Origin of the sequence: Lysobacter dokdonensis DS-58 (genome assembly GCF_000770795.1) — a bacterium.
GTDB classification, from domain to species: domain Bacteria; phylum Pseudomonadota; class Gammaproteobacteria; order Xanthomonadales; family Xanthomonadaceae; genus Noviluteimonas; species Noviluteimonas dokdonensis.
On the sequence record NZ_JRKJ01000023.1, the window covers coordinates 168,278 to 221,199 of the forward strand.

At 67.8% G+C, this 52,922-nt stretch carries 48 protein-coding genes and 1 tRNA gene (1 of these 49 cut by a window edge); 22 read left to right on the plus strand and 27 right to left on the minus strand.

Annotation, left to right across the window (positions count from 1 at the left end; all coding sequences use genetic code 11):
- The 4 genes in view from LF41_RS14960 to LF41_RS14975 are tightly spaced (at most 11 nt apart) and all read left to right on the plus strand, a layout consistent with a single transcriptional unit that may run on beyond the window.
- Positions 1 to 2,781 carry the 3' portion of a molybdopterin oxidoreductase family protein gene (locus LF41_RS14960; RefSeq protein WP_052116514.1) on the plus strand. The gene continues 102 nt to the left of window position 1, outside the view, so only the last 2,781 of its 2,883 coding nucleotides appear in the window; its start codon lies beyond the left edge, outside the window; it ends in the stop codon at positions 2,779 to 2,781.
- The gene (locus LF41_RS14965; protein WP_036171475.1) at positions 2,778 to 3,530 is read left to right on the plus strand and encodes a 4Fe-4S dicluster domain-containing protein; all 753 of its coding nucleotides are present in this window, start codon (positions 2,778 to 2,780) and stop codon (positions 3,528 to 3,530) included. The genes LF41_RS14960 and LF41_RS14965 overlap by 4 nt, the downstream gene beginning before the upstream one ends.
- Before the next feature lie 11 nt (positions 3,531 to 3,541).
- Positions 3,542 to 3,886, plus strand: a complete 345-nt coding sequence (locus LF41_RS14970) for a heavy metal-binding domain-containing protein (RefSeq protein WP_202594062.1) — start codon at positions 3,542 to 3,544, stop codon at positions 3,884 to 3,886.
- 8 nt (positions 3,887 to 3,894) lie between these two features.
- Complete coding sequence (locus LF41_RS14975; protein ID WP_036171477.1) at positions 3,895 to 4,827, plus strand: dimethyl sulfoxide reductase anchor subunit family protein; 933 nt, start codon at positions 3,895 to 3,897, stop codon at positions 4,825 to 4,827.
- Here the strand turns inward: LF41_RS14975 and hemC are convergent.
- The 4 genes from hemC to LF41_RS14995 are packed head-to-tail and all read right to left on the minus strand — an operon-like array spanning position 4,821 to position 8,264.
- On the minus strand, positions 4,821 to 5,729 hold the full coding sequence (gene hemC / locus LF41_RS14980; RefSeq protein WP_036171480.1) for a hydroxymethylbilane synthase: 909 nt from the start codon (positions 5,727 to 5,729) through the stop codon (positions 4,821 to 4,823). The two genes, LF41_RS14975 and hemC, sit on opposite strands and share 7 nt — an antisense overlap.
- A gap of 24 nt (positions 5,730 to 5,753) precedes the next feature.
- On the minus strand, positions 5,754 to 6,497 hold the full coding sequence (locus tag LF41_RS14985) for a LytR/AlgR family response regulator transcription factor (protein WP_036171482.1): 744 nt from the start codon (positions 6,495 to 6,497) through the stop codon (positions 5,754 to 5,756).
- 16 nt (positions 6,498 to 6,513) lie between these two features.
- Entirely contained in the window at positions 6,514 to 7,581 is a 1,068-nt protein-coding gene (locus tag LF41_RS14990) for a sensor histidine kinase (RefSeq protein ID WP_036171484.1), read from the minus strand.
- 2 nt (positions 7,582 to 7,583) lie between these two features.
- Positions 7,584 to 8,264, minus strand: a complete 681-nt coding sequence (locus tag LF41_RS14995; protein WP_036171486.1) for an alpha/beta hydrolase — start codon at positions 8,262 to 8,264, stop codon at positions 7,584 to 7,586.
- Positions 8,265 to 8,396: 132 nt separating this feature from the next.
- Here LF41_RS14995 and LF41_RS15000 point away from each other — a divergent pair, with 132 nt between their 5' ends.
- Positions 8,397 to 10,064 carry a TPR end-of-group domain-containing protein gene (locus tag LF41_RS15000; protein WP_052116502.1) on the plus strand — a complete coding sequence of 556 codons (1,668 nt, stop codon included), beginning with the start codon at positions 8,397 to 8,399 and terminating at the stop codon, positions 10,062 to 10,064.
- A gap of 3 nt (positions 10,065 to 10,067) precedes the next feature.
- On the opposite strand, the gene LF41_RS15005 is transcribed toward LF41_RS15000, so the two are convergent.
- From LF41_RS15005 to LF41_RS15040, 8 genes are all read right to left on the minus strand, one after another.
- A complete protein-coding gene (locus LF41_RS15005) occupies positions 10,068 to 11,357 on the minus strand; it encodes a metal-dependent hydrolase family protein (protein WP_036171488.1) in 1,290 nt (429 codons plus the stop codon).
- A gap of 51 nt (positions 11,358 to 11,408) precedes the next feature.
- Positions 11,409 to 13,007, minus strand: coding sequence for a serine hydrolase (locus LF41_RS15010; protein WP_036171490.1), 1,599 nt, complete (start codon positions 13,005 to 13,007; stop codon positions 11,409 to 11,411).
- A gap of 28 nt (positions 13,008 to 13,035) precedes the next feature.
- Positions 13,036 to 14,151, minus strand: coding sequence for a YkvI family membrane protein (locus tag LF41_RS15015; RefSeq protein ID WP_237577807.1), 1,116 nt, complete (start codon positions 14,149 to 14,151; stop codon positions 13,036 to 13,038).
- Complete coding sequence (locus LF41_RS15020) at positions 14,148 to 15,161, minus strand: N-acetyltransferase DgcN family protein (RefSeq protein ID WP_036171494.1); 1,014 nt, start codon at positions 15,159 to 15,161, stop codon at positions 14,148 to 14,150. Before LF41_RS15020 ends, LF41_RS15015 begins: the two co-directional genes overlap by 4 nt.
- A 22-nt stretch (positions 15,162 to 15,183) precedes the next feature.
- Positions 15,184 to 17,514 carry a TonB-dependent receptor gene (locus LF41_RS15025; protein WP_036171496.1) on the minus strand — a complete coding sequence of 777 codons (2,331 nt, stop codon included), beginning with the start codon at positions 17,512 to 17,514 and terminating at the stop codon, positions 15,184 to 15,186.
- A gap of 65 nt (positions 17,515 to 17,579) precedes the next feature.
- Positions 17,580 to 18,905: a peptide MFS transporter gene (locus LF41_RS15030; RefSeq protein ID WP_237577809.1), complete on the minus strand. Its 1,326-nt coding sequence runs from the start codon at positions 18,903 to 18,905 to the stop codon at positions 17,580 to 17,582.
- On the minus strand, positions 18,902 to 19,918 hold the full coding sequence (locus tag LF41_RS15035) for a dipeptide epimerase (protein ID WP_052116503.1): 1,017 nt from the start codon (positions 19,916 to 19,918) through the stop codon (positions 18,902 to 18,904). Before LF41_RS15035 ends, LF41_RS15030 begins: the two co-directional genes overlap by 4 nt.
- 54 nt (positions 19,919 to 19,972) lie before the next feature.
- Positions 19,973 to 21,994 carry a serine hydrolase domain-containing protein gene (locus LF41_RS15040; protein ID WP_036171498.1) on the minus strand — a complete coding sequence of 674 codons (2,022 nt, stop codon included), beginning with the start codon at positions 21,992 to 21,994 and terminating at the stop codon, positions 19,973 to 19,975.
- A 201-nt stretch (positions 21,995 to 22,195) separates the two neighbouring features.
- On the opposite strand from LF41_RS15040, the gene LF41_RS15045 reads away from it, so the two are divergent.
- Positions 22,196 to 22,843 (plus strand): helix-turn-helix domain-containing protein, encoded by a 648-nt coding sequence (locus LF41_RS15045; RefSeq protein ID WP_036171500.1) that lies wholly within the window; start codon positions 22,196 to 22,198, stop codon positions 22,841 to 22,843.
- A 19-nt stretch (positions 22,844 to 22,862) separates the two neighbouring features.
- Here LF41_RS15045 and LF41_RS15050 read toward each other — a convergent pair whose 3' ends face one another.
- The 3 genes from LF41_RS15050 to LF41_RS15060 all read right to left on the minus strand — a co-directional run bounded on the left by LF41_RS15050 (position 22,863) and on the right by LF41_RS15060 (position 23,913).
- Complete coding sequence (locus LF41_RS15050) at positions 22,863 to 23,252, minus strand: DUF1801 domain-containing protein (protein ID WP_152600047.1); 390 nt, start codon at positions 23,250 to 23,252, stop codon at positions 22,863 to 22,865.
- Between the two features lie 23 nt (positions 23,253 to 23,275).
- A complete protein-coding gene (locus LF41_RS15055; protein ID WP_036171502.1) occupies positions 23,276 to 23,827 on the minus strand; it encodes a pseudouridine synthase family protein in 552 nt (183 codons plus the stop codon).
- Positions 23,828 to 23,840: 13 nt separating this feature from the next.
- Positions 23,841 to 23,913 (minus strand) — tRNA-Ile (locus tag LF41_RS15060).
- A gap of 141 nt (positions 23,914 to 24,054) precedes the next feature.
- Here LF41_RS15060 and LF41_RS15065 point away from each other — a divergent pair.
- Entirely contained in the window at positions 24,055 to 24,852 is a 798-nt protein-coding gene (locus LF41_RS15065) for an alpha/beta fold hydrolase (protein WP_237577818.1), read from the plus strand.
- 54 nt (positions 24,853 to 24,906) lie between these two features.
- Here LF41_RS15065 and rpoD read toward each other — a convergent pair whose 3' ends face one another.
- Complete coding sequence (rpoD, locus tag LF41_RS15070) at positions 24,907 to 26,763, minus strand: RNA polymerase sigma factor RpoD (RefSeq protein ID WP_036171507.1); 1,857 nt, start codon at positions 26,761 to 26,763, stop codon at positions 24,907 to 24,909.
- A 64-nt stretch (positions 26,764 to 26,827) separates the two neighbouring features.
- A complete protein-coding gene (dtd, locus tag LF41_RS15075) occupies positions 26,828 to 27,268 on the minus strand; it encodes a D-aminoacyl-tRNA deacylase (RefSeq protein WP_036171509.1) in 441 nt (146 codons plus the stop codon).
- Between the two features lie 59 nt (positions 27,269 to 27,327).
- On the opposite strand from dtd, the gene LF41_RS15080 reads away from it, so the two are divergent.
- From LF41_RS15080 to LF41_RS15090, 3 genes are read left to right on the plus strand one after another with little or no spacing between them, the layout of a single operon-like run.
- The gene (locus LF41_RS15080) at positions 27,328 to 28,290 is read left to right on the plus strand and encodes a lauroyl acyltransferase (protein WP_052116504.1); all 963 of its coding nucleotides are present in this window, start codon (positions 27,328 to 27,330) and stop codon (positions 28,288 to 28,290) included.
- Positions 28,287 to 28,787, plus strand: coding sequence for a PH domain-containing protein (locus LF41_RS15085; RefSeq protein WP_036171512.1), 501 nt, complete (start codon positions 28,287 to 28,289; stop codon positions 28,785 to 28,787). Before LF41_RS15080 ends, LF41_RS15085 begins: the two co-directional genes overlap by 4 nt.
- Positions 28,774 to 30,255, plus strand: coding sequence for a PH domain-containing protein (locus LF41_RS15090; protein WP_036171514.1), 1,482 nt, complete (start codon positions 28,774 to 28,776; stop codon positions 30,253 to 30,255). The genes LF41_RS15085 and LF41_RS15090 overlap by 14 nt, the downstream gene beginning before the upstream one ends.
- 1 nt (position 30,256) lies before the next feature.
- On the opposite strand, the gene LF41_RS15095 is transcribed toward LF41_RS15090, so the two are convergent.
- Positions 30,257 to 31,429: a glycosyltransferase gene (locus tag LF41_RS15095; RefSeq protein ID WP_202594064.1), complete on the minus strand. Its 1,173-nt coding sequence runs from the start codon at positions 31,427 to 31,429 to the stop codon at positions 30,257 to 30,259.
- Between LF41_RS15095 and LF41_RS15100 the strand changes: the two genes are divergently transcribed.
- Positions 31,428 to 32,189, plus strand: coding sequence for a glycosyltransferase family 2 protein (locus tag LF41_RS15100; RefSeq protein ID WP_161786972.1), 762 nt, complete (start codon positions 31,428 to 31,430; stop codon positions 32,187 to 32,189). The genes LF41_RS15095 and LF41_RS15100 overlap by 2 nt on opposite strands.
- On the opposite strand, the gene LF41_RS15105 is transcribed toward LF41_RS15100, so the two are convergent.
- The 4 genes from LF41_RS15105 to def are packed head-to-tail and all read right to left on the minus strand — an operon-like array spanning position 32,178 to position 36,602.
- Positions 32,178 to 33,845 (minus strand): ArnT family glycosyltransferase, encoded by a 1,668-nt coding sequence (locus LF41_RS15105; protein ID WP_036171517.1) that lies wholly within the window; start codon positions 33,843 to 33,845, stop codon positions 32,178 to 32,180. The two genes, LF41_RS15100 and LF41_RS15105, sit on opposite strands and share 12 nt — an antisense overlap.
- 25 nt (positions 33,846 to 33,870) lie before the next feature.
- Positions 33,871 to 35,166 carry a 16S rRNA (cytosine(967)-C(5))-methyltransferase RsmB gene (gene rsmB, locus LF41_RS15110; protein WP_036171520.1) on the minus strand — a complete coding sequence of 432 codons (1,296 nt, stop codon included), beginning with the start codon at positions 35,164 to 35,166 and terminating at the stop codon, positions 33,871 to 33,873.
- Positions 35,163 to 36,080: a methionyl-tRNA formyltransferase gene (gene fmt, locus LF41_RS15115; RefSeq protein WP_036171524.1), complete on the minus strand. Its 918-nt coding sequence runs from the start codon at positions 36,078 to 36,080 to the stop codon at positions 35,163 to 35,165. The genes rsmB and fmt overlap by 4 nt, the downstream gene beginning before the upstream one ends.
- 6 nt (positions 36,081 to 36,086) lie before the next feature.
- A complete protein-coding gene (gene def / locus LF41_RS15120; RefSeq protein WP_036171527.1) occupies positions 36,087 to 36,602 on the minus strand; it encodes a peptide deformylase in 516 nt (171 codons plus the stop codon).
- A 155-nt stretch (positions 36,603 to 36,757) separates the two neighbouring features.
- On the opposite strand from def, the gene LF41_RS15125 reads away from it, so the two are divergent.
- The 8 genes from LF41_RS15125 (at position 36,758) to LF41_RS15160 (ending at position 44,396) form a co-directional block, all read left to right on the plus strand.
- Positions 36,758 to 37,906: a LysM peptidoglycan-binding domain-containing protein gene (locus LF41_RS15125; protein ID WP_036171684.1), complete on the plus strand. Its 1,149-nt coding sequence runs from the start codon at positions 36,758 to 36,760 to the stop codon at positions 37,904 to 37,906.
- An 80-nt stretch (positions 37,907 to 37,986) separates the two neighbouring features.
- Positions 37,987 to 38,892 (plus strand): DNA-processing protein DprA, encoded by a 906-nt coding sequence (gene dprA, locus LF41_RS15130; RefSeq protein WP_052116506.1) that lies wholly within the window; start codon positions 37,987 to 37,989, stop codon positions 38,890 to 38,892.
- 34 nt (positions 38,893 to 38,926) lie between these two features.
- On the plus strand, positions 38,927 to 39,418 hold the full coding sequence (locus LF41_RS15135) for a DUF494 family protein (protein WP_036171530.1): 492 nt from the start codon (positions 38,927 to 38,929) through the stop codon (positions 39,416 to 39,418).
- Positions 39,419 to 39,595: 177 nt separating this feature from the next.
- Positions 39,596 to 42,088 (plus strand): DNA topoisomerase I, encoded by a 2,493-nt coding sequence (locus tag LF41_RS15140; RefSeq protein WP_036171533.1) that lies wholly within the window; start codon positions 39,596 to 39,598, stop codon positions 42,086 to 42,088.
- Positions 42,088 to 42,651 (plus strand): L-threonylcarbamoyladenylate synthase type 1 TsaC, encoded by a 564-nt coding sequence (tsaC, locus tag LF41_RS15145; RefSeq protein ID WP_036171536.1) that lies wholly within the window; start codon positions 42,088 to 42,090, stop codon positions 42,649 to 42,651. The genes LF41_RS15140 and tsaC overlap by 1 nt, the downstream gene beginning before the upstream one ends.
- 54 nt (positions 42,652 to 42,705) lie before the next feature.
- Positions 42,706 to 43,347: a DUF4124 domain-containing protein gene (locus LF41_RS15150; RefSeq protein ID WP_052116507.1), complete on the plus strand. Its 642-nt coding sequence runs from the start codon at positions 42,706 to 42,708 to the stop codon at positions 43,345 to 43,347.
- 26 nt (positions 43,348 to 43,373) lie between these two features.
- Entirely contained in the window at positions 43,374 to 44,009 is a 636-nt protein-coding gene (locus tag LF41_RS15155) for a DUF4124 domain-containing protein (protein ID WP_036171539.1), read from the plus strand.
- A gap of 156 nt (positions 44,010 to 44,165) precedes the next feature.
- Positions 44,166 to 44,396, plus strand: a complete 231-nt coding sequence (locus LF41_RS15160) for a KGG domain-containing protein (RefSeq protein ID WP_036171542.1) — start codon at positions 44,166 to 44,168, stop codon at positions 44,394 to 44,396.
- A 43-nt stretch (positions 44,397 to 44,439) separates the two neighbouring features.
- On the opposite strand, the gene LF41_RS15165 is transcribed toward LF41_RS15160, so the two are convergent.
- Positions 44,440 to 46,176, minus strand: a complete 1,737-nt coding sequence (locus tag LF41_RS15165) for a PQQ-dependent sugar dehydrogenase (RefSeq protein ID WP_052116508.1) — start codon at positions 46,174 to 46,176, stop codon at positions 44,440 to 44,442.
- 75 nt (positions 46,177 to 46,251) lie between these two features.
- Complete coding sequence (locus LF41_RS15170; RefSeq protein WP_036171545.1) at positions 46,252 to 47,028, minus strand: SDR family oxidoreductase; 777 nt, start codon at positions 47,026 to 47,028, stop codon at positions 46,252 to 46,254.
- Between the two features lie 71 nt (positions 47,029 to 47,099).
- Here LF41_RS15170 and LF41_RS15175 point away from each other — a divergent pair, with 71 nt between their 5' ends.
- A complete protein-coding gene (locus LF41_RS15175) occupies positions 47,100 to 47,402 on the plus strand; it encodes a hypothetical protein (protein ID WP_052116509.1) in 303 nt (100 codons plus the stop codon).
- Positions 47,403 to 47,408: 6 nt separating this feature from the next.
- Here the strand turns inward: LF41_RS15175 and sppA are convergent, their stop codons facing one another.
- The gene (sppA, locus tag LF41_RS15180; protein ID WP_036171546.1) at positions 47,409 to 49,310 is read right to left on the minus strand and encodes a signal peptide peptidase SppA; all 1,902 of its coding nucleotides are present in this window, start codon (positions 49,308 to 49,310) and stop codon (positions 47,409 to 47,411) included.
- A gap of 94 nt (positions 49,311 to 49,404) precedes the next feature.
- Positions 49,405 to 50,778, minus strand: coding sequence for an MATE family efflux transporter (locus tag LF41_RS15185; RefSeq protein ID WP_036171549.1), 1,374 nt, complete (start codon positions 50,776 to 50,778; stop codon positions 49,405 to 49,407).
- Between the two features lie 33 nt (positions 50,779 to 50,811).
- Between LF41_RS15185 and LF41_RS15190 the strand changes: the two genes are divergently transcribed.
- Positions 50,812 to 51,978 carry a DUF3667 domain-containing protein gene (locus LF41_RS15190; protein ID WP_052116510.1) on the plus strand — a complete coding sequence of 389 codons (1,167 nt, stop codon included), beginning with the start codon at positions 50,812 to 50,814 and terminating at the stop codon, positions 51,976 to 51,978.
- 1 nt (position 51,979) lies between these two features.
- Positions 51,980 to 52,291, plus strand: a complete 312-nt coding sequence (locus tag LF41_RS15195) for a DUF4286 family protein (RefSeq protein WP_052116511.1) — start codon at positions 51,980 to 51,982, stop codon at positions 52,289 to 52,291.
- A 6-nt stretch (positions 52,292 to 52,297) separates the two neighbouring features.
- On the opposite strand, the gene LF41_RS16330 is transcribed toward LF41_RS15195, so the two are convergent.
- Positions 52,298 to 52,922: DUF3106 domain-containing protein (locus LF41_RS16330; RefSeq protein WP_052116512.1), on the minus strand; the 625-nt coding region annotated here is incomplete at its 5' end.

The window sequence follows — 52,922 nt, forward strand, 5'->3', positions numbered from 1 at the left end:
CTCGAAGGGCGCATCCGCTACATCCAGGGCAATCCGGACCACCCGGTGAACCGCGGCGTGTTGTGCGCCAAGGGTTCGGCCGGGTTGATGCAGCACTACTCGCCGGCGCGCCTGACGCGGCCGCTGTTGCGCGTGGGCGAGCGCGGCAAGGGCGAGTTCAAGGAGATCGGCTGGGACGAGGCGATGGCGATCGCGACGTCGTGGCTCGCGCCGATCCGCGCGCGCAACCCCGATGAACTGGCCTTCTTCACCGGCCGCGACCAATCGCAGGCACTCACCGGGTGGTGGGCGCAGCAGTTCGGCACGGTCAACTACGCCGCGCACGGCGGGTTCTGTTCGGTGAACATGGCCGCCGGCGGGCTGTACACGCTCGGTGGCTCGTTCTGGGAATTCGGCGAACCCGACTGGGACCACACGCAGTACCTGATGTTGTGGGGCGTGGCCGAAGACCACGACTCCAATCCGATCAAGCTCGGCCTGGGCAAGCTCAAGGCGCGCGGCGCGAAGATCGTCGCCGTCAACCCGGTGCGCAGCGGTTACGGCGCCATCGCGGACGAATGGATCGGCATCCGCCCGGGCACCGATGGCCTGTTCGCCTTCGCGCTGATCCACGAACTGCTGCGCAGCGACCGCATCGACCTCGACTACCTGGTGCGCTATGCCAACGCGCACTGGCTGGTGGTCCGCAATCCGGGCGGCGCGGATGATGGGCTGTTCGCGCGCGACCTCGACGGCAACGTGCTGTGCTGGGATCGCGAACGCGGCGCCGTCGATGCGCGCGCGGTCGACACCACGCCGATGGTCGTCGGCGAATACACACTGCCCGGCGGCCGCACCGCCGTGCCGGTGTTCCAGTTGCTCGCAGAACGATATCTCGATCCGCAATACGCACCGGACGCCGTGAGCGAGCGATGCGGAATCCCCGGCGACACGATCCGCCGCATCGCGCGCGAACTGGCGAGCGCCGCGTTCGATTCGAAACTCTCGCTGCCGATTGCGTGGACCGATGCCTGGGGCCGCGAACACGCGACGATGGAAGGCCGCGCGGTGTCGATGCATGCGATGCGCGGCATCAGCGCGCACAGCAACGGCTTCCATACGTGCCGCGCGTTGCACGTGTTGCAGTTGTTGCTCGGTGCCGTCGACGCGCCGGGCTCGTTCCGGTTCCAGCCGCCATTCCCGAAACCGATCCCGCCCGGCAACCGCCCCGGCAAGGCGCGGCGCGCGGACGGCGGCCTGGATTCGACACCGCTCGGTTTCGTGCACGCACCCGAGGATCTCGTCGTCGACGCCGACGGCCAGCCGCGCCGCATCGACCATGCGTATTCGTGGGCGTATCCGCTCGCGGCGCACGGGATGATGCACACGATGATCCGCAACGCGTGGGCGGGCGATCCCTACCGCATCGACACGCTGCTGATGTTCATGGCGAACATGAGCTGGAACTCGGCGATGAACACGTCCGAGACGATGCACTGGCTGACCGACACGTTCGAGGACGGCGAGTACCGCATTCCGCGCATCATCTACAGCGATGCGTATGCGTCCGAAATGGTCGCTTACGCGGACCTGGTGTTGCCGGACACGACGTACCTGGAACGCCACGACGCGATCTCGCTGCTCGATCGCCCGATCTCCGACGCCGATTGCGCGAGCGACGCGATCCGCCATCCGATCTTCGATTCGGCCACGCAGCCGACCGACGACGGCCGTCCGCGCGACGTGCGCGGTTTCCAGACCGTGCTGCTGGAACTCGGCGCGCGCCTCGGCCTGCCCGGCATGGTCGAAGCCGACGGCGCGCCGAAGTACGCCGACTACGCCGACTACATCGTCAACCACGAGCGCACGCCCGGGGTGGGCCTGCTCGCCGGTTGGCGCGGCGAAGACGGATCGCTGGAAGGCAAGGGCGCACCGAACCCGCACCAGTTGCAGCAGTACATCGCGCACGGCGGGTTCTGGCATTCGCCCATTCCCGAATCGGCGCGCTACTACAAGATGGCGAACCGGGATTACCTGCGCTGGGCGCACGGCTTCGGCTTCGTGCCCAACGAACAACCCATCGTGATGCAGCTGTATTCCGAAACGCTGCAGAAGTTCCGGCTTGCGGCGCTCGGACACGGCGCGCACCAGCCGCCGGACGAACACCGCACGCGCGTGGCGACGTATTTCGATCCGCTGCCGATCTGGTACGAGCCGTTCGAGCACGACCAGACCTCGCGCGAGACGTATCCGCTCAGCGCGATCACGCAACGCCCGATGCACATGTACCACGCGTGGCATTCGCAGAATGCGTGGCTGCGGCAGATCCAGACGCGCAACGCCTTGTTCGTGCATCCCGACACCGGCGCGCGCTACGGGCTCGCGGAGGACGATTGGGTGGATGTCGATTCGCACCACGGCACGATCACCGTGCAGGTGCGTTTTGCCGGCAACGTGCAGCCCGATACGGTGTGGACGTGGAATGCGATCGGCAAGCGCCGCGGTGCGTGGCGGTTGTCGAAGGACGCGCCGGAGAGCAAGCGCGGCTTCCTGCTCAACCATCTGATTTCCGACGTCACGCCGAAGGGTGATTACGCGAACGCCGACCCGGTGACGGGCCAGGCGGCGTGGTTCGACCTGCGGGTGCGCATCCGCAAATCCGACGCCACCGCCGACGAAAGCGCGCCGCAGTTCGCACCGCTGCAGTTCAAACCCGCGCCGGACCACCCGCTGCGCTACGGCGCGAAGTCGCGCAACCACGAACATCCCAGCAAGACCTCGACGGACGACACGCTGCCATGACCGATCTGCCGCCGCCGTCGAAGAAGAAGCTCGGGCTCGTCATCGACCTCGACACGTGCGTGGGTTGCCATGCATGCGCGACGGGCTGCAAACAGTGGAACAGCGGCGGCATGGCCGGGCCGGTGACCGACGAGAAGCCGTACGGCAAGGATCCGGCGGGGGTCTGGTTCAACCGCATCCACGCGTACGAACTGGAGCAAGTGCCCGCAACGCCCGAAGCGCCCGCGCAACCGGCGATGACGCTGCACTTCCCGCGCTCGTGCCTGCATTGCGAAACCCCCGCGTGCGTCACCGTCTGCCCGACGGGCGCCAGCTACAAGCGCGCATCCGATGGCATCGTGCTCGTCGACGAGGACAAGTGCATCGGCTGCAAGCTGTGTTCATGGGCCTGCCCGTACGGCGCGCGCGAGTACAGCGAAGTCGAAGGCGTGATGAAGAAATGCACGCTGTGCGTGGACCGCATCTACAACGAGAACCTCCCCGAATCCGAACGCGAGCCGGCCTGCGTGCAGGTGTGCCCGACGCGCGCGCGCCACTTCGGCGACCTGGGCGATCCGGAATCGAAGGTGTCCAAACTCGTCGCCGAACGCGGCGGCCTGCCGCTGTTGCCCGAACTCGGTTACGCGCCCGTCAATCGTTACCTGCCGCCGCGGCCGCGCCGCGCGGGCGGCGATGACGTCGCCGTTGCCGAAGACACGACCACGGAAGCCACGCCGAAGCGTTGGCTCGACCGCATCCTCCGCCGCTAGGGAGTTCCCGCATGGCCGACCAAACCCCGGTGCTCGTCACCACCACGCATTCGATAGAAGGACGCCGCATCGTCGCCTACAAGGGCCTGGTCGGCGGCGACGCGATCCTCGGCGCGAACATGTTCCGCGACTTCTTCGCCGGCATTCGCGACATCCTCGGCGGCCGATCTGGCGCGTACGAGAAGGTCTTGCGCAAGGCCAAGCAGGAGGCGATCGACGACATGATGGAGCAGGCGCGCGAGATGGGCGCCAACGCGGTCGTCGGCGTTGACCTGGATTACGAGACCATCCAGATCCAGGACGGCGGCTCGATGCTGATGGTGTCCGCATCGGGCACCGCGGTCGTGCTGGAGTGATCGCTTAAATGCATCCCGCGCTGTCGGTCATCTTCTTCACCACGCTGTCGGGCGCGGGTTACGGGCTGTTGTTCTGGACGGCGTATGCGGTGCTGTGCGGGCAGGGTCAGCCGCGCGCGTTGCTGATCGCGATCGCTGTCTCCGTCGTCCTGTCGACGATCGGCCTGCTCAGCTCGCTGTGGCATCTCGGCAAGCCGGCCCGCGCGTGGCGTGCGTTTTCGCAATGGCGCACCTCCTGGCTGTCGCGTGAGGGCGTGGCCTCTCTGGCGACCTTTGTCGCCGCCGTGGCGCTTGCGGCGACGTTGTTGCCGGACCTGATGGACGGCGATGCGCGGGGAACGATGCCCTCATTCGACTGGACGGGTCGGGGAATCGCCGTCCTGGCAATGGCGATGGCGATGGCGACGGTGTTCTGCACCGCGATGATCTACGCCTCACTCAAGCCGATCCCGGCCTGGCGGCACCGCCTTGTGCCGACGGTGTACGTGCTGTTCGCCCTGTTCACTGGCGGCCTGCTCGACATGGTGATCCGCGGGCCTGATTCGTCGGCCTTGCTGTTGATCCTGCTCGCCGCCGCACTCTGGATCATGAAGGTGCGCTATTGGCGCGCAATCGGCGCGGCATTGCCGGCTACGCGCGGCGACGCAATCGGTTTGCCCGGTCGCACTGCGACGGTCTTCGAGCGGCCCCACACCGAAGCGAACTATCTGACCAGGGAAATGGGGTTCGTCGTCGCGCGCAAACACGCAAAATGGCTACGCGTTGCATCGGTGGCGTTGTTTGCGGTCATTCCGATCGTGCTCCTCGCACCGGTGATCGTGCCGCACCTGCATTCGATGCCGCTGCTGGTCGTGGCCGCACTGAGCGCGCTGGCCGGCGCCTTCGTCGAACGCTGGCTGTTCTTCGCCGAAGCCAAGCACATGGTGACGCTGTATTACTGAGCGTCGATGAAGTCGCGCGCGCCCTGGTCCAGCAGGCGTTGCGCGACTTCGATCCCCAGCGCCTCGCGATCGGCGCCCGTCGATTCGGCGCGCACGACGCGGCCATCGCTCGCCGACCCCACGAGTCCCTGCAGATGCAACGTCGCGCCCTGACGGCGCGCGAATGCCGCGACCGGCACGTGGCAACTGCCATGCAGCGCGCGGTTCATCGCGCGCTCGGCTTCGACGCATTCGCGCGTCGATGCGTCGTCGAGCGCGGCCAACAGCGCGAACGTGTCGGGCGTGTCGTTGCGGCATTCGATCGCGATCGCGCCTTGCGCGGGTGCGGGCAACCAGTCGGGTGCGTCGAGTCGCGCGCGGATGCGCGATTCGAATCCGAGGCGCGCCAGACCCGCGCAGGCGAGCACGATCGCGTCGTATTCGCCCGCATCGAGCTTGGCCAGTCGCGTGTTCACGTTGCCGCGCAGGTCGCGCAGGTCGAGGTCCGGGCGGCGTGCACGCAACTGCGCCTGGCGGCGCAGGGATGAGGTGCCGACCACCGCACCTTGCGGCAACGCATCGATGCCATCGCACGTGTTGCTGACGAACGCATCGGCGTGATCGGCGCGCGCCAGGATCGCGGGCATCGCGAAACCCGGTTCCAGCACCATCGGCACGTCCTTCAGCGAATGCACCGCGCAGTCCGCTTGCCCGCGCTGCATGGCGACTTCGAGTTCCTTGAGGAACAAGCCCTTGCCGCCGATGGCGGCGAGCGAGCGATCGAGCACTTCGTCGCCGAGCGTGCTCATGGGCACGAGCACGACGTCGAGCCCCGGATGCACGGCGCGCAACCGGGCGGCGACGTGTTCGGTCTGCCAGAGGGCGAGCGGGGATTTGCGGGTGGCGATGCGGAGCGTGGGCATGCGGGCATTATCGCCCGCGCGGGCCTACAGGTGCTTCACCGTCTCGCGCAGGTGTGCCACGCAGCGGCGACTGACTTCCAGCGGATGCTCGCCGTGGCGCAGCACCGCCTGCACATGGCCGTCGGGCGCGCGCTTGAGCTCGACGATCTCGTGGCGCGCCACCAGGCAATTGCGATGGATGCGCACGAAGCGGTCGCCGAACTCCTCCTCCAGCGACTTCAGCGATTCCTCGATCAGGTCCTCGCCGCGCGCGTGGTGCACGACGACGTACTTCTCTTCGGCCTGGAGGTAATGCACGTCTTCGATCGGGATCAGGCGCAGGCTGCCGCGCAGGCGCGCGCACAGGTGCGTGCGGTGTTGTTCGTGGCGCGGCTCGCCGTCCGGCGCCGCGCCGTTGCCGTTGCGGCCTGCGGCGAAGGTGCGCGCGCGCTCGAGCGCGGCGGCGAGGCGTTCTGGACGCACGGGCTTGACGAGATAGTCGATGGCCGCCGCTTCGAAAGCCGACAGCGCATGCGCGTCGTACGCGGTGCAGAACACGACCGCGGGGCGCGGCTCGAATGCGGCAAGGTGGCGCGCGGTTTCGAGCCCGTCGATGCCGGGCATCGCGATGTCGAGCAGCACCAGGTCGGGATGGTGCGTGGCGCAGGCATGCAACGCTTCGCGTCCATCCCCCGCCTCGGCGACCAGCTCGATGCCGGGCTGTTCCGCAAGGAGCCCGCGCAGGCGTTCGCGTGCGAGGGGTTCGTCGTCGGCGATCAGCACTCTCACGATCGGCCTCCTACTGCTAGAGCGGGACCCGAAGCTCAGCCAGATAGTAGCCCTCGTGCCAGTGTCCGTGCACGCGGGCCTTCGGGCCGAAGGCATAGGCCAGTCGATGGGCGATGGAACGCTGCGCATGGCCGCTCCCGCCCCTCCCCGGGGTCGGCAAGTCTTCGGCGGCCATGTCCCGTTCCCTCGGCGGGGGCGCAGGGTTATGAACGCTGATGTGCAGCCCATCCGGCCGCACCGCGAGTTCGATGTCGATGGTGCCGCCTGCCGGAAGCCGCGAAATGCCGTGCAGGACGGCGTTTTCGACCAGGGGCTGCAGCACCAGGCGCGGCAGGCGCAACTGCCAGGGCAACGAGTCGTGGCGGCCGCGCCAGCGCACCTGGAGGCGTTCGCCCAGGCGCAATTGCTCGATCGACAGGTAACGCTCGGCCAGCTCGACTTCCTCCGCGAGGGTCGAGTCGCCCTCGCCCGCGCCCAGCGCGGCGCGGAACAGGTCCGACAGGTCCAGCACCGCGCGCTCGGCCACGTCGGCGTCGCGTCGCACGAGGCCTGCGATGGTGTTCATGCTGTTGAACAGGAAGTGGGGCTTGATGCGCGCCTGCAGCGCGTCGGCCTCGGCGCGCGCGCTCGCGCGCACCTGCTTCTGCCAGCCATCGACCGCGTAGAGATAGCGCAGCACCACGCTGACGATGAGCGTGGCGATCGCCGCGCTGCCGCCGACGAACCGGTGCAGGCGCACCGTATCCGGCACCAGCCCGAGTGCCAGCCCGTTGTCCACCGCGTGCACCAGCGCCGCGCCGGTGGCCGAAATCAGCGCCGCGCCCAGCACCGCCGCCGTGCCGCCCATCCAGGGCCGCAACCGCGACAAGGGCCTGCGCGAGACGCACAGCACGACCGACACCGTGAGCGACAACCACAACGCGAATGCGCTGGCCGACGCGAAGCGCGCGGCCGTCCAGTCGGCATCCGAAGCCGGCGCAAGCGCGATGATGCACACGACCAGTTCGGCCACGCCGAGCATGATCGCCAGCCGCCCGAGGCGGCACAGGTCCGGCAGCCAGGGTTCGCCGGGCGCGGGCTCCATGCTCAGCCGGCGAACCTGCGATCGAACCAGTCGCGCAGGTCGCGCACTTCGTCCGGGCACACCGCGTGCGGCATCGCGTAGGTGCGCCAGGTGACGTCGAAACCCAGCTCCGTCAACGTCGCCGCGGTCGCCGTGCCGGCCTGCACCGGGATCACGGGGTCGGATTCGCCGTGCGCGAGGAACACCGGCTGCCTGCGCGCGGCGTCGGTGACCCTCGCGCGCGCGTCGGCATGCGACATCGGAATGTAGGTGGACAACGCGACGATGCCCGCCAGCGGTGTCGTGCGCCCGAGCGCGGACGCCAGCGCGATCGCGCCGCCCTGCGAGAACCCCGCGAGGAAGATCCGTTCCGGCGGAATGCCGCGCGCCTGTTCGCGATCGAGCAACGCACCGACCTGCGCCGTCGACACCGCGACGCCGTCGGCGTCGGCGCGATTGGCCAGGTCGAAATCGCGGATGTCGTACCACGCACGCATGCGCATGCCGGCGTTGATCGTCACCGCGCGCACGGGCGCATGCGGGAAGACGAAACGCACCGACGGCCAGCCCGGCCGCGCGAGTTCGGGGACCAGCGGCACGAAGTCGTGCCCATCCGCCCCGAGGCCGTGCAGCCACAGAACGGACCAGCGCGGATCGGGTCCGGTCTCCTCTTCGATGGTTTCGAGCAGGTCGATGGCATCCATGGTCGGGCTCCGCTGTCCTTCGCCGCAGTCTAGAACAAGCCCGCCGTGCGCGCGGCGGCTGTCCGACCGCGCCCGTGCGCCGCGTTGGCTCGCAGATGGGGGCGCGTTTTCGCGTCCCCGACGGAGGCGCACATGGCGGGATCGCTCGGGCGGCTGTTCGCGGAACTGCGGCGGCGGCGGGTCGTGCGCGTGCTCATCGTCTACGGCATCGCCGGCTGGCTGGTGATCCAGGTCGCCGCAACGGTGCTGCCGAGCCTGCAACTCCCGAGTTGGTCCGTCACGCTGGTCATCGTGCTGGTGGCGCTGGGCCTGCCGATTGCCCTGTCGATGGCATGGATGTTCGACGCCGGGCCGCGCGGGCTGGAGCGCACGCCGCCGATGTCGAGCCAGCCCGCGCCCGAATCGCCGCCCGCACCAGCGCCGATCGCGCCGCCCGCTCCGCCGCCTTCGCCCGCACCGCCGATGGAGAACATCCCGCCGACCGCAGTGCGCACGACGCCGCCCGCCGCCGACGGGCGCCGCACCATCGCCGTGCTGCCCTTCGTCAACATGAGCGGCGATACGGAGAACGAATACTTCAGCGACGGGATCGCCGAGGAGATCCTCAACCTGCTCACGCAGCTGCCGCAGCTGAAGGTCGCCTCCCGCACGTCGTCGTTCGCCTACAAGGGCAAGGATTTCCAGATCCCCGACGTCGCGCGCGACCTCGGCGTCACCACGTTGCTGGAAGGCAGCGTGCGCAAGGCGGGCGAACGCGTGCGCATCACGGCGCAGTTGATCGACACCGGCAGCGATTCGCATCTGTGGTCGGAAACCTACGATCGCGAACTCAAGGATGTCTTCACCATCCAGGACGACATCGCGCACAGCATCGTCAAGGCGCTGCAGGTGACGCTCACGCCGCAGGAACGGCGCGCGCTGGTGTCCGTCGCGACCTCCGACCCGGAAGCCTACGACTACTACCTGCGCGGCCGCAGCTACATGTACTCGATGGCGCGGCGCGATTACGAACATGCGATCCGCATGTTCGAACAGGCCATCGCGGTGGATTCGAAATATGCATTGGCCTACGCGGGCATGGCCGATGCGTACTCGCACCTGTACCGCTATGCCGATGCGTCGGCCGACAACGCAGCGCGCGCCAATCGCGCGAGCGAGCAGGCCGTGGTGCTGGATCCCGAATCGGCCGAGGCGCACGCCTCGCGCGGGCTGGCCCTGCTGATCGGCGAGAAATACGACGCGGCGCAGCAGGCCTTCGACGTCGCCGTGGCGAAGAACCCCAACCTGTTCGACGCCTGGTACTACTACGGCCTGGCGTGTTCCTCGCGCGGCGATTACGAAGGCGCCGCCCAGAAATACCGCCGCGCGGCGGAAGTGAACCCCGCGGACTTCCAGGTCCCGATGTTCCTCGCACAGACGCTGGCCTCGCTCGGGCAGAAGCAGGAAGAAATGCGCGTGCGCCTGGGCGCGCTCAACACGCTGGAACGCCACATCAAGCTCAACCCGCACGACACGCGCGCGCTGTATTTCTGCGCGCAGGACCTGTACCGCGTGGGCGAGAAGGAGCGCGCGATCGCGATGGCCGAACAGGCGCTGAAACAAGCGCAGGACGAACCGGTCGTGCTGTACAACCTGGCGTGCTTCTACGTCGAACAGGACGACCTCGAACGCGCGATCGACCTGCTCGAACGCGCGGTCAGCCTGGGCTGGGGCGACCGCGCGTGGATGGAACACGACAGCGACCTGGACCCGCTGCACGGGCATCCGCGGTTCACGGCGCTGCTGTCGCGGATCGCCTGAGGGTCACTTCTCCCGCACGACCTTGCCCTGCTTCATCACGAACACCACGCGCTCGGTCGCGCGCACGTCCTGCAACACATCGCCCGGCACGGCGACGATGTCGGCGAACTTGCCCGCCTCCAGCGTGCCCGTCTCCTTGTCGATGCCGAGCAGGCGCGCCGAGCCCAGGCTGCTCGTCATCAACGCTTGCGCCGGTGACATGCCGAGCTCGACGTAATCGCCGAATTCCTGCGCGTTGATGCCGTGCGGATAAACCACCGCGTCGGTGCCGTAGGCGATCGGCGTCCCGATGCGCAGGGCATTCTTCATCATCTCGCCGTGCGAGGCGGCTGCTTCGCGCGCTTTCTTCGCCACGTGCGGCGGATACGTGTCGGCCTGCTTCAGCACGAACTTCACCGTCATGCGCGTGGGAACCAGATACACGCCCTTGTCCTTCATGCGCTGCAGTGTTTCGGTCGTCAGGAAACTGCCGTGCTCGATCGAATCCACGCCCGCATCCACCGCCATGCGCGCGGCCCGGTCGCCGTGAGCGTGCGCCGCGACCTTGCGGCGCCACGCGTGCGCCTCGTCGACGATGGCGCGCAGTTCGTCGGGCGTCAGCTGCGGCACGTCGACCGGATCGGTTTCCGACAACACACCGCCCGACGCGCACACCTTGATGTTGTCCGCGCCGTACTTCAGTTGCTCGCGCACGGCGCGGCGGCAGGAATCGGCGCCGTTGCACACGCCGTCCTTTTCGCCGAACTCGCGCACCAGCCCCGTCGGGAACGCCGGGCCGTCGCAATGGCCGCCGGTCGAGCCGATGGCGTGCACGGACACCAGCATGCGCGGGCCCTCGGCGAGGCCCTGTTCGATCGCGTTGCGCAACGCGACGTCGATGTAATCGCCGGCGCCGACTTCGCGGATCGTCGTGACGCCGGCCTGCAGCGTGACGTGCGCGTTGTGTTCGGCGTGGTAGGCCTGCTCGACGGGCAGGCGCATCATCGAGTTGTAGAAACCGCGCGTCCACGACGCGTCGTAGTCGCTCACCATGTGCGTGTGCGCGTCGATGAAGCCGGGCACGAGCGTCGCATCACCGAGATCGACGACCTTCGCGCCCGCGGGGACGGCGAAGTCACCGACCGCTTCGATCGTCTTGCCGCGCACGAGCACGCGACCCGGGGAGACGAGCGTGCCGCTCTTTCCATCGAACAGGTGCGCGGCTTGCAGGACGATGGCCTGCGGCGGGTCTTGCGCGGCGGCACTGCCCGCGATGGCGAGCAGGGCCGACAACATCCAACGGAACGTGCGCATCTCGCCCCCTCCCCGGTGATGTGGGGGGCGATCATAGCCTGCCGCTTTGGCCTACTGCCTGACCGGCGTGAACAACAGGTCCTGGTAGTCGAAGCTGAAGTCGGCGATGGGCGAAACGGCCTTCATGGTCACGCGGTCGACCTTGCCTTCGGCATCCAGGCCGAATGTGACGTACGCCGGTTCGATGTTCGGGTCGTCCCACACGGCGCGGAACGTGTCGTGCTGCGCGTGCTCGAGGCGCCCGACCATGCCGGGCGTGCGCGTGAAGTCGATGTGCAGGCCGCCCTTGCCGTTGGTGATCGCGATCGGCCCGTACCACGCGTCGTTGTAGCGGCCGGCGTATTGCGCGATCGGCAACGAGGCCTTGCCCGGCGACGCGCCGTTCGCCTTCGCGCCGGCATCCAGCGCGGCGACGCCGCCGGCGATGCGGTTGTCGGCGAACTCGTCGAACGCCGTCGCCCAATCGGTGTCGGGCGCGCCGAGGTAATGATCGACCAGTTCCATCGCGATGCCGCGCATCGCCTGGAAGTCCTCGGAGTTCATCTGCACCGCGATGCCCACGTTCTTCTCGGGAATCAGCACGACGTACGTCTGCACGCCGAACACCGCGCCGCCGTGGTCGATCAGCTTCGCGCCGCGGTAGTCGCGCACGCTCCAGCCGAGCGCGTACGCAGAGAACTTCGGCGAGAACGCCGCGAGCTTGCCCGGGTACTGGGCGGTGGGCGTGAGGATTGCGGGCGTCCACATCTGCTGCGACTGCGCCTCGGAGAACACCTTGACCTGCTTGCCGTTCGCGTCGGTCCACGTGCCATGGCCGAGCTGCACCTGCATCCAGTGCGCCATGTCGTTCGCGCTGGACGAAATGCCGCCCGCAGGCGCCGCGTTGTCGCCGAGTGTCTTGCGCTCGTCGAGCGGCGCCTGCTCGCCCATGCCGCGCACGCGTCCGCCGAGTCGCGCGTGCGGCCACGCGCGATTGGGGTTGGCGAACCGCGCGGACTGCTCCGTCACCGAACTGCTCATGCCCGCGGGCTTGAGAACGCGTTCGCGCACGAACACTTCCCACGTCTGCCCGCTGACTTCCTCGATCAACTGGCCTGCGACTGCGTACAGCAGGTTGTCGTACGCATAACCGCTGCGGAAACTCGTCGCCGGCTTGATGTAGCGCAGCGCGCGTACGGTGTCGGCTCGGCTGCGCGAGGAACTCGGCACGAACATCAGGTCGCCGGCGCCGAGGCCCAGGCCGCTGCGATGCACGAGCAGGTCGCGCACGGTCATCTCGTTGGTCACCCAAGGGTCGTACATGCGGAACCACGGCATGTGGTCGATGACCTTGTCGTCCCACTTCAGCTTGCCGTCGTCGACCAGCACGGCGAGCGCGGCGGTCGTGATCGCCTTGCCGGTGGAGCCGGTCGGGAAGATCGTGTCGGCATCCACGCGCTCGGGCGAACCGAGTTTGCGCACGCCGTAGCCCTTGGCGAAGTTCGGCTGGCCTTGTTCGACGATGGCGATCGCCATGCCGGGCACGCCGTGCGTGCGCATCGCGGTTTCGACTTGCGCGTCGAGATCGGCCGGCGTGGCGGCGAGGCTCGCGTTGCCGACCACCAGCATGGCGGCGGCCGCGAGCGCGGAACGGACGAGACGTCGGGACATCTGCGTTTCCTTCAGGAAGGGGTTGGAATCAGGATTGCGTCGCGGGCGTCGGTTGCGCGGCGCGATTGCGCAACCGCCACACACCGACCGTCAGCAACGGCAGGACGTAAACGACGAGGAACAGCCACGCCAGGCCGCGGTAGCCGCGCGCGATCAGGTCGACCAGGCCGAAGCGTGCCGCGATGAAGATCGAGCCGACCAGCAGCACGGCGGCGATGGAGAACCGCGCGACATGCGTGAGTTCGACACCGCGCGAGGTGCGCCACGTCGCGGCGATGCGTTCGTTCGCCGCGTGCACGCAGGCCGCGCCGCTTTCGAGCAGCGCGCTGAAGATCATCGCCTGGAACACGAAGTGGAAGACCGGCATGTCCAGTTGCCGCAACATGAAGTCGGACGGCAAGGCTTCGGCACCGATCGACGGGTACCAGGCGATCATGCAGATGAAGAACAGCAGGCCCGGCAACATCGCCAGCGGCCCTGCGATCACGCCTGCGACCACGGCATCGCGCCGGCTGAGGAAGTGGCGCGCCAACGGCAGGATCATCACCGCGCCGACGATGTTGTACCCGGCGTACGTCAGGCCGCCCGAGAGCCAACCGTCCGTGGGTACCGGCGTCGCGAACTGTTGGGTCGCCTGTCCGCCGAACTTCGTCAGCACGAACACGATCAGCAACACGTACACGCCGTACAGCAGGAACGAGACGTACTTGAAGAGCCGTTCGACCGAGGCGTTGCCGAACGCGGTGAACGCGCCGATCGCGAGCATCAACACCAGCGTGCCGGCGAGCGTCGGCCACCCGAACATCGCGTTGCCGATCGCGCCCGCCGCCGCGCCGAACACGGCGAGGATCAACACCATGAAGACCAGGTAGGCGATTTCGAAGACGATCGCGAACGGCCCCAGCAGTTGTGCGAAGAACGTGCGGTAGTCATAGCTGCGCGTGGCGTGCGCGAGTGCAAAGGTCAACGCGCACAACGCACTCCACGCCACCATCGCCACGACGATGGCCATGACGCCGCCCTGCGGGCCGCTCGGGATGAAGTATTCCGCCAGCTCGCGGCCTGTCGCGTAGCCGCCGCCGATCACCGCGGCCTTGAACGCCAGTCCGGGCATGATCCAGCGCTGGAAGCGCGAGTCGCTCACGACAGGCACGCGTCGACGAGTCGGTCGAACGCCTCGCCGCCACGCATCGGATCGGCGACCGGCAAGCCGAGGCGGTCGCTTTCCGATGCGATCACGCGTGCGGCTTCATCGGCATCGAGTTTGCCGGTGTTGAGGCTGATGCCCGCGCACCGGATGCGCGGCGACGTGCGCGAACCCAGGCGCAGTGCGAGTTCGATCGTGTCGCGCAGGCCCGGCACTGGATAGTCGGGATGGCCGAGCACGCGTTCGCGGCCCGGTTCGTGGCACACGACGATCACGTCGGGCTGGCTGCCATGCAGCAGCGCGAGCGACACGCCGGCATACGCAGGGTGGTGCAGCGCACCCTGTCCTTCCACCACGTCCCAATGCGCGGCGGGCGCATCGGGCGTGAGGAGCTCGGCGGCCCCGGCGGCGAAGTCGGCCACGACTGCATCCATCGGGATCCCGCCGCCGGCAATCAGGATGCCGGTCTGTCCCGTCGCGCGGAACGTCGCATCGACGCCCCGGGACTGGAACGCACGCGCGAGCGAGAGCGCGGTGTATTTCTTGCCGAGCGCGCAATCGGTGCCGATGGTCAGCAACCGTTTGCCCGTGCGGCGTTTGCCCGTGCCTACCGGAATGCCCTCGGGCGGAACGCGGACATCGATCAGGCGACGGCCCAGGCGCGCGGCGGTCTCGCGCAGCAGCGCGATGTCGCGCAAGCGGGCGTGCATTCCGGCGACGAGGTCGAGCCCGGATTCCAGGGCTTCGACCAGTGCCGCGATCCACGCAGGCGGGATGAACCCGCCTGCATTGGCGACGCCGATCACCATCGCCTGCGCGCCGGAGTTGCGGGCCTGCGCGGGCGAGAGGAACGGCAGGCCCGTCGTCACCGTGGCGCCCGGGAGCGAGAACTCGCCGATGCAGCGTTCGGGCGCCCAATCGCGCAACCCGAACGCCGTCTTGGCATAGCCCGGCTCGGTGGTGTCGCCGAGGAACAACAGGTACGGCTGCGGCAAAACGACGTTCATGCGGCGATCTTCCGTTCGAGGATCAGAAGCGGTAATCCACTTCGATCCCGAAGGTGCGCGGCATGATCGGCGTCGCCGACGTGTGGTGCGTCACGCCGGTGACCTGGTTGGTGACGTCGCCCATCGTCGAGTACGCACGTTCGTCGAACGCGTTCTTCATGTAACCGCGCACCGTCCAGTGCGCATTGGAGAACGACGCGTACAGGTCGAGCGCCTGGTAGCTGTCGATCACCAGGCCCGGCGTGAGTTCGGTGTCGAGGACCGTGCCGCCGAATTCGACGACCTGGCGCTGCGTCGTCGCCGTGGTGCGGTCGTCGACGAAGCGGTAGCCGCCGCCGACGTTCATGCCCCAGTCGCCGGAGAGTGGCAGGTAGTAGTCCGCCGTCGCCGACCACGTCAGGTCCGGCACGTACGGCATGCGGTCGCCCTTCAGGCCGGTGTTGATCAGCACGTTCGCGCCGCCGCCGGCGGGCACGGTGATCAGCGGGAAATCCTCGTCGATGTTCGCGTCGTTGTACGCGGCGTTGAGGCCCAGCGTCAGCCCGTCGACGGGACGGAACATCGCCGAGACCTCGAGGCCCTGGCTCGTCGCTTCGCCGCCGTTGACCAGGCCGCTGACGCCGTTGACCAGCGAGGCGACCTGGATGTCTTCCCAGTGGATCTGGTAGCCGACGACGTCGAGGAACACGCGGTTGTCGGCGAAGGCCGACTTCATGCCGAGCTCGTAGCTGGTGAGCGTCGAGGAATCGACCTGGGGCGGCAGGCCGTTGACGACGATGTTCGGGCCGCCGGGCTGGTAGCCGGTGGACACCTTGCCGTACACCATCACGTCCTCCGACACCTGGAACTGCGGCGTGATGCTCCACGTCACCACGTCTTCTTCCGACGTGTTGAACTCCGTGCCGATCGGCGCGAGCAGGCCGGCGACGACGTCCTGGGTGAATTCCTGTTCGTTGCGCGCCCAGCGCACGCCGGCACCGAGCTTGAACCACTCGTTGAACTTGTACGACGCGTTGCCGAACACCGCCGTTTCCTCGTACGTGCTCGGCAGATACAGATCACCGAGCGAGCCGACGAGCGAATTGAAGGGTTCGGGCAGCGGGCTGCCGTCGAACTGCGTCAGCGGCACGAACTGGTGGTTGTCGCCGCGCTCGTCGTCGTAGAACGCACCGACCAGCCACTCGAACGCGCCGTCGCCCTTCGAGCTGAGACGGAACTCCTGCGTGAACTGCTTCAGGCGCAGGTCGTTGGTGAGGTACGCGCTTCCGCCGGGCAGGCCGAACAGCGTGGTGTAGTCGCCGTAGGTGTAGGTCTGGTCGGTGGTGATCGAGGTGAACACGTCGCCGTAGCTGGTCGCCGAGACGAAGTTGGCGAAACCGAAGTCGTAGTCGACGGTGAGCGCGTAGTTCTCGATGTCCTTCTTGAACACTTCGTCGACGACGACGAAGTTGGCCAGGCCGTAGATGTCGTCGTGCGTTTCGGGCTGCAGCGCGATCACCGAATTGTTCGGGCTGTCGATCTTCTGCTTCATGATGGCGAACTGCACGCTCGCCTTGTCGTTGTGCCACAGGAACGAGGCGCGGCCGCTGTTCTGCTCGGAATCGTTGATGTCCTGCTGGCCCGTCACGAGGTTGTCGACGTAACCATTGGGCTGGTTGCTGGCGAAGCTGGCGCGCAGCGCGATGCTGTCCTGCGCGAGCACCAGGTTGCCGCCGATGCGCCAGTTGAGCGACGTGCCGTCGGCGCCCTGCGTATCGCCCACGCCCATGCCGACGCGGAATTCGTTCTGCGAGGTGTCGGGCTTCTTCATCACGTACTTGATCAGGCCGCCCATCGCGCCCGCGCCGTACAGCGTGCCCTGCGGGCCGCGCAGCACTTCGATGTTCTCGATGTCGTAGGGCAGCAGGTCGAGCGCGAACAGCGTGGCCTGCTGGTAGAGGCTGTTGGAACCGACCGGCGCTTCGTCGACATAGGTGCCGACGGTGGACCCGGGCGACAGTGCCGCGATGCCGCGCATCGACACCTGCGTCTGGCCCGGCGAACCCGAATCCTGCACCTGCAGGCCCGGCACGTAATTCGCGTAGTCGGACATCTGCGTGGCGTTGATGTTCTCGAGCTGCTGGTCGCTCAGCTTGGTCACGGCGGCGGCGACTTCGCGGATGTTCTCGGTGCGCTTGTTCGCGGTGACGGTGACGACGTCGAGCTCCTGCGCCGTGGCTGCAGGTTGCTGGTCGGCAGGCGCGGCGTCCTGCGCCATGGCCTGGCCGGCGAAGCCGAGCGCCAGCGTGATCGCGATGGCCGACGTGAGCGTGTGGCGGCGCATCGAGGCGGCGCGCGGATGGTGCTTGTGCATTCCCTATCTCCCCAGAAGGTGTGCTATGGCCTTATCAGGATGTAAGCATCCTGATCAGAAAACTGTCAACCGGATTTGGACGTGGATCGCGACCGCTCGTCGGACCCGCGCCCATTCATTGCTTCGGCGCGCACCACCGCCGGATGGAGCAGGCGCAACAGGACGCCCGCCAAGGCGGCGACGCCCGCCATCAGGGCGAAGAACGCCGCGTGCGCCATCGCGCTCCACAACGTGCCAAGCGCCCCGGCCAGCAGATTCCCGCCGAACGACGCGAAGTACCAGGCGGCGATCGATGTCGCGGCATATCCCGCCGGCGCCAACCGCGCGAACAGGCTCAGCCCGATCGGCAGGATGAACAACTCGCCCGCGGTGAACAGGACGAAGAACGCGGCGAGCCACACCCAGTGCGCATGGCCCTGCGCGCTCGCATCGACGAGCGCGAGCAACAGGAACGCGATGGACACGCCGAACGCGCCCATTGCCATCTTCTTCGCCGGCGCGGGTTCCTGGCCGCGATTGGCTTGCTTCGTCCACATCGCCACGAGCAGCGGCGTGAGGAAGATCACGAGGAAGGGATTGAGCGATTGGAACCACGTCATCGGAATGACGAAGCCGCCGGCGTTGCGATCCAGCCCGACGTCCGCCCACAGCGCGATCGTGTTGCCCGATTGTTCGTACGCGCCGCGGAACACCATGACGCACAGGCCCACCGCGATGAGCGTCAGCACGCGCTGCTTCATCGACGACAGCGGCATGCGATCGGCCGGTGCAAGGTCTTTCGCCTTCGGGCGCTCCGGCGGCAACCACCTGCCACCGAGCGTGTAGATGACCAGGCCCGCCAGCATGCCGACGCCCGCGGCGCCGAAACCGTAATGCCAGCCGTACAACTCGCCCAGCGTGCCGCAGACCAGCGGCGCGAGCAGCCCGCCGACATTGATGCCCACGTAGTAGAAGTTGTACGCCGAGCCGCGACGCGGATCGTCCTTCGCGTACAGATCGTCGATCTGGCTCGGCAGGCTCGGGAGGAACAACCCATTGCCCAGTGCGATCGCGGCCAGCGCGAAATACAAAAGCGATTCGGAGGCCATCAGGAAATGGCCGAACGACATCACCACCGCGCCGATGATCACCGAGCGCTTCCGCCCGAGCCAGCGGTCCGACACGATGCCGCCGAGGATGGGCGTGAAGTAGAACGTCGCGATGTACGCGCCGTACACCATCGACGCGTGCTGTTGCGAGAACAGCAACTGCTTCGTCATGTAATAGACGAGCAGCGTGCGCATGCCGTAGTAGGAGAAGATCTCCCACATCTGCGTGAAGAACAGGATCGCAAGGCCGGGCGGCTGCTTCAGCCACCCGGCGCCCGCGCTGCGCACGGCGATCGAATTCACAGCAGCACGTCCGGCGCGCCCCACACTGCCGCGGGGCAATCGACGAGGCCGTCGAAGTACACCACGCCCGGCGAGCGGTCACGCTGCAGGAAGATCGGGCCATCGAGGTCGACGATGTCGCAGAACTGGCCGAGCAGGAACGCCGGCGCCATCGCCAGGCTCGTGCCGACCATGTTGCCGACCATCACCTGCAGGCCGAGCTCGCGCGCGCGCCGGGCCATCATCAGGCCCTCGGTCAGGCCGCCGCATTTGTCCAGTTTGATGTTGCACACGTCGAACCAATGCGCGCGTTCCTCGAGTTCGACGAGCGAGAGGATCGATTCGTCCGCGGCGATCGGCACCGTGCGATCGATGCCGTCGAGTTCGCGTTCCATGCCACGGCGGCACGGTTGTTCGAGCAACGCGACCTTCGCATCGACCAGCGCGGGCAACAGGCGTTGCAGCGTGTTCGGCATGTAGCCCTGGTTGGCGTCGACGCCGATCCACGCATCGGGGCGCACCGCGCGCACCGCGTTCAGGCGCGCGATGTCGATCTCCACATCGCCGGTGAGCTTGAGCTTGATGGCCTTGGCGTGCGTGTAGCCCAGCGCCTTCTCCGCCATGACATCCGGATCGGCGGCGCCGACGGTGAACGTCGTCGTCAGCGGCCTGGGTTTTTCCATGCCCGCCAATTTCCACGCGGGAATGCCGGCGTTGCGCGCTTCGAGTTCCCACAGCGCGCAATCCAGTGCGTTGCGCGCGCCGCCGGGCGGCAGGATGTCGCGCAGTTCGTCGCGCGTGAGGCCCCCTTCGATGCGATCGCGCAACGATTCGAGCGTGCGGATCATGTCCGCCGGTTCGTCGCGCAGGTAGTAGACGCCCGAGGCCTCGCCGCGGCCGATGGAATGGCCCTGCTTGAGGTTGACGACGGTGACGGGCGAGGCCTCGAAGACATGCCCGGAGATGCGGAAGGGTTCGGACAGGCGCAGCAGTTCATTCCGCAGCACGAGCTCGACGCGGTCGGTCTGGATCACGAAAGAAGTTCCCGGAAAAAGGCGCGGCGCCCGAAGGCGCCGCGCGGGGGTCCGTCAGTAGTCGGCCGAGAAGCCGATGACGTGGCAAGCGAAACCGAGGAAGAGCAGCGAGCAGAACGCGGCGGCGAGCACGATGGCCCACAGCTTCGCCCACTTGCGGCGCTGGCTGGTGAGGACCTTCCACGCATTCCACAACGACACGATGGCGCCGATCGGCAACACGATCGACACGAGCGAGCGCAACGCGACCACCGTGCCGTCCTGCGCGGGCGTCATCAGGTCGAAGTTCGACAACATCGCCACGACCAGGCCGAGCATGCCGCCCATCGCCAGCAGCACCACGAGGCTGGCGATGCGGATGATGCGATGCGCGCGCGCATCCTGGCCGGCCAGCGCGTAACGCATGCCGTAGTGGCGGCGCACCATCGCCGAGACCGGCCAGGCGAGCACGGTGAGCAGCAACGCGACCAGGCTGCCGAACAGCATCGTCAGGAACACCGGCGGCGTCTGCCAGAACGCGGCGCGCTGGAACACCATAATCGAGGCGTACGGTTCGGCGCTGAAGCGCGTGACCTTGCCATCGACCACGTCGGCCGCGAGGCGGTCGCCGCTGTTGGTGTCCTGCCACACGAACGGGCTGACTTCGCGCCACTTCTTCGGCGCGCCGCTGTAGGCGGCGAACATCGGGACGCTGATGGTGCCGTCTTCGTTGGCGGTGACCTTGGTCTGGCCCAGCATGTAGACCAGGTTCATGAAGTTCGAATCGGCGCGGCGGCTGCTGTTGTAGGTGCCGGCGATCAGCGCGGCGTGCTGCTTGGCAGTGGCGGCGTCGACACCCGCGGCCTGCGCCAGCGGATTCTTCGGCGGCAGGTAGCGATTGACGAACGCGGTGACCAGGCCATCGCGGATCAGGCGCGCGCTGCCTTCCTTGCCCGAGCTGTTCGTCGACACATAGATGCCGACGTTGTCGTCGAGGAACAACTGCAGGTCGCTGTGGAACCACTGCGTGTCGCCGCCGTGCGCGATGGCGCGGTGGCCGTTGGCGGTGGTTTCGTAGAAGCCCAGCATCATCTTGTTGAGCGGGCCGACCGACGTCTGGCCGGTGCCGTGCATTTCACGCGCGGTGTCGGCACGCAGGATGCGCTGGCCGTTGAACTCGCCATCCTGCAGGTGGGCGATCATGAAGTTCGCCATGTCCGTGCTGGTCGAAGCCAGGCTGCCGGCGGGCGCCAGGTTGATGTACTCGTAGGGCTTCTCCTTGCCGTCGGACGCGGAGACATAGCCCTTCGACGTCATCGCGAGCAGGTCCTTCTGGACCGGCTGGCGGAACGTGGAGTGCTTCATGTCCAGCGGCGTGAAGATGTGCCGTTCGATGTACTGGTCGAATTGCTCGCCCGACACGCGCTGCACGATGTAACCGGCGATCGCGGTGGCGTAGTTCGAATACGCCGGCGTCGTGCCCGGCGCGTAGATGCGCTCCGGGATCCAGTGCTTGAGCGTGGCGTCGAGCGGCAGGATCTCGCTCTCGTTGTTGGCGATCAGCCCACGGATCACCTCTTCCATGCCGGTCGTGTGCGTCATGATGTTGCGCAACGTGACCGGCTTGCCTTCGTACGGCGGGATCTTGAAATCGATGTACTGGTTGACGTCGGCGTCGAGGTCGACCTTGCCCTGCTCGACGAGCTGCATCACCGCCGTCCACGTGAACAGCTTGGAGATCGAACCCGGGCGGAACAGCGTCTTGTCGGCATCGACCGGCGTGCGCTTGGCCAGGTCGGCGAACCCGTACCCCTTGTTGAGCAGGATCTTGCCGTCCTTCACCACGACGACGACGGAGCCCACCACGTCGGTCTGCTCCAGCGCGTACGGCATGAAGCCGTCGAGCCAGGCTTCGACATCGGCCTGCGTCATCCGGTCGGTCGGGCCCGGCATCGCATCGGACGGCGGGGGCGCGGCGGACGTCGCGGGCGCCTGCATGGTGGGCGGCACGTTCACCGGCGCCTGCTGCGCGGCCGCGGTGAACGCGACGCCGAGCGCCAACAAGGCGGTGAACAACGGACGTTGGATCAAACGCATCTTTTCCTCTCCCCAGGGGTGATCTCGAATGGCCACCGCGCCCCCGCGATTTGGCCGTTAAGGAGAATAACCGTCCTGATCAGAGAATTGTCAACCTACTTTGGTCATTTCCGCCTAGAATCCTCTCCAGTAACGTAGGTCCGCCCCCATTCACCGGGGTCGGCCCTGGGGCACGGGCCCACCACGAGCAACGGAATTCGCATGACACGGCAGCACCCGACCATCGGCGCCCTCCTCCGCGGCCTGCGCACGCGCAACGACTGGACGCTCAAGGAGATGAGCCAGCGCTGCGGCATCCCGCTGTCCACGCTGTCGAAGGTCGAACACGACCGCCTCAGCCTCACCTACGACAAGTTGCTGCAGATCAGCCAGCGGTTGAACCTGCGCATGTCGGAATTGTTCGCCGAGGAAACCGCGGCGCCGGAACCGGCGGTCACCGCGCGTCGCAGCATCGGCCGCATCGACGACGCGGTGCGCGTCACCACGCCGAACTACGACTACTTCTACCTGTGCCCCGAATTGCGCCGCAAGCGCATGATCCCGGTGCTCACGCGCGTGCGTGCCAAGAGCATCGAAGAGTTCGGCGAACTCGTGCGACACCCCGGCGAGGAATACATCCACGTCATCGAAGGCCGCGCCGAAGTGCACACCGAGTTCTACGACCCGATCGTGCTCGAGGCCGGCGAAGCGGTGTACATCGACTCGAACATGGGCCACGCGTACATCGCCGCGGAAGGCTGCGAGGAAGTCCTGTTGCTCGGCGTGTGCTCGAGCGCCGACGAGCAGATGATGGAATCGATGATGCACATGCACGACGAGATGTCGGGCAAGCTTGTCGCGGTGAAGTAAGCGCTACGCCTATCGCGCGTCATGTCTTCGCGGTGGGATCGCCGAATTCGTCGTTCAATCCGATCGCGGCGATCACCAGTTGCTTCGCCTTCGCGGCGGTGAGTGTGTCGCCTTCGCGCAGATCGATCGTCGCCAATTCGTACTTGCCGTTGCCCTTGAGCCGCTCGTCCATTTCGCGCATGCGTTTGCCGCGCCAGAAACCGAACAACACGCGTTCGTCTTCCGCGCGGATCAACAACACCGGGCCGTTGTGGAAGTAGACGAGGTGCCCCCACTTGATGCGCTCTTCGAGCGCGCCCGCGGAGCGCGTGGCGTTGCGCAGGCGTTCGACGAGCGGCTTGCGCCAGCCGTCGAGTTCGGCGAGGTAGGCCTCGGGCGATGCAGCGGGGATCGACTTCTTCATGGCCATGCGGCACCTCGAAGACGGAGCGTCTAGAACTTCTCACCCACCGGGAAATAGCGCCACGTTCCCGGCGGCATCTTGCCAAGCGGTACCTTGCCGATACGGATGCGACGAATCGCCACCACGCCGAGGCCCACCTGCGCGCACATGTCGCGCAGTTGCCCCGGCTCGGCGCCCTTGATCGCGAAGCGCAGGCGGATCTCGTTCTGCCAACTGACCTTGCAGGGCGGCAGTTCGCGCCGGCGATAGCGCAGTCCGTGGTTCAGTCGTTGCAGACCCCACGGACGGATTTCACCGGACACCTCGACGATGTACTCGTGCTCGATCGATTCGGCGTCTTCCGTCAGGCGACGCCAGCAGCGCCCGTCCTGCGTGAGGACCATCAGGCCGCTGTCTTCCCGGTCGAGCGGCACCAGTGGCGTGAGCCGTACGAAATGCATGTCCTGCGGGTCGATGCCCGTGGCGTCGCCTTCCCAGCGCGCGTCCGGCGTGACCAGCGCGCGTGCAGGCCTGCTGCCCTCGATCGCGTCGAAGCCGACGGGCTTGTGCAGCAGGATCGTGGTGGGTTCGGGTGCGGTCATGCCGGGAGTGTAATGGGCCCACCAGGACTCGAACCTGGAACCAAAGGATTATGAGTCCTCTGCTCTAACCATTGAGCTATGGGCCCGTCGCTTGCGCGCGCATCTTAGCGAACTGCCACAACGGGCACGCGCCCCCTCGTCCGCTGGCCGCTTACACTGCGCGCTCATTCATCGCATCGGGGTCGCGCGTGCGCAAGGGAATTCGAGTCGGCACATGGATGTCGGCGATGGCATTGGCCATCGCATCGACCGCGATGGCGCAGGAGGCGAAGGTCGATCGCCCCGGGTATTCACTGCAGGTCGCGCGGCAGGGCGATGCGCCGGTCGCCATCGTGTTCGAGTCGGGCTTCGGCCAGGGCGCGGGCGTGTGGCAGGGCGTCGTCGACGAACTCGGCGCGACGTGCGGTTGCGTGGCGTATTCGCGCGCGGGGCTCGGCAAGTCCGGCACCGACGGCAAACCCAAGACGATCGAAGCGCACCTGCAGGATCTCGGCGCGGTGATCGACGCGCAGGCGAAGGGCCGCAAGGTCGTGCTCGTGGGTCATTCGTACGGCGGCCTGCTCGTCACCGAATACGCGCGCCTGCATCCCGAACGCGTGCAGGGCCTGGTGCTCGTCGATCCGGCCACGATGGGCCAGCGCGTCGCGTTCAAGCAGGCGGATGCCGCGCGCGTGGCGGCCGACGACAAAGCGCTGCTGTCGATGTTGCCGCCGAAGCTCGCGGAGGATTACACGTTGCTCGTCACGCAGCTCGACGAACCGGCCAACGCGACGCCGCACGCGCAACCCGACGTGCCGGTCGCGTTGCTGACGTCGACACAGGTCGTCACCGAACCGTTCGTCTTCGAGGAGACCGCAGCCGGCAAGGCGCTGTGGAAGCAGCAGCATGCGCAACTGTTCGCCACTTACGCGCGCGGCGAGCATCTGTATTTCCGGACCGGGCACAACATCCACCGCGAAGACCCGAAGGCGGTCGCCGATGCGATTCGCGTGATCCTCGCGGACGCGAAGTCCACGGAGGACTGACGTTCGGCGCTGCAAAGCAGAAGCCCCGCTTTCGCGGGGCTTTTGCTTGTTGCATCAATCGATGTCGAGGAAGCTGCGGAGCTGTTCGCTCCGACTGGGGTGGCGCAGCTTGCGCAACGCCTTGGCTTCGATCTGGCGGATGCGCTCGCGCGTGACGTCGAACTGCTTGCCGACCTCTTCCAACGTGTGGTCGGTATTCATGTCGATGCCGAAGCGCATGCGCAGCACCTTCGCTTCCCTCGGGGTCAGGCCCGCGAGGACGTCGCGCACCGTTTCCGACAGGTTGATGTTGGTGGTGCTCTCGATCGGGGACTCCACGTTGGTGTCCTCGATGAAATCGCCCAGGTGCGAATCCTCGTCGTCGCCGATCGGCGTCTCCATGGAGATCGGTTCCTTCGCGATCTTCATGACCTTGCGGATCTTGTCCTCGGGCATGTCCATTTCCTTCGCCAGCTCCTCCGGCGTGGCCTCGCGGCCGAACTGCTGGAGCATCTGGCGGGAAATGCGGTTGAGCTTGTTGATCGTCTCGATCATGTGCACCGGAATGCGGATGGTGCGCGCCTGGTCGGCGATCGAGCGCGTGATGGCCTGGCGGATCCACCAAGTGGCGTAGGTCGAGAACTTGTAGCCGCGGCGGTATTCGAACTTGTCGACCGCTTTCATCAGGCCGATGTTGCCTTCCTGGATGAGGTCGAGGAACTGCAGGCCGCGGTTGGTGTACTTCTTGGCGATGGAGATGACGAGGCGCAGGTTGGCCTCGACCATTTCCTTCTTCGCCTTGCGGGCCTTGGCTTCGCCGTAGGCCATCGCGCGCGAGATTTCCTTGATGTCCGGCAGGGTCAGGTACAACGCCTGCTCCACCGCGATGGTGGCTTCCTGCTCGGCGATGATCTGGTCCTTGACGTCGCGCAGGCCCGACGACCACTTCTGCTTGCGCTTGAGCACGTCGTCGACCCAACCCAGGTTGGTCTGGTTGCCTTCCCATGCGCGCAGGAAATCCTTGCGCGGCATGCGCGCAACGCGCGTGGCCAGGTCGAGGATGCGGCGCTCGTGGTCCTTGATCTCGCCCACGACGTCGCGCAGCTTGCGCACCAGCGTGTCGGTCAGCGGCAGCGGCAGCTTGAGCGTCATGAAGATCTCGGCCATCTCCTCGCGGAGCTTGGCGACCGGCTTCGCGGTCGGGCCGTTCTTCTGGTAGGACTTCTGGAACTTCTGGTACAGCGCGCCCATGGCGTCCATGCGGCGCAGCACCTCGGCCGGATCCGGACCCGTCGGGCCGGTTTCCTCGGCGGCGTCGTCGCCGTCGGCGGCTTCTTCCTCTTCCTCGACTTCGGCGTTCTCGTCGATCTCGGCGACCGGGATGACCTCGGGCGCGGGTTCTTCGACGTCGTTGAAGCCCGCGACGATTTCCGCCAGGCGCTTCTTGCCGGCCTTGTGCAGGTCGTATTCCTCCAGCAGCAGCTGGATGGACCACGGGAAGCTCGCCAGTGCCGAGAGCATCTGGTTGAGGCCTTCCTCGATGCGCTTGGCGATGGCGATTTCGCCTTCGCGCGTGAGCAGTTCGACCGTGCCCATCTCGCGCATGTACATGCGCACCGGGTCGGTCGTGCGGCCGCCTTCGGAATCCAGCGCGGTCAGCGCGGCCGCGGCTTCTTCGGCAGCGGTGTCGTCGACTTCGCGGCCGCCGCCGGAGGCGCCGGCGAGCAGGAGGGTTTCAGCGTCGGGTGCGACTTCGTGCACCTCGATGCCCATGCCGTTGATCATGCCGATGATGTCTTCGATCTGTTCGGGATCGACGACGTCGTCGGGCAGGTGATCGTTGACTTCGGCGTAGGTCAGGTAACCCTGTTCCAGGCCCTTGCTGATCAGCTGCTTGATGTCGGACTGGGGGGCCTGGCGTTCGGTTGCCATGTGGTGCGCCACCGTTTGATGAGGGTCGGAGGGAACCCGGCATTATACCCGCCGGGGGTGATGATCAGGGTCGGAGGAGGAAGGTGACCGGCCCGTCATTGACAAGACGAACGGTCATATGGGCCCGGAACCGGCCTGTTTCCACCCTTCCCGCATGCCGTTGCCGGCAGGCTTCGACCAATTTGTTGAATCCGGGTTCAGCGATCCCGGGCGGGGCGGCGGTGCTGAAGCTGGGGCGCATGCCGGACTGCGTTTCCGCGGCCAGGGTGAACTGGCTCACGAGCAACAGCCCGCCCCCCGTGTCCTTCAGCCCGAGGTTCATCTTGCCCTGCGCGTCCTCGAAGACCCGGTAGCCCAGGAGGCGCTCGGCCATGCGCGCGATCTGCGCATCGGTATCGCCCGGCTCCATGCCGACGAAGGCGAGCAGGCCGGCGTCGATGGCGCCGACGGTGTCGCCGTCGACCACCACGCTGGCTTCGGTGACACGCTGGATCAGGGCGAGCATGGCGGGATTCAAGTCCGGGAGCGCCAAGCTTACAGACGGCGCCCGCTAGACTGCCCGGCGTGACCGACTTCGCCGCGCGCCTGCTCCATGCCCTCGCCACCTGGTTCGCCCGCCTGCCATGGGCGTGGCTGCGGGGGATGGCGGACGCGTCCGCGCGGTTGTGGGCCATGCGCGACGCGCGCAGCGGGAAAGTGGTGCGGCGCAACCTCGACCTCGCCTATCCGGACCTGTTGCCCGCGCAACGCACGCAACTGACGGACGCCGTCCTGCGAACGACGATGCGCCAGGCGCTGGAAACCCTGCGCTTCTGGACGCGGCCGCATGCAAGCAACCTGGCGCTGATCCGCGAATCCCACGGTGTCGACCTGTTCGATGCGGCGTTGGCCGCGGGCAAGGGCCTGATCGTCGCCGCCCCGCATTACGGCAACTGGGAGTTGTTGAACCAGTGGCTCGCGTCGCGCACGCCGCTCGCGATCCTGTACGCGCCGCCGGATTCGGCGATCGGCGAGGCGTTCCTGCGCCGCGTCCGCGCCGCCCACGGCGATGCGCAACGCGTGACGCAGGTGCGCGCCGAAGGCCCGGCGATCCGCGGCTTGTTCAAGCTGCTCCAGGGCGGCGGCGTCGCCGGGATCCTCCCGGACCAGCAGCCGAAGGCTGGCGACGGCGAATTCGCGCCGTTCTTCGGCATCCCCGCGCTGACGATGACGTTGCTCACGCGCCTGGCGCAGCGCACGGGCGCGACGGTCCTGGTCGGGTACTGCGAGCGCATCGGGCAGACGCCCGACGGCCCGGCGTTCGCACTGCGCTTCGAACCCGTGCCCGAGGCCGGCGACAGCGTCGCCGCGCTCAATGCGGCGGTCGAGCGCGTCGCCCGCCGCGACCCCGCGCAATACCAGTGGACCTACAAGCGCTGGTCGATCCCGGCGCCCGGCAGCGCGCTCGGCAATCCGTACTGGCCTGACTGCTACCCTGCGAACGTCGTGCGCGACGCGATCGCGCGGGCCGAAGGGGAAACGCAATGAACGAAGCCGTGCCCATGGCGTACGACTGGCACCCGCTGCCGTCGCGCGCGAAGACCTTGTTCCTGCTCGGCCATGCGATCGCGGGGGCGGGCATGGGCGTGCCGTTCGTGGTGCTCGGCACGCTGCTCGGCAATGCGATGGACGCAGCGTCGTTCGGCATCGGGATCGGCATTGCGTTGTGGATCTGCGTATTCGCGACGAGCCTGGTCGTCGGTGCGCGCCGCTTCCGTTCGATCGCCTGGCGCCTGGACGACGACGGCTTCGCCTATCGCCGCGGCCGCCTGTTCTTCCGCGAGACGCGCGTGCCCGCCTCGCGCGTGCAGCATCTGGACCTCAAGCACGGGCCGCTGGAACGGCGCTGGAAACTCGCCACGCTCGTGATCCACACCGCCGGCAGCAAGATGAGCGCGGTGTCGGTGTCGCACATCGATGCCGACGACGCCGAAGCGCTGCGCGACCGCCTCGCCCGCCAACTCGACGACGATGACGCCCTCTGACGCGGAAGCGGCGGATCGCCGGCTGCATCCGTTGTCGTGGCTGTTCGTGCTGCTGCAGCAATTGCGGCAGTTCATCCTGCCGATCATCGCGGCGTTCTTCTTCGGCGGCGACCGCAACGAGTTGTGGCCGCTGATCGGCGTCGGCGTGCTCACGCTCACCGCGGTGCTGCAATACCTCACGTATCGCTACACCGTCGGCCCCGACGTCCTGACCATCCGCAGCGGCTGGCTGCATCGACAGCGCCGCGAGATCCCGTACGCGCGCATCCACAACGTGTCGGTGAACCAGACCATGTTGCACCGCATGTTCGGCGTGGCCGAATTGCGGCTGGATTCGGCCGGCGGGCAGAAGCCCGAAGCGACGATGCGCGTGTTGCGCATGGACGATGCGCTCGCGCTCGAGCGCCTGATCCGGCACCGCGGCGCGACGGTGGAGGCCGTCGAGGGCGAAGCGCCGGCGTCGCACCTGCTGCTCGCGATGTCGCCCGGCGAAATCGTGCGGCTCGGCGTCATCTCCAATCGCGGGATGCTGGTGTTGCTCGGCGGCTACGCGGCATCGACGCAATTCGCGCCGCGCCTGGCCGAGAACCTCTTCGAGCAGTGGGGCAAGGCGATGTTCGGCTGGGCGGAGTCGCATCACTTCGGCGTGCAGGACTACGCGATCGCCGGCGTGACGCTCGTGCTCGCGCTGCTGGCGTTGATGCGCTTGCTCTCGCTCGTGCTCGCGTTGCTGCAGTACTACGGCTTCACGCTCAACGAGGACGGGCCGCGGCTGACGGTCGAACGCGGGTTGCTCGCGCGCTCGCGCAACTCCGCCGCCAAGCGCCGTTTGCAGGCGTGGACCTTGCAGGAAGGCGTGCTGCACCGCCTGTTCAAGCGGCGCAGCCTGCACGTCGACACCGCCGGCGCGCAGGCGCGCGACGGCCAGGCGCCGCGAGCGTTGCGCGAACTCGCGCCGATCGCGACGCCGGCGCAATGCGATGCGCTGATCGAACACCTGCTGCCCGAGGCCGGCTGGTCGTCGCTGCAATGGGAACGCCTGCATCCACGTTCGGGCGTGCGCATCTTCCTGGGCAACGCGTGGTTCCCCGCGCTGCTGGTCGCCGCGGCGTGCTGGCGTTTCGGATGGCTCGGCTTGCTCGCGCTCGCATGGCCCGCGTGGATCGCATACGCCGCGCGCCACCATGCACGCCGCGCGGGCTATGCACTCAACAACCGCATCGTCGCCGTGCGCTCGGGCTGGTGGTCGCGGCAGTGGCGGTTCGCGGAAATCGACAAGTTGCAGGCGCTGCGTCTGTCGTGCGGCCCGCTCGACCGACGTTGGGGCATGGCGACGCTGTGGCTCGATACCGCGGGCGCAAGCCAGATGAGCGGCCCGATTCGCATCGCGCACATCCCTGAAGCACAAGCGCGGGCGTTGTGCGATCGATTGGCGAAGTCGCTGGCCGCGCGGAAACTGCGTTGGTGAGCTAACGCGCCAGCGCGAGGCACAGCGCCTCGTAACGCTGGTGCATCAGGGTGCGGCCGTACTTGACCCGTGCCGACTTGCGTGCGGCAGCGCCCAGGCGCGTCGCCTCCGCATCGTCGACGAGCAGGCGTTCGATCACCTCCGCCATCGCGACGTGGTCGTTCTCCGGCACCAGACGCCCGTCGACGCCGTCTTCGATCACTTCGCGCACGCCGGGCACTGCGCTGCCGATCACCGCGCAGCCCGCGGCCATGCCTTCGATCAGGGCGAGCGGCATGCCTTCCCAATGCGTGGCGAGCGCGGCGATGCGATGCGTCATCAATAGTTCGGGGACGTTGCGTGCAACGCCGAGGAAACGCACCTGGTCTTCGAGGCCGAGCAACGCGACGAGCCTTTCCAACGGGTCGCGATGTCGCGCCTTGCCGCCGCCGGCGAACAGCACCGGCACGACGCGTCCACGATCGCGCAGGTGCGCGACCGCGCGGATCAGCGTCGCGTGATCCTTCTGCTTCGACAGGCGCGCGACCATCACGATGCCGGGGATGCGTTGCGCGAGCGGATGCGCGTCGACATCGGCGAACGGCTCGAGGCGGATGCCATTCGGGATGGCGATGGTGCGTTCGAGCGGCATGCCCTGGGCGAGCAGTTCGTCCTTCACGCCTTCGGAGCAACCGACGATGCGATCCGTTCGTTTGGCCAGCCATCGCGACTGCTTCAGCCGCCACGCCGTGTACCGCTCGCGCGTGTTGTGTTCGACGTGCACCAGGTGCGGCACCTTCGCGAGCAGACCGGCGTAGCGGCCCCACAGGTGCTCGCTGAAACCGTGCGCGATCAGCACGTCGGGCCGGAATTCGCGGCACGCCTCCACGAGCGCCCAGATCGTCGCCGCGTGCGACCACCCCGGCACGACGCGCAGCGGCACGCCGGCCTGTTCCAGTTCCGCGATGCGGGCCGGATCGGTCCGGCGCTTGCGCCGCAGCACCAGCAGCGGCGCGATGTCGGGGCTCTCGACGCCCGCCTGCGTCAACGCGATCGCGACCTGCGTGGCGCCGCCGGAGAACCCGCCGGTGACGAAGTGCAGGACGCGGACCGGTCGGGGCTCGGAAGAACGGGCGGCATCGGGCGCGTGCATGGCGCGCAGTCTACCGGCCGCGACGGCATAATCCATGCGCATGTCGCAGCCCCTGCCCCTGTCCGGCGTCGTGATCACGAAGAACGAAGGCGACCGCATCGCGCGGTGCGTCGCGTCGATGATCCCGTTGTGCAGCGAGGTGATCGTGCTCGACTCCGGTTCGACCGACGCCACGGTGCGCATCGCCGCCGACCTCGGTGCGCGCGTCGAGCATCTCGACTGGCAAGGGTTCGCGCTGCAGAAGAACGCCGCCATCGCGATGGCGCGCGAGCGGTGGGTGCTGTTGCTCGATGCGGACGAATGGCTGGAAGCGCCGGCGCAGGCGGAATTGCGCGCGTTGTTCGCCGGGGACATCGAGCAATCCGACGTGTGGCTGCTGATGCGCCGCACGCATTTCCTCGGGCATGCCCTGCGTGGTGGCAGTTTCGCGAAGGAACCGGTGCACCGCCTGTTCCGGTCCAACATCCGCCACGGCTTGCGCGCCGTGCACGAATACCTCGACGTCGAAGGCCGCACGGTGCGTCCCTCGCGGATCGTGCTCGAGCACGACACCGCGCGCAGCGCCGAGGATTACTGGAGCAAGCTGCAACGCTACGCGGCATTGTGGGCCGGCGAGCAGCAGGCGAAAGGCAAGACGGCGGGGCCGTTGCGTGGTTGGTTCGCGGCGACGGCCTACTTGCTCAAGAACCTGGTGTTGCGCGGCGGCATCGTCGATGGCGCTGCGGGATTCCGCTTCCACTGGCTGCACGCGCGTTACGCCAAGCGCAAGTACGACCTGCTCGCGCGTTCCTCAGCGGGTTGATGCGCGGCACGCGGGCGCGACCGCCGAGGCGTCGAACAACCACCACGTCCGCCGATTCGCCGTGCCGACGTCCTGGCCATGCTCGCGCAGCAGGCATCCGCCGAGCGCATCCTGCTGCACGAACAGGCGACGTTCGTCCGGTGCGGCGAGCATCCACGCGATGCCCGCGCGCAACTGCGCATCCACGGGTTTGCGGAACCCGAACTCCTCAACGGGGCCTTGCGCCTGCAGCAGGTTCTGTTCCTTCCACGCGACCAGGCCGAGCGTCGCGTCGCCCGCGAGTGCGTGGCCACGCGACATCACGGCGCGTGCGGAGTTTTCGTCGTCGAGCAGCACCGCGGTGCCGGAGAAGAGCACGACCACGAGGATCGACAACGCCACCGCGGCGCCCTTCAGCGCATCGCGCCGCCACCAGGCGCACGCCGCGAGCACCGCCGCGCCCGTAAGCGCGAGCAGCCACCACAGCGTGTCGCTCGCGGGGGGCAGCCCCCGCTGCGCTTCGATTTTCGACTCGAACGACGGATCGCCGTGCAGCGCGGCAATGCCGGCGCCGAGGAACACGACGCCCAGCACGATCACCAGCGCCAGCAATGCACGACGGAACCAGCGCGACGCCGTGACGTTTTCCAGGTACGGCCCCGCCGCGAGCGCCACCATGGGCAACATCGGCAGGATGTACATGTCGCGCTTGCCCGGGCTCGCGCTGAAGAACGCCAGCACGAGCAACGCCCACCCCAGCGGCAGCCAGACGCGCGCGTCGCGCGCGCGGAACGCGTCGCGCCAACGCGGGAACAGCCACGGCAACGCGAGCGAGAACGGCAACCAATAAGCGGCGATGACCTCGAGGAAGTACCAGGCCGGTTGCGTGTGGTGCCACGCCGCGGTGTAGCGCGTGGCGGTCTGCTTGAAGAGCAGTTCGTTGACGTAGGCCTGGTGTTCGGGATCGCCGCTGGTCGTTGCGGTGACGATCATCGGGACGAACCACAGGGCGATCGCCGCGAGGAAGGCGAGCGCGCCTGCGCTCCAGCGCAACGCATTGCCGCGGCCGATGTCGGCAAGCCCGTTCCAGCCACGCCAACGCATGAGTGCGTAAGGAATCAACGCGAGCAGCGCGAGGAAACCCACGCCCTTGCTGATGACGCCCAGGCCCGCGGCGAAGCAGCCGAGCCAGAACCAGCGCCACGCCGGCCCGAGCAACACGTGCCGCGCGATGCCGTAGACGCCCAGCGTGATGAAACACACCACCGTCGGATCGATCTGCGCGCGCTTGGCCTGGTAGATGAACTGCACGCACGCCAGCACTGCGATTGCAGCCCAGAGGCCTGCGCGATGCGACCACAGGCGGCGCCCGAGGTCGTAGGTCATCGCGAGCGTCGCCATCGCCGCGACCAGCGACGGCAAAAGGAAAGCCCAGGTCCAATCGCGCACGAGCGCGTACGCGGCGCCGAGCAGCCAGAAATAGAGCGGCGGCTTGTCGGCATAGAGTTCGTGGCCGCGATGCGGGAACAGCCAGTCCCCGCTGTCCCACATCTGCTTGGCGACGAGCACGAAGCGCGGCTCGTCGGCGGGCCACGGCGCACGCAGGCCGATGCCCGCGCCCAGCACGAGCAGGGCGATGGCGAGGAACCAGAAGAATTCGCGGCGCTGGGGGGTCATCGCGGCCAGAGTAAACGAACGCGGCTCAGGCCTTGCGCAGCTTCGCGTAGAAGAACCCGTCCATGCCGTCTTCGCCGGGCAGGCGCTGGCGGCCGGCGCCGGAGTCGCGGCCGAAACGGGCGTCGAGCGGTTCGGCGACCGCGCCCCGGGTGCGCGCGAGGAAGGCATCGACCTGCGCGGCGTTCTCCTCGACGAGCACCGAACACGTCGCGTAAAGCAGCGCGCCGCCGGGCGCGAGCATCGTCCATGCCGCGTCCAGCAGGCGCGCCTGGATCTCCCGCAGCGAATCGATGTCGGTGTCGCGGCGATGCAGCAGCACGTCGGGCTGGCGGCGCACGATGCCGGTGGCCGAACACGGCGCGTCGAGCAGGATCGCGTCGAAGGGCACGCCGTCCCACCACGTGTCGGGCGCGGCGGCGTCGGCCGCGCGCAGTTCCGCATTCGAGCCGACGCCCAAACGCGCATGCGTCTCGCGGACGCGACGCAGGCGTTGCGGATCGATGTCGAGCGCGAGCAAGCGCAGCGTCGGATCGCGTTCGAGCAGGTGCGCCGACTTCCCGCCGGGCGCGGAACACGCATCGAGCACGCGCGCGCCCCGCGATGGCGCGAGCGCTTCGGCGACGCATTGCGCACTGCCATCCTGCACGGAGACCAGGCCGTCGTCGAAGCCCGGCAGTTCGCTGACCGCGACGGGCGTGGCGAGCCTGAGCGCGTCCTCGGGGAATCCCGGGGCGGTCGATTCGATGCCTGCGTCCTGCAATCGCGTGCGGTACGCGTCGCGATCGACGCGCGTGCGATTCACGCGCAGCCACATCGGCGCGGGCGTCGTGCTCGCGTCGAACACGACCGATGCCGCGTCGCCCCAATCGCGCCGCACGCGCGTGCGCAGCCACGCGGGCCACGCCGCGTCGTTCGCGACCTCGGGCAAGCCTTCGCGCAAAGCGCGACGCAGCAATGCGTTGACCATGCCGGCCTGGTGCGTGCGGCCCATCGCGCGCGTGGCTTCGACGGTCGCGTCGACCGCCGCATGCGCCGGCAGGCCCATCTGGATCTGCGCGAAACCGACGTAGAGCAGCGTGCGCAGATCCTCGTCGCGATAGCCCAGCGGCTTCGGAATCCATGCCTTCAACGCTGCGTCGTAACGCGCGTGCCCGCGGATCGCGGTGAACACAATCGCTTCGAGCAGCGCGCGATCGCGCACGTCGCGCAAGGTCGGCAGGCGCTGTGCGAGTTCGGCCTTCAGCGAACGCTGGCGCTGCAGCACGACGCCCAGCGTCTGCGTGGCCGCGATGCGCAATGCGACGCCGGGGGCCGGCTTCATGCGCCGACGCGCAGCTCGCGGCGCGCGTTGAGATAGTCGGCGGCGGTGATCGCCTTGCCGCCCGCGCGCTGGAGCACGCGGATACGCAGGGCGCCTTCGCCGCAGGCCACGTCGATGCCCTCGCGGCCCGCGGCGATCACGGTGCCCGGCGTGGCGCGGCCTTCGACGGGAACGGCGCGATGGATGCGCACCACGTCGCCGGCGATTTCGCCTTCGGCGATCGGCCACGGATCGAAAGCGCGCACCTTGCGGGCGAGCACGTCGGCCGGTTGCGTCCAGTCCAGGCGCGCTTCGGATTTCTCGAGCTTGCGTGCGTACGTCGCGCCGTCCTCCGGCTGCGGCCGCGGCACGGGACGCATGCCCGCGCGCAGCAGGCCGAGGCCGTCGGCGAGCACCTGCGCGCCGAGCGTCGACAAGCGATCGTGCAACTGCCCGGCGGTTTCATCGGGCGCGATGTCGAGGGACTGATGCAACAGCACCGGGCCGGTGTCGAGGCCCTTCTCCATCTGCATCAGGCACGCGCCGGTGCGCGTGTCGCCCGCTTCGATGGCGCGCTGGATCGGCGCGGCGCCACGCCAGCGCGGCAGCAGCGAGGCGTGCACGTTCCAGCAACCGAACTTCGGGATGTCGAGGATCGATTGCGGCAACAACAATCCGTACGCGACGACGACGAGCACGTCGGGCTGCAGCGCGCGCAACGCATCGCGCGAGATCTGCGTCTTCAGCGTTTCGGGTTGAAGCACGGGCAGGCCGCGCTTCAACGCTTCCCGCTTGACGGGCGAGGGCGTCAGCGCACGGCCGCGCCCGGCGGGGCGGTCGGGCTGCGTGTAGACCGCGACGACTTCGTTGCGCTGCGCGGCCGCGACGAGCGACGGCACGGCGAACTCCGGCGTGCCGGCGAAGACGATGCGCATGCGGCGTCAGGCCGCCGCGGTGCGGCGGGCCTTCGCGAGCTTCTTGCGGACCATCTCGCGCTTGAGCGGCGAGAGGTAATCGACGAACAGCTTGCCTTCCAGGTGGTCCATCTCGTGCTGGATGCACACCGCGAGCAGGCCGTCGACGCGCATCTCGAAGGGCTGGCCGTTGCGGTCCAGCGCCTTGACGAGGATCTCGTTGGCGCGCGTGACGTCCGCGAAGATGTTCGGCACCGAGAGGCAACCTTCCTGGTAGACCTGTTCGCCCGCGCGCTCGAGGATCTCGGGGTTGACGAACACCAGCGGCCGGTTCTTCTCTTCCGACACGTCAATGACCATGAAGCGCTGGTGGACGTCGACCTGGCTCGCGGCCAGCCCGATGCCCGGCGCTTCGTACATGGTCTCGAACATGTCGTCGACCAGGCGCTGGAACGCGGGGTCGCCCACCTGTTCCGGCGTGAGCGTTGCGGCCTTCGTGCGAAGGCGCGGATCGGGGAATTCGAGGATGGGGAGCAGGGCCATGGCTTTCAAATGGGGGCGCCGGTCACAGGCGCAAGCGGCGGGGTGTCCTAGGGTCTCGATTGTAACGCCGCGCGCTTGCAAAGGCCCGCGGAATGTGGGCTATAGTGGCCCGGCTGCAAGGGGAAATTCTCAAGGGGAGCGGGCACATGGCCGCCATGCTTAAACGGCTTCTTCCGGTTTGCGCGGTCGCGTTGTTGACGGTGGGCAGTTATGCCGCCGCTGTCGAAACGCGCGGCGACCATCCGGACACCTACGTCGTCAAAAAGGGCGACACGCTGTGGGACATCGCGGGCAAGTTCCTGAAGCGCCCGTGGCTTTGGCCGGAAATCTGGCAGGCCAACCCGCAGATCAACAATCCGCACCTCATCTACCCCGGCGACGTCATTTCGCTGGCGTACCTGGACCGCGTCGCGGTGCAGGAAGGCCCCCGCGGTGAGGCGCCGATCACCGGCGTGCCGCTGTCGGAGGTCGAGCCGTTCCTCAAGGACGTGCGAGTCGTCGACGAGTTCGAGCACCTGCCGTACGTGGTCTCCATCGAGGAGGACCGTTCGCGCGGCATCTCGGGGATGTCGGCCTACGTCGTCGGTCTCGAAGGCGCACGGCCCGGCCAGCGTTACGCTTTCGTCCGCCCGACGGTGCGCTTCACCTGGCTGGACCGCACGGCCTGCTGCGACATCGGCTTCAAGACGGACCTGGACTTCCGCGGCGCCCGCATCTTCGCGGACTACGAGGAGTACTGGACCACGGCCGTCCTGCCGGACAAGGGCTACGAACAGCTCGGCTACGAGCTGCGGCAGATGAACACCGGCTCGGTCACCATGGTGGCCGGCGGCGGCGTCGAAGCCAGCACCATCGTGCTGGACGAGGGCGGCAACGAGGTGCGCATCGGCGATCGCCTGATCCCGGTGGACGCGCAGCCCTACGACCTGCAGTTCTTCCCGCATCCGCCGAAGCAGCAGTTCGAGTACGGCCGTGCGCAGGTCATCGGCGTGCCGGATGCGCTGTACCACGGCGGTCCGCACGACGTCATCGCGCTCTCGGTCGGCGCCCGCGACGGCGTGGACAACGGCACGGTGTTCTCGGTCTGGCGCGTCGGCAGCAACACGCCCGATCGCGTGCAGTATTCGATGAACCGCAGCCCGGACCTGTTCGGCGATGGCAGCCGCGTGCGTCTGCCCGACGAGTTCACCGGCCACGTCATGGTGTTCCGCACCTTCGACAAGATGAGCTACGGCCTGATCATGGACGGCATCAAGCCGGCGCGGATCGGTTACGAGCTTAAGCATCCGGACACGATGCAGTAACGCGAACATCAGGGTTTCCTGACGTTCCAACGCGACGGCGCCCTAGGGCGCCGTCGTCGTTTGCGGCGCACGCTGGGGCGATGCACACGCTGCTCCCCATCGACGATGACGACTACCCCGCGCTGCTTCGCCGCCTGCCCGACGCACCGCGTGCGCTGTACATGCGCGGCGACGCCGGATGTTTGTGGCATCCCGCCATCGCCATCGTCGGGAGTCGCACGGCGACGCCGAACGGGTTCGACAACGCGCGGGGGTTCGCACGCGCGTTCGGCCGCGCGGGGTTCTGCATCATCAGCGGCATGGCCGCGGGCATCGACACCGCAGCGCATCGCGGCGCGCTCGATGTCGATGCGCCGACGGTCGCCGTGCTGGGCACCGGCATCGACACGCCGTATCCGCGCAGCAATGCGGGGCTGATGGAAGAGATCGCGCAACGCGGCGCGGTCGTCAGCGAATATCCGCCGGGCGCGGTGCCCCACCCTGGCCAATTCCCCGCGCGCAACCGCATCGTCGCCGGTCTCACCCTCGGCACCGTGGTCGTCGAAGCGCAACAAAAGTCCGGTGCCCTCATCACCGCGCGGCTCGCCGGCGACGCGGGCCGCGAGGTCTTCGCCATCCCGGGTTCCATCCACAACCCGATGGCGCGCGGCTGCCACCGGCTCATCCGTGAAGGCGTGCAACTCGTCGAGTCGCCCGACGAAGTGATCGCTGCGCTGAAGCCCCTGCTCGATGCGTACGCCGGCGACTTGCGGCGGCGGCTGCACGCCCCCAACTCAGCCATCGCCGCACCGCAACACGATTCATCGACGATGGATGCGGGCAACAAGCGCTTGTGGGAAGCACTGGGTCACGACCCAACCCCTATGGACGTGCTGGTCGATCGAACCGGATTGACGAGTGCGCAACTTGTCTCCATGCTGCTGGTCATGGAGCTGGAAGGGCGCGTGGTTTCGCAACACGGCCGCTACACCCGCAAGGCATCCTGAACCTCCACAGCGCCGATGGCGCAGGCCGAGGGAAATGAAAGAGAGCATCCTGGACGTCCTGCTGTACCTGTTCGAGCACTACTTCACCAACGACACCGTCCCACCGGTGGGGGACCGCGACTCCCTCCAGAGCAGCCCGCTCTACTCCGAACTCACCCAGGCGGGCTTCAGCCCCGCCGAAATCGGCAAGGCCTTCGACTGGCTCGACGCGCTCGCCGAGCAACGCCCGGAATCGGCGCCCAAGCGCATCAACGGCCCCACCCGCGTCTTCCACGGCCCCGAACTCGACAAGCTCGACACGGAAACCCGCGGCTTCCTGCTGTTCCTCGAACAGCACGGCGTCCTGGACCCCGACCAGCGCGAGCTCGTCCTCGACCGTGCGATGGCGCTGGACCAGGAGGAACTGGACCTCGACGACCTCAAATGGGTGGTCCTGATGGTCCTGTTCAACCAGCCCGGCTCCGAGGCGGCCTACGCCTGGATGGAGACGCAGATGTTCCTGGACGAGCCCGAACCGGTGCACTGAGCCACCGGCCAGGGCTTCGACGGCCGTCGCCATTCGGGGGGACGGGGCGCGGTTCGGCTTGACACGGCCGGCCGCCACGTGACACCACTAAAAAAGGAACTGACCCGCGCCCGTGGCCCGAAGGCCCCGGGCGTCGCCTTCTTCGCGCCGGGAAAAACCCGACGCCGCCGGACCCCCATGGCCAAGAATCTCCTCATCGTCGAGTCGCCCGCCAAGGCCAAGACGATCAACAAATACCTCGGCAAGGACTTCACGGTCCTGGCCTCCTATGGCCACGTGCGCGACCTGGTGCCGAAGGAAGGCGCGGTCGACCCCGACCACGGCTTCGCGATGCGCTACGACCTCATCGAGAAAAACGAAAAGCACGTCGATGCGATCGCCAAGGCCGCCAAGTCCGCCGACTCCCTGTTCCTCGCAACCGACCCGGACCGCGAAGGCGAAGCGATCTCCTGGCACATCGCGGAGATCCTGAAGGAACGCGGGCTGCTGAAGGACAAGGCCCTGCACCGCGTGGTGTTCACCGAGATCACGCCCCGCGCGATCCGCGAGGCGATGACGCAGCCGCGTTCGATCGCAACGCCCTTGGTGGATGCGCAGCAGGCGCGCCGCGCGCTCGACTACCTCGTCGGCTTCAATCTCTCCCCGGTGCTGTGGCGCAAGGTGCAGCGCGGCTTGTCCGCCGGCCGCGTGCAGTCGCCGGCGCTGCGCATGATCGTCGAGCGCGAAGAGGAAATCGAAGCGTTCATCGCGCGCGAGTACTGGAGCATCGAGGCCGAACTCGCGCACCCCTCGCAAACCTTCACCGCCAAGCTGACGAAGCTCGACGGCAAGAAGTTCGAACAATTCACCGTCACCGACGGGGACACTGCCGAATCGGCGCGCCAGCGCATCCTCAAGTCCGCCGGCGGCGCGCTGCACGTCACGGACGTGGCGAGCAAGGAGCGCAAGCGTCGCCCCGCGCCGCCGTTCACCACCTCGACGCTGCAGCAGGAAGCCGCGCGCAAGCTCGGCTTCACCACCAAGCGCACGATGCAGGTGGCGCAGAAGTTGTACGAAGGCGTGGCCATCGGCGAGGAAGGCACGGTCGGCCTGATCAGCTACATGCGTACCGACTCGGTACATCTGTCGGCCGAGGCGCTGAGCGAAATGCGCGATGTCATCGCGCGCGACTTCGGCACGCGCGCGCTGCCGGACAAGCCCAACTTCTACCAGACCAAGTCGAAGAACGCGCAGGAAGCGCACGAAGCGGTGCGCCCGACCTCCGCGCTGCGCACGCCCTCGCAGGTCGCGCGCTTCCTCAACGACGACGAGCGCCGCCTGTACGACCTGATCTGGAAGCGCGCGGTCGCATCGCAGATGGTGCCGGCCACGCTCAACACCGTCAGCGTCGACCTGGCTGCGGGCAGCGAGCACAGCTTCCGCGCCAGCGGCACGACGGTCGTCGACCCGGGCTTCCTCGCCGTTTACGAGGAAGGCAAGGACACCAAGACCGCCGACGACGAAGACGAAGGCCGCAAGCTGCCCGCGATGAAGCCCGGCGAGCGCATCCCGCTCGACCGCGTGCACGCCGACCAGCATTTCACCCAGCCGCCGCCGCGCTTCACCGAAGCGGCGCTGGTCAAGGCGCTCGAGGAATACGGCATCGGCCGTCCGTCCACGTACGCCTCGATCATCCAGACGCTGCTGTTCCGCAAGTACGTCGAAATGGAAAGCCGCAGCTTCCGCCCGACGGACGTGGGCCGCGCGGTGTCGAAATTCCTCAGCAGCCACTTCACTCGCTACGTCGACTACGACTTCACCGCCAAGCTCGAGGACGAGCTCGATGCAGTCTCGCGCGGCGAGGAAGACTGGGTGCCGCTGATGGAGAAGTTCTGGGGCCCGTTCAAGGAACTGGTCGAGGACAAGACCGAAAGCGTCGACCGTTCCGAAGCCACCGGTGCGCGCGAACTCGGGACCGACCCGAAGTCGGGCAAGCCGGTCAGCGTGCGCCTGGGCCGTTACGGGCCTTACGCGCAGATCGGCACGGCCGAAGATGAAGACAAGCCGACGTTCGCCTCGCTCCGCCCGGGCCAGTCGATGCACACCATCGCGCTGCCCGACGCGCTGGAGCTGTTCAAGCTGCCGCGCAAGCTGGGTGAGAACGACGGTCACGAAGTCAGCGTGGGCATCGGCCGTTTCGGTGCATTCGCCAAGCGCGGCAGCGTGTACGCCTCGCTGAAGAAGGAAGACGACCCGTACACGATCGACCTGGCGCGCGCGGTGTTCCTGATCGAAGAGAAGGAAGAGATTGCGCGCAACCGCATCATCAAGTCCTTCGACGGCAGCGACATCCAGGTGCTCAACGGGCGCTACGGCCCGTACATCAGCGACGGCAAGCTCAACGGCCGCATTCCGAAGGATCGCGAGCCCGCCTCGCTCACCCTGGAGGAAGTGCAGAAGCTGATGGAGGAAACCGGCAAGCCGATGCGCGGGCGTTTCGGGAAGAAGGTCGCGAAGAAGGCGCCGGCAAAAGCGGTGAAGGCGCCCGCCGAGAAGGCCGCGAAGAAGACGGTCAAGAAGGCGGCGAAGAAGACTGCGAAGAAAGCCGGCGCGAAGAAGGCGTCGAAGAAGGCCACGAAGAAAACCGCCGCCAAGAAAGTGGTGAAGAAGGCGGTCGCCGGGAAGGCCTGATGGAGCGCCTGCCGCCCGCCGCCGCCGCGAACGTGCTGCGCTGCGGCGGCGTGCTGGCCTATCCCACCGAAGCGGTGTGGGGCCTGGGGTGCGATCCTTTCGATGAGGCCGCGGTCCTGCGGTTGCTCGCGATCAAGCAACGCGCGGTCGACAAGGGCGTGATCCTCGTCGCCGCGGACCTCGCGCAATTCGACGGGCTCCTGGATTGGAACGCGTTGCCGCGCGATCGCGTCGAAGCCGTGCACGCGCAATGGCCCGGCCCGCGCACGTGGATCGTGCCAGCCACCGCGCGCGTGCCGCGCTGGATCACCGGGTCGCACGTCGGCGTCGCCGTGCGCGTCAGCGATCATCCGGTCGTCGTCGCGGTGTGCCGCGCATTCGGCCAGCCGATCGTCTCCACCAGCGCCAACCTCGCCGGCGAGCCGCCCGCGTTCGCCTTCGACGCGCTCTCGCCCGACGTGCTGTCCCGGGTGGACGGTGTCAGCGACGGCGACACCGGCGGGCTGCGCGCGCCCACCGCGATCCGCGACGCAGCCACCGGCGCCGAACTGCGCGCCGGCTGAACCGCCGGTCGGCGGCGCTGGTCCGGCCGCTTGGGTTCGGCGCAGAATCCGCGCATGGCGATCCCGCGCATCTCCGTGCTCCTCCTCGTCGGCATCGGCGCATTCGCGGCGTGCCGCGTCGCGCACGCGCAGGACGTGACGATCTATCGCTGCATCGATGGCAAGGGCCACCTCACCTTGCGCGACACGCCGTGCGGCAAGGACGAAAAGCAGGAACAGCGCACGATGACGCGGCCGCAGGACGCACCGCGCAAGCCTGCCGCGCCCAAGGTCGCCGAAGCGCCATCGCCGCGCGACGACGATCGCTCGTATGTCGAAGGACGCGAGGTCTACCTCGCACCGCCGCGCCCGCTGTACGAATGCATCACGCCCGACGGCATGCGCTACACGAGCGACACCAGCGAGGGCAATCCACGCTGGGTGCCGCTGTGGACGCTCGGCTATCCGGGTTACAACGTCATCGGCTCGCAGGTCGCCGGCCCGAACTGGATCGGCCCGGGCACCTACGGCGCCGGCACCTACGTGCGCGACACCTGCTACATGCTGCCGCCGGCGGACGTGTGCGCGCGCACCCGCGACCGCCGCGACGAACTGCGCAAGCGATTCTTCAACGCGATGCCCAGCGAGCGCGATGTGCTGCGCGTCGAGGAACGCAGCCTCAACGCGCGCCTGGACAACGATTGCGGCGGCCAGTGACGCCTCGCGTCGGATACGCTTGCGGCATGACGCGCCTCGCCCGTTCCACCCTCATCGCCCTCGTATTGGTGCTCGCGCCTTTCGCGCAACGGCAGGCGCACGCGACCACGATCTACAAATGCACCGACGCCAAGGGCACGGTGACGCTGCAGAACGACACCCCGTGCAAGCCCGGCGAGAAACAGGAAGTGCGCACGATTGGCGCATTGCCCACGGCGCCCGCGCCGGCTGAACGCGCGGTGGAAGTGAAAGCGCCGAGCGGGCCGCCGCCCAATGCGCACTTCGAACTCGTCCGTGGCCCGGTGACCGAATCGCTGCCCGTATCGCAGATTCCGTTGGCCGATCGCAAACCGCCTCCGCCCTTGTTCGAATGCAAGGTGTGGGACCTCACGACGTATCTGAGCGAAGCCGATACGCCGCAGGAGCGTTGCGTCCCGCTCGCCACGGTGGGCCTGAATGGCGGCGGCGGCGCAGGCGAGGCGTGCGAGATCCGGCGCGATACGTGCACCGCGCTGACCGGGGAGGCGCTGTGCACGGCATGGCAGCGCCGCGTCGACGAAGCGAATTTCCGCATGACCTACGCCGCGCCGGCGGACAAGGACGCCCGCAAGGCGGAGTACGAACGCCAGCGCGCGGCGCTGGTCGACAGCACGTGCCGCTGACGCATCGCTGAAACATTCGCTCGAGTGATGACGATCTGCGCTCGATGCGCAGATGAATTGCGGCGACTTACTTTTTCTTGACCTGCACCACGCAACTTTCTAACCAACGCTTGCCTATGGTCGCTGTTCCCTCCCCCGAGCACCGAGGCGTATCGCATGGCGAACCAGAACCGAGGCACCAGCAATCGCGGATTCGCGAGCATGGATCCGGAAACGCAGCGCAAGATCGCGCAGAAGGGCGGTGAAGCCGTCAGCCGCGATCGCGAACACATGTCGATGATCGGCCGGAAGGGCGGTGAAGCCTCCGGCGGCAATCGCAACAACCCGAGCAATGCGCAGGAGACCCCCGGATCCCGGTTCGGCGGCACCGAAGGCGGCAACCGCTGAGCCACGTGAAAACGCCCGCACCTGCGGGCGTTTTCTTGCGGGCCTACCTTCCCTCTTTCGCCGCGAGCTCGTCGTAATACTTCCGCACGCAAACGAAGCCCTGCCCGCCGATCACCATCTCCCCGCCGATCCACCGCACGGTGCGGCCATCCCAGGCTTCGCCGCACCAATGCCGCGTGACCACGGCCTGCGATTGCCCGCGCGCGCGGAGGCGCTGTCCGGGCACCGGCGCCGGCGCGCTTTCGATGATGAAGATCTCGCCGTCGAGATCGACGATGTACACGTTGCCCGACTGATCCGTGCCGAACGCGACGGGGTTGTTGAATGCGCCCGCATCCGGCGCGAACGACGTGTTGCGCACGGTGAAGTCCGCCGCCGTCAGCGGCGTCGAGCCGTACATCGCGTCGATCGGCAGCGACCACAGGTTGCCTTCGATGAAATCGGCGAACAGGTACTGCCCGCGCAGCGACTCCACCGGCCCGCGATACACCACGCCGCCGATGATCGAACTGCCCGCGCGATCGCCCGTGCCGTGCAGGTATTGCGCCGCCGGCAGGCGGAACGACGGATCGTCCGCGCCCTTGAACTGCAGCGTGCCCTCGCGCACCGACCACCCGAAGTTGACGCCGCCGTTGTCGGTCGGGCCGACCATCACGTTGATTTCCTCGACCGTGTTCTCGCCGACGTCGCCGAGGATCAGGCCGCCCTCGCCCGTGCCGAACGGGCCGAAGTCGAAACTCGCGCGGAACGGGTTGCGCAGGCCCAGCGCCCACACTTCCGGCGCGCCGCCTGCCTGCGCGAACGGGTTGTCCGTCGGTATGCCGTAGTTGCGCGTGTCGTCGCCCGGGAAACTGTCGCGCGTGATGTCGATGCGCAGGATCTTGCCGAGCCAGGTGTCTCGGTTCTGCCCGTTGTTGTCCGGATCGCCGGCGCCGCCGCCATCGCCGATGGCGACATACAGGAATCCTGCGCGATCGAAGCCGATCCATCCGCCGTTGTGATTCGTGCGCGGATGCGGCTGGCGCAGGATCACGCGCATGCTCGCTGGATCGGCGATGTCGCGATTGGCCGCGCTCATCGTGTAGCGCCGCACTTCGATCGTGCCCACCGGGTCGGTGACGAACACGAAGAACTGCCCGGAGCTGGCGAAGTCGGGCGAGGTCGCGAAGCCCAGCAGGCCGCGTTCGCCGTTCGTCGACAACTGCCCGCGCAGGTCGAGCACCGGCGTCGTTGCGAAGGTCCCCGTCCCCGGCGACAGGATGCGGATCAGCCCCGCGAGTTCGCCAACGTAGACGCGCCCCGAATTGTCGGGCACAGGCGCGACGAACACGGGCGAGGAAATCCCCGACGCCACGCGCCGCACGCGGAAGGCCAGGCTGCTGCGGTCGGTGACGGTGACGGTGAGCGCCATCGCAGTCGACGCGCTGCCATCGCTCGCGCGCAACGTCACCTGGTATTGGTTGTTCCCGCCGATGTCGGTGGGCACTTCGAAATCCGGCGGCACGGCGAAGGACAGCGCGCCCGCGGTCGTGATGCGGAATTGGCTCGCGTCTTCACCGCCGTCGATCGCATAGCTGATCGCGTTGCCGTCGATGTCGGTGGCCGTCGCGTTGTAGAACGCGCCCGTCGTGTCTTCCTGCACGGACACCGAGCTCGGCGAGGTGAACGACGGCGGCGTGTTGCCGAAGGTGATCGAGCCGCTCGTGCCGCTGCCGCCGCATGCAGCGAGGGCGAGCGCACCTGCGGCGAACAACAGCATCCTGGCGTTGCGCGGCGTCATGTCCGTGGCCTCCGGCGATGTCCGGGCAGGATGCCTCCCGCCGCTTAACCGGCGGGTGAAGCGCGCTGCCGTTCGTCAGAAACCGTAGCGCAGGAATCCGCCGTCGACCGCGATGCATTCGCCCGTGACATAGGACGCCGCCGGCAGGCACAGGAACGCCACCGCCGCGGCCACTTCCTCCGGTTCGCCGATACGGCCGAGCGGCGTGCGCAGCAGGACTTCGTCGAGATAGTCGGGGTCGGCGAGCTTGTCGTGCGTGCGCCGCGTGCGGATGTACCAGGGCGCGACCGCGTTGACGCGGATGCCGTCCTCGGCCCATTCCACGGCGAGGTTCTTCGTCATCTGGTGCATCGCCGCCTTGCTCATGCCGTACGGCGCGCCGCTGCGCACGTGCGTCGTGCCCGACACGCTGCCGACGTTCACGATGCTCGAGGCCGCGTGCTTCGTCAGGAGGGGAAAGGCGTAGCGCGAAAGTTCGAACGCGGAGAACAGGTTGATCTCGAAGATCTTCCGCCACTCCTCCTCGCTGTATTCCACCGCCGCGCGCGTCAGGTTCCCGCCGGCGTTGTTGACGAGGATGTGCAGGCCTTCGCCGAAGTCCTCCACCCAATCGAGAAGCTCGCGGCGCTGGTCGTCCTCGGCGACATCGGCGACGAAGCCCTGCACGTCGCGGTCGGGGAAGTCTTCGGCCAGCTCGGCGCGCGCCGATTCCAGCGAGGCCGCATCGCGCGCGGCGAGCAGCACGTCGGCCCCGAAGCCGAGCAACTCGCGCGCGATCGCGCGCCCGATGCCCGCGCTGCCGCCGGTGACCAGGGCGAGTTGTCCATCCAGCCGCCAACGCTTCGGATCCATGCCGCCTGCCTCGTTTGCGTCCCGTCGGGTCGGCGTAGGATAGCCGCAGCCTTCCAACGGACGCCGCCACGATGTCGCGACTGCTGCTCGCTGTGTGTTGTGCCCTGGCCCTGTCGGCCTGCTCGCGCCCCGAGAAACCCGAAACCGAGCGCCCGCCGGCACCGCAGGCCAACGCGACCCTGCCGGATGCGGAAACCTGGGACGACGCGAGCAAGCGCGAGAAGCCCGCCACCGAGCTCACCCAGGCGATCCAGAAACCGCTGGACCGCGCCCGCTCCGTGGAAGCCACGACCCTCGAAGCCGCAGACCAACAGCGCGCGGCGATCGACGCGCAGGAACAAGGCAACGCGACGCCCCCGCCGAGCGATCAGTAAGGCGCGTCAGAACTCGCAGAAGCAGTAGGCCAGCGCCTTCACCGGCGCGCCCGGCTTGCGTTGCAGCGCCGCGTCCAGGAAGCGCAGGTCCGCGTCGACCTGCGGCACGCTGCGCGAGACGATGGTGCGCGCGATGCCTTGCGCGAAGCCCGAGTCGCGCATCATCGCGCTGCCCGCGCGGCTGGACACGAAGCCGGCGAAGAACCGCTCGAACGGCGTGGCTTCGCGCTCGATGTAGCGCACGGTGTACGCATCGGGTTTGTCGAGCTTCGCACGCTTGGCCGCATCGTCGAGCGCGGTCTGCAATCCGCCGAAGTCATCGACGAGCCCGCGCTCGCGCGCCTGCGCGCCGGTCCACACGCGGCCACGCGCGATGGCGTCGATCTGCTCGACGGATTTCTTGCGCGCCTGCGCGACGCGCCCGGTGAAATCGCGGTAGCCCTTGTCGATCACCGACTGGACGATGTCGCCCACCGCCGGATCGAGCGTGCGCGTGATGTCGAACGCACCGGCGAAGCGCGTCGTGCCCACGCCGTCGGTGTGCACGCCGATCTTGTCGAGTGCGCGCGGCAGCGTCGGGATCACGCCGAAAATGCCGATCGAACCGGTGATGGTCGACGGATCGGCGTAGATGCGGTCGGCGTTCATCGCGATCCAGTAACCGCCCGACGCGGCGAGGTCGCCCATCGATACGACGACCGGCTTGCCCGCGGCCTGCAGCGCAACGACTTCGCGGCGGATCTGCTCGGATGCGAACACCTCGCCGCCCGGCGAATCCACGCGCAGCACGACCGCCTTGACGTTTTCGTCGTCGCGCGCCTCGCGCAGCAACGCCGCGGTGGATTCACCGCCGACGTGGCCCGGCGGCTTCTCGCCGCCTTCGATCTCGCCTTCGGCCACGACGACCGCGACCTGCGGGCGCAGCGCCGCCGACGGCAGCGCCGCATCGTCGATGTGGCGCAGGTACGTATCGAGCGAGACCTGGCGGAAACCGCCTTCGGCATCGGCGTCGGCGACGCCGCGCTGCGTGAGCAGCTGGTCGACTTCTTCCTCGGTCTTCAGCCCGTCGACCAGCTTCTGCTGCAACGCGTAGCGCGCCAGGTCGCCGCGCGCGGCGGCGAGGCCTTCGGGCAACGTGTCGATGCCGGCGGCGAGTTGCTGCGCCGACAGATCGCGCGCCTTCGCGATGTCGCCGAGGAAACGCTGCCAGACATCGTTCATCCAGAACAGGTCGGCTTCCTTCGCCTGCGGCGAGGCCGCGTCGAGCACGTAGGGCTCGGCTGCCGACTTGTATTCGCCGACCTTGAACAGATGCACGTCGACGCCGAGCTTGTCCTGCAAGCCTTCGCGGTAGTACTGGCGATAACGGTCGAGGCCTTCGAGCACCAGCCCGCCCATCGGATCGAGATAGACCTCGTTGGCCTGCGCGGCGAGCAGGTATTGCTCCTGCATCATGCTGTCGCCGAAAGCGACGACCTGCTTGCCCGACGCGCGCACCTTCGCCAGCGCCGCGGCGACTTCGCGCAACGATGCGTAACCGGTGGGCTGCAGGCGATCGAAGCGCACGTACACGCGCTCGATGCGCTTGTCCTTCGAGGCCGCGTCCAGCGCGCGCAACAGATCGCGCAACTGCACTTCCTCGGTGCCGCCATCGCCCATCGCCTTGGACAACGCGCGGCTGGCGACATCGCTGCTGTACTGCTCGACCAGGCGCCCTTCCGGTGCGACGACCAGCGTGGTGCGTTCGCTCAACGGCGCGATCCCGCGGCCGGAGAAGGCGAACATCAGGAACACCAGCAACAACCCGAAGAAGATCAGGTTGAACACCAGGCGCCGGGTGAAATTCATGGCGTCCCAGATCCCCACGATCACGCGGGCGATGGGGCCACGACGGCTGGGTTCGTTCATTGCGGTAAAGCTCCTGGCGGAAGTGTGCGCCCGGGACCATGCCCGGGGATCACAAGGTTAGCGGCTGGCGCGTGTGGACTTCATGCGCCGTCGGTCATGGCGAGGATTCGCCACCGGTGCCTGCGTTCATGGGGACGCGGCCGGAGGTGCGCAAGAAGCGCGTCGACAACAGCACGGCAGCGGTCGTGAGGCCGACGATCAATCCGATCCACATGCCCTGCGGCCCCCAGCCCAACCCCAGGCCGAGCCCCGCCCCCAGCGGCATGCCCACGCCCCAGTAAGCCAGCGCGGCGAGCAGCATCGGGCGCCGCGTATCGCGCAGGCCGCGCAGCGCGCCTGCGGAGAGGACCTGCACGCCATCGGGGAACTGGAACGCCGCGGCGTACAGCAGCAAGGTCGCGGCGAGCGTCGCCACCGCCATGTCGGCCGTGTACAGGCCGGCGAGCGCGTGGTTGCCGAACAACAACAGCACGCCGGACACCGCCTGCGTGGCGAACATCAGCACGAAGCCGGCGAAGGCCGCGCGGCGCAGGCCGTCGCGATCGCCACGGCCGAGGGCGTGGCCGACGCGCACGGTCGTGGCTTCGGCCAGGCCGAACGGAATCATGAAGCACAGGCTCGCGACGTTGATCGCGATCTGGTGCGCCGCCGCTTCCACGCCGCCCAGGCGCCCGATGAGCAACGCCGTCACGATGAAGAGGCTGCCTTCCATCATCACCGTCACGCCGATCGGCAAGCCGGTGGCGAGCAGCTCGCGCAACGCGCGCCAGCGCGGCGGCTCGAAATGCGCGAACAGGCCCAACGGTGCGAAACGTTTCGAACGCCACAGGTACGCGAAGAACGCGATGGCCTGCGCCCACATCATCGCCGCCGAGGCGAGGCCCAACCCGCCCGCGCCGAGTTCGGGCAACCCCCCGACGCCCCACGTGAGCGCGTAGCCCAGCGGCACGAGCACGACCAGCCCGCCGAACCCGAGGATCATCGTCGGCAGCGTCCAGTGCAGCCCGTCGCTGAGATAGCGCATGCACAGATAGAGCGTCAGCGCAGGCACGCCCCAACGGATGCCGTGCAGGAACGCGACCGCGCCGGGGCGGATCTCCGGCGCGATGCCCATCGGTTCGAGCGCGACGGTCACGACGCTGAGGAAGGCGAACAACACCACGCCGAGCATCGCGGCCAGCCACATCGCCTGGCGGAACAAGGGCGCGATTTCGCCGCGGCGCCCCGCGCCGTCGAGTTGCGAGACCGCCGGCGGGAAAGCCATCAGCGTGCCCATCGGCACCATCATCGGGAGCCAGAACAAGGCCGTGCCCACGGCGACGGCCGCGAGCGTGCGCGTGCCGTGGTGGCCGGCGATCACGCTGTCGACGAAACCGATCAGGCCGGTCGAGAGGTGGCCGAGGACGAGGGGAGCGGCGAGGGTCGCGCTGGTGCGCAGTTCCCGCGCGAACGGGGGCCGTGGGGACATGGGCTATCTTAGCGGGCGTCTAGGGGATGGTTCATGGGCGAAACGAACGACAACAGCGCGGCGGCGCCGCGACCGGCGTGCCAGAACTGCGGGGTGCCGCTGCTCGGGGAGCATTGCCACGCCTGCGGCCAGCCGGTGAAGGGGCTGGTGCGGCATTTCAGCAGCATCATCGGCGATCTGCTCGATACGGTGTTCAACATCGACGCGCGCGTGTTCCGCACGCTGTGGCCGTTGTTCACCAAGCCGGGCATGTTGTCGCTCGAATATTTCGCCGGCCACCGCATCCGCTACGTCAGCCCGGTGCGGTTGTTCGTGTTCCTGAGCATCGTGGCGTTCTTCGTCGCGCAGTTGTCGGTGGACTTCAGCGGGGTCAAGGTCGGGTTCGACGGCGGCGACAGCCAGATCGCGAAGGCCACCACCGTCGCGCAGGTCAACGCGCGCCGGGACGCGGCGGTGAAGGAACTGGAGAAAGCCAAGCGCGACACGAAGGACACGCCGGGCGTCGGCGTGGGCCTGGATGCGGCGATCACCACGATCAACGGGCAGGCCGACCGCCGCATCGCGATGCTGGAGGCGGCCTCGAAAGCGGGCAAGCCGCCGCCGGCGCCGGGCATCGCCGCCGAAGAGGCCGACGACGACGAGATCTCCTTCAACGGCAAACCGTGGGATCCGGTCAAGAACCCGTTGCACGTGGACTGGCTGCCCGATGCGGGCAACAAGAAGCTCAACGATATGGCGGGGCATTTGCGCGACAATGTGCACCGCGGCGAGAAGGATCCGAACCTCATCAAGGACGCGGTGCTCAGCACCGTGCCGACGGCGCTGATCCTCATGCTGCCGTTGTTCGCGCTGATGCTGAAGATCGCCTACGCCTTCAAGCGCCGGCTGTACATGGAACACCTGATCGTGGCGCTGCACAGCCACGCGTTCCTGTGCCTGGCGCTGCTTGTGATGTTCGGGCTGATGGCCCTGCAGGATTCGGTCGGCGCGATGGCGTCCCCGCTGCATTCCCTCATCAAACTGGGGGAAGTGGCGCTGGGCATCTGGATGCCGCTTTATTTGCTCATCATGCAAAAACGTGTCTACGGTCAAGGCTGGACCATGACCCTGTTGAAATACTGCGTGCTGGGACTTTGCTACTCCGTCCTGCTCAGCATCGGTGCCGCGTTCACCATGCTGGCGGGCCTCGTCTGGATGTGAAATGGTCGTTTACGAAGTCAACCTGGAATTCGACGTCGCCATCGCCGCGGCCTACCGCGAGTGGCTCTCCGCGCACATCCAGGAGTTGCTGGCGCTGCCGGGCTTCGAGTCTGCGCAGGTGCACGAAGTGATGGATCCGCTCCCGACGGCGGGCCGCCAGGGCTTGTGCGTGCGGTACATGGTGAGCGACCTCGGCGCGCTGGAAACCTACCAGCGCGAACACGCGCCGCGCCTGCGCGCCGAAGGGCTCTCGCGCTTCGGCGAGGAAGGCGTGCGTTATCGCCGCCGCGTGTTGCGCGACACCGGGCTGTAACCCGTTCTACTGCGCCAGGCGCACCTGCAGCCACGCGCTGCGTTGCGCATCGGCGGTCGACAACAACGCCTGCACCAGCGCCGCGCGGTCCTGCGGCGGCACGCGTTGCGCGAGGATCGACAAATCCGCGCGTTCGGCGTTCGTCATCCGGCGCAGCAGGCGCAACATCGGCGCGTGTTGCGCTTCGGGCAATTGCGCGAGTAAGGCGTGCAGCTTGGGGTAATCGCCGCCGATCGCAGGACCGAGCAGCCATCCGCGTTGCGCGATGGGGTCGAGCGCATCGAACTGCACGCGCAATTGCGCCTGCTCCTGCGGCGTCTTTTGCGCGAAAGCCTGCACCGCACTCTCGACCGCTTCGCGCGCGATCCCATCCAGCGCGCGCCACGCGGCATAGCGTTCGCGCAAGCGCATCTGCGTCGCGCGCGGCTGCGCATCCCACGCGTGCGTGCGTTGCGCGAACGCCTGGCGTTGCGCCGCCGTCCATGACGTCCAGAGCGCCGCCTGGTCGCGCAGGTCCTGCTGCAGCGGCGCGGGAATGCGTGCGATGGCGGAACTCGTGGACTCGGGCAGCGTGACGCTGCGCGGGATGGGCAGCGGCGTCGCGCGCGTCGCCACGAACGGCGCCGCCGGC

Bases quoted from the DNA above. Each gene is read 5' to 3' on its own strand.
- LF41_RS15055 (WP_036171502.1), bottom strand. From the start codon at position 23,827: ATGACCGCACCCGAACCCACCACGATCCTGCTGCACAAGCCCGTCGGC.
- LF41_RS15165 (WP_052116508.1), bottom strand. From the start codon at position 46,176: ATGACGCCGCGCAACGCCAGGATGCTGTTGTTCGCCGCAGGTGCGCTC.
- LF41_RS15105 (WP_036171517.1), bottom strand. From the start codon at position 33,845: ATGACCCCCCAGCGCCGCGAATTCTTCTGGTTCCTCGCCATCGCCCTG.
- LF41_RS14975 (WP_036171477.1), top strand. From the start codon at position 3,895: ATGCATCCCGCGCTGTCGGTCATCTTCTTCACCACGCTGTCGGGCGCG.
- LF41_RS15190 (WP_052116510.1), top strand. From the start codon at position 50,812: ATGGGCGAAACGAACGACAACAGCGCGGCGGCGCCGCGACCGGCGTGC.
- LF41_RS15040 (WP_036171498.1), bottom strand. From the start codon at position 21,994: ATGCGTTTGATCCAACGTCCGTTGTTCACCGCCTTGTTGGCGCTCGGC.
- LF41_RS15090 (WP_036171514.1), top strand. From the start codon at position 28,774: ATGACGCCCTCTGACGCGGAAGCGGCGGATCGCCGGCTGCATCCGTTG.
- LF41_RS15195 (WP_052116511.1), top strand. From the start codon at position 51,980: ATGGTCGTTTACGAAGTCAACCTGGAATTCGACGTCGCCATCGCCGCG.
- LF41_RS15085 (WP_036171512.1), top strand. From the start codon at position 28,287: ATGAACGAAGCCGTGCCCATGGCGTACGACTGGCACCCGCTGCCGTCG.
- LF41_RS15065 (WP_237577818.1), top strand. From the start codon at position 24,055: ATGGCATTGGCCATCGCATCGACCGCGATGGCGCAGGAGGCGAAGGTC.
- LF41_RS14965 (WP_036171475.1), top strand. From the start codon at position 2,778: ATGACCGATCTGCCGCCGCCGTCGAAGAAGAAGCTCGGGCTCGTCATC.
- LF41_RS15150 (WP_052116507.1), top strand. From the start codon at position 42,706: ATGGCGATCCCGCGCATCTCCGTGCTCCTCCTCGTCGGCATCGGCGCA.
- LF41_RS15100 (WP_161786972.1), top strand. From the start codon at position 31,428: ATGTCGCAGCCCCTGCCCCTGTCCGGCGTCGTGATCACGAAGAACGAA.
- LF41_RS15125 (WP_036171684.1), top strand. From the start codon at position 36,758: ATGCTTAAACGGCTTCTTCCGGTTTGCGCGGTCGCGTTGTTGACGGTG.
- sppA (WP_036171546.1), bottom strand. From the start codon at position 49,310: ATGAACGAACCCAGCCGTCGTGGCCCCATCGCCCGCGTGATCGTGGGG.
- LF41_RS15020 (WP_036171494.1), bottom strand. From the start codon at position 15,161: ATGAACGTCGTTTTGCCGCAGCCGTACCTGTTGTTCCTCGGCGACACC.
- LF41_RS15140 (WP_036171533.1), top strand. From the start codon at position 39,596: ATGGCCAAGAATCTCCTCATCGTCGAGTCGCCCGCCAAGGCCAAGACG.
- LF41_RS15000 (WP_052116502.1), top strand. From the start codon at position 8,397: ATGGCGGGATCGCTCGGGCGGCTGTTCGCGGAACTGCGGCGGCGGCGG.
- LF41_RS15155 (WP_036171539.1), top strand. From the start codon at position 43,374: ATGACGCGCCTCGCCCGTTCCACCCTCATCGCCCTCGTATTGGTGCTC.
- LF41_RS15170 (WP_036171545.1), bottom strand. From the start codon at position 47,028: ATGGATCCGAAGCGTTGGCGGCTGGATGGACAACTCGCCCTGGTCACC.
- dprA (WP_052116506.1), top strand. From the start codon at position 37,987: ATGCACACGCTGCTCCCCATCGACGATGACGACTACCCCGCGCTGCTT.
- tsaC (WP_036171536.1), top strand. From the start codon at position 42,088: ATGGAGCGCCTGCCGCCCGCCGCCGCCGCGAACGTGCTGCGCTGCGGC.
- LF41_RS15175 (WP_052116509.1), top strand. From the start codon at position 47,100: ATGTCGCGACTGCTGCTCGCTGTGTGTTGTGCCCTGGCCCTGTCGGCC.
- hemC (WP_036171480.1), bottom strand. From the start codon at position 5,729: ATGCCCACGCTCCGCATCGCCACCCGCAAATCCCCGCTCGCCCTCTGG.
- dtd (WP_036171509.1), bottom strand. From the start codon at position 27,268: ATGCTCGCCCTGATCCAGCGTGTCACCGAAGCCAGCGTGGTGGTCGAC.
- LF41_RS15045 (WP_036171500.1), top strand. From the start codon at position 22,196: ATGACACGGCAGCACCCGACCATCGGCGCCCTCCTCCGCGGCCTGCGC.
- def (WP_036171527.1), bottom strand. From the start codon at position 36,602: ATGGCCCTGCTCCCCATCCTCGAATTCCCCGATCCGCGCCTTCGCACG.
- LF41_RS15025 (WP_036171496.1), bottom strand. From the start codon at position 17,514: ATGCACAAGCACCATCCGCGCGCCGCCTCGATGCGCCGCCACACGCTC.
- LF41_RS15095 (WP_202594064.1), bottom strand. From the start codon at position 31,429: ATGCGCATGGATTATGCCGTCGCGGCCGGTAGACTGCGCGCCATGCAC.
- LF41_RS14990 (WP_036171484.1), bottom strand. From the start codon at position 7,581: ATGGAGCCCGCGCCCGGCGAACCCTGGCTGCCGGACCTGTGCCGCCTC.
- LF41_RS15160 (WP_036171542.1), top strand. From the start codon at position 44,166: ATGGCGAACCAGAACCGAGGCACCAGCAATCGCGGATTCGCGAGCATG.
- fmt (WP_036171524.1), bottom strand. From the start codon at position 36,080: ATGCGCATCGTCTTCGCCGGCACGCCGGAGTTCGCCGTGCCGTCGCTC.
- LF41_RS14970 (WP_202594062.1), top strand. From the start codon at position 3,542: ATGGCCGACCAAACCCCGGTGCTCGTCACCACCACGCATTCGATAGAA.
- LF41_RS15050 (WP_152600047.1), bottom strand. From the start codon at position 23,252: ATGGCCATGAAGAAGTCGATCCCCGCTGCATCGCCCGAGGCCTACCTC.
- LF41_RS15135 (WP_036171530.1), top strand. From the start codon at position 38,927: ATGAAAGAGAGCATCCTGGACGTCCTGCTGTACCTGTTCGAGCACTAC.
- LF41_RS15185 (WP_036171549.1), bottom strand. From the start codon at position 50,778: ATGTCCCCACGGCCCCCGTTCGCGCGGGAACTGCGCACCAGCGCGACC.
- LF41_RS14995 (WP_036171486.1), bottom strand. From the start codon at position 8,264: ATGGATGCCATCGACCTGCTCGAAACCATCGAAGAGGAGACCGGACCC.
- rsmB (WP_036171520.1), bottom strand. From the start codon at position 35,166: ATGAAGCCGGCCCCCGGCGTCGCATTGCGCATCGCGGCCACGCAGACG.
- rpoD (WP_036171507.1), bottom strand. From the start codon at position 26,763: ATGGCAACCGAACGCCAGGCCCCCCAGTCCGACATCAAGCAGCTGATC.
- LF41_RS15005 (WP_036171488.1), bottom strand. From the start codon at position 11,357: ATGCGCACGTTCCGTTGGATGTTGTCGGCCCTGCTCGCCATCGCGGGC.
- LF41_RS15010 (WP_036171490.1), bottom strand. From the start codon at position 13,007: ATGTCCCGACGTCTCGTCCGTTCCGCGCTCGCGGCCGCCGCCATGCTG.